Raw genomic sequence first — 57,671 nt, 5'->3', positions numbered from 1 at the left:
CACCCAGGCGGGCCCGCCCGAGAGCGACGTCCCGGCCCGCCCCGCCGACCCCGAGGTCGACAGGGCCCTGCGCGAGGTCGAGCAGGAGCTCATGGCCCGCTGGCCCGAGACCAAGCTGGACCCGTCCCTGCGGCGCATCGCCCTGCTCATGGACGTCCTCGGCGAGCCCCAGCGGGCGTACCCCTCGATCCACATCACGGGGACGAACGGCAAGACGTCCACGGCCCGCATGATCGAGGCCCTCCTCGGCGCCTTCGAACTGCGCACCGGGCGGTATACGTCCCCCCACGTCCAGTCGATCACCGAGCGCATCAGCCTGGACGGCGCCCCCATCAGCGCCGAGCGCTTCATCGAGGCGTACGAGGACATCAAGCCGTACGTGGAGATGGTCGACGCCAAGGAGGAGCACCGGCTCTCCTTCTTCGAGGTCATGACCGGCATGGCGTACGCCGCTTTCGCGGACGCCCCCGTGGACGTCGCCGTCGTCGAGGTCGGCATGGGCGGCACCTGGGACGCGACGAACGTCATCGACGCCTCCGTCGCCGTCGTCACCCCCATCGACCTGGACCACACCGACCGCCTCGGCACCACGGCCGCCGAGATCGCCGTCGAGAAGTCCGGCATCATCAAGCCCGACGCCACGGTCATCATGGCCCAGCAGCCCGTCGAGGCCGCCCAGGTGCTCCTGAAGAAGGCCGTCGAGGTGGACGCGACGGTCGCCCGCGCGGGCCTGGAGTTCGGCGTCGTGAACCGCCAGATCGCCGTCGGCGGCCAGCTGCTCACCCTGCGCGGCCTCGGCGGGGAGTACGAAGAGGTGTTCCTGCCCCTGCACGGCGAGCACCAGGCGCACAACGCCGCGGTGGCCCTCGCCGCCGTGGAGGCGTTCTTCGGTATCGGCGCCCAGCACGCCCGCCCGCTGGACATCGAGACCGTCCGCAAGGCCTTCACCACGGTCTCCTCGCCCGGCCGCCTCGAAGTCGTCCGGCGCTCGCCCACCGTCGTCCTGGACGCCGCGCACAACCCGGCGGGCGCCCGTGCCGCGGCCGGGGCCATCGGCGAGGTCTTCGACTTCAGCCGCCTCATCGGCGTGGTCGGCGTCAGCGACGGCAAGAACGCCCGCGGCATCCTGGAGGCCTTCGAGCCGATCTTCGCCGAGGTCGTCATCACCCAGAACTCCAGCCACCGCGCCCAGGACGTCGACGAGCTCGCCGGGCTCGCCGTCGAGGTCTTCGGCGAGGACCGGGTGCAGGTCGAGCCGCGCCTCCCGGACGCCCTGGAGGCCGCGATCACCCTCGCCGAGGAGGAGGGGGAGTTCGCCGGCGGCGGCGTCCTCGTCACCGGCTCCGTCATCACCGTCGGCGAGGCCCGACTGCTCCTGGGGAGGGGCTGACAGCTGTGCGTACGCTCTGTTCGTCGACGCTGATCGGCGAGTTCTTCGTCATCGGTTTCGCCGGTCTCGTCGCCATGAAGGACCCGGACCTGGAGATGAGCACGGTCTGGACGGTCTGCGGCATCGCCATGGGCCTTTCCGTGCTGCTGTGCGGCATGGTCACCCGGCCAGGTGGCGTCCAGCTCGGCTGGGCCCTGCAGATCGCGCTGATCGCCAGCGGCGTCGTGGTCCCGATGATGTTCTTCATGGGCGCGATGTTCGCCGCCCTGTGGTGGGCGTCCGTGCACTTCGGCCGCAAGATCGACGAGGCGAAGGCGCGGTTCGCCGCGCTGGCCGAGCAGGGTGAGGCCGCCGGGGGCTGAGCGGGCCCCGGCGCCCCCCTGATCGCGCTGCGCGCTCGTCCTCAATCGCCGGACGGGCTTTTCCCGCCCGTCCTTCCTTCGGCTCGGTCTCGGCTCGCGCACCCGATGGCCACCCTCTGTAGCCGCCCCGGTATCGTGCGGGCCATCCCACGTGACGTCATGAACACCTCTTGGAGCCGCACACCATGAGCGAGCGCACTCTCGTCCTCCTCAAGCCGGACGCCGTCCGCCGAGGCCTGATCGGCGAGATCATCGGCCGCATCGAGCGCAAGGCGGGCTGGACCATCTCCGCGCTCGAACTGCGCTCGCTCGACCAGGCGACGCTGGAGCAGCACTACGGCGAGCACCAGGGCAAGCCGTTCTACGAGCCGCTGGTCGCCTTCATGTCCTCCGGCCCCGTCGTCGCCCTCGTGGTCGAGGGCGAGCGGGTCATCGAGGGCGTGCGCGCCCTCGCCGGGCCCACCGACCCGATCGCCGCCGCCCCCGGCTCCATCCGCGGCGACTTCGGCGTGATCGTGCGCGAGAACCTGATCCACGCCTCCGACTCCGCGGAGTCCGCCGAGCGCGAGCTGAAGATCTTCTTCCCGGCCGCCGTCTGAGCGGTCGCGGAAGGCGCCGCGCGAGCGGCCGCCGACGGTGTCAGGAATCCCCCGGTACTCCATCGGGATTCCTTGACGCGGCCGTGGACACGCGGCCGACAAAACAGCTTCTGACGGGCCAGGAGCAAGCGAGGGACGGCCGGAGAAATCCGGCCGTCCCTTGGCATATGCGGCCCGATCGGGGGAACCCGTCCCCCCGATGGCACGTCTCCAGAAGCGGGGCGGCTCATCATCTGCTGACAATGGCGCAGACCCTCGCGCCGTGTCCGTGCGGGCGAGACTACGATGGAAGCCTCCACGCCACTCAGCACCCACCTCGCCTACCTAACAAGCCATCACACGCTCCACTAGGGAAGGCCAGACGCATCCTCATGGGGAACAACATGTCGTTCATCGGCCGTGACATGGCTGTCGACCTCGGGACCGCCAACACGCTGGTGTACGTCAGGGGTCGGGGGATCGTGCTCAACGAACCGTCCGTCGTCGCGATCAACACCAACACCGGCGGCATCCTCGCGGTCGGCGCCGAAGCGAAGAAGATGATCGGGCGCACGCCCGGCAACATCGTCGCCGTGCGCCCGCTGAAGGACGGCGTCATCGCCGACTTCGAGATCACCGAGCGGATGCTGCGCTACTTCATCCTGAAGATCCACAAGCGCCGCTATCTGGCCCGCCCGCGCGTCGTGGTCTGTGTGCCCTCCGGCATCACCGGCGTCGAGCGCCGCGCGGTCATCGAGGCCTCCTCGCAGGCCGGCGCCCGCCAGGTGCACATCATCGAGGAGCCCATGGCCGCGGCCATCGGCTCCGGTCTGCCGGTCCACGAGGCCACCGGCAACATGGTGGTCGACATCGGCGGCGGCACCACCGAGGTCGCCGTCATCTCCCTCGGCGGAATCGTCACGGCACAGTCCATCCGGGTGGCCGGCGACGAGCTGGACAACGCGATCATCCAGCACATCAAGAAGGAGTACTCCCTCCTCCTCGGCGAGCGCACCGCCGAGCAGATCAAGATCACCATCGGCTCCGCGTACGACATGGACGCCGACGAGCACACCGAGATCCGCGGCCGCGACCTGGTCTCCGGCCTGCCCAAGACCGTCGTCATCTCCGCCGCCGAGGTCCGCAAGGCCATCGAGGAGCCCGTCAACGCCATCGTCGACGCGGTCAAGACGACCCTCGACAAGTGCCCGCCCGAGCTCTCCGGCGACGTCATGGACCGCGGCATCGTCCTGACCGGCGGCGGCGCCCTGCTCCGCGGCCTCGACGAGCGCCTGCGCCGCGAGACCGGCATGCCTATCCACATCGCCGAGGACCCGCTGGACAGCGTGGCACTCGGCTCCGGCAAGTGTGTCGAGGAGTTCGAGGCCCTCCAGCAGGTCCTCGACGCCCAGCCGCGCAGATGATGTGACACGACGATGTCCGCCGTACGAGTGCCTGCCACCTCGTGCGGCGGATCGTTGATATAGACGCAACACTGAGAGAACCCACAATTCCGCGAGCACTCGCCTGCTCGCGGTTTCATAGATTTCTGTTCAGTGATCTCTGTTCAGTGGACTTCCGCCCTGTTCAGTAGATCTCCGACGATTCCTACTTGAGGAAGGCACGGCCGCCGCACGTGAGGGACACACGAGAGAGCCGGCTGCTCCTGGTGCTGCTGATCGCCATCGCGTTCGCTCTGATCACGGTGGACATCCGCGGCGGCGAGGACTCGCCGGTCGACGGTGCCCGCCAGGCCGCCGCCACGGTCTTCGGCCCCGTCGAGGACGGCATGTCCTCCGCCGTAGACCCGATCGGCAACGCCATCGGAGCGGTCCGCGACTCCGGCGACCGGCACGACCGCATCGCCGAACTGGAGCGCCAGAACGCCGCGTTGAAGGCCAAACTCGGCAGCGACGACCGCAACCGCAGCCGCGTCGCCCAGCTCGACTCGATGCTGAAGAAGGCCGGCGCCGGACAGTACGGCATCAAGGGCGCGGAGGTCATCGGCATAGGAGCGGCCCAGGGCTTCTCCTGGACCGTCACCATCGACGCCGGCGCGCGCGACGGCCTGAAGCGCGACATGACGGTGCTCAACGGCGACGGCCTGGTCGGCCGCGTCACCACCGTCGGCCCCTCCACCGCCACCGTGCTGCTCGCCAACGACCCCGACTTCACCGTCGGCACCCGCATGGAGAAGACCGACGAGCTCGGCTTCGCCTCCGGCCAGGGCGACCGCCCGCTCCGGGTCCAGCTCCTCAACGGCAAGGCCAAGGTCAAGAAGGGCGACCGCCTGGTGACCTTCGGCTCCCAGGCCGACAAGCCGTTCGTGCCGGGCGTCCCCGTCGGCGAGGTCGTCCGCGTCGACCCCTCCGGCGGCGACCTCACCCGCAACGTCTTCGTCCGCCCCTACGTCGGCTTCACCAAGCTCGACGTCGTCGGCGTCGTCGTCGAGGCCCCCCGCGAGGACCCCCGCGACACGGTCCTGCCGCCCAAGCCCGCCAAGCCGAAACCCGCGCCCACGGTGACGGTCACGGCCACGCCGTCCGGGGACGCCCCGGCCGACGGCGCAGACAACGGCAACGAGCAGTAGGAGCACTGACACCCCCATGCGCTTCAACCGGATCCTGCTCTCCAGCACCCTCGTCGTCGTCGCCCTCGTCATCCAGGTCAGCGTCCTCGCCCGGCTCCAGCTGCCCGGCGCCGTGCCCGACCTGGTGCTGCTCACCGTCCTCGCCCTGGCCCTCGTCTACGGCCACACCGGCGGCGCCCTCATCGGCTTCGGCGCGGGCCTGCTCACCGACCTCGCCCCGCCCGCCGACCACGCCGCCGGGCGCTACGCCCTGGTCCTGTGCGTCATCGGCTATCTGGCAGGCCTCGCCAAGCCCGAGACCGGCCGCCTTCGCTCGGCCAGCGGCCCGCTCGTCGTCGTGGTCAGTTCCGCCGTCGGCTCCACGCTCCTGTACGCGGGCGTCGGCGCCCTCGTCGGCGACGACGCGGCCCGCCATGTGGGCCTCGGCGGACTGCTCTTCACGGCCGCGCTGTACGACCTGCTGCTCGCGCCGTTCACCATCCCGCTGATCATCGCGCTCGCCCGGCGCGCCGAGAACGACCCGCTCGGCGAGACCGGCGCCAACGCCAAGGCCGCCGACGTCTCCTCCGGCTGGCTCTCCTCCGGCACCGGCCTGAGCATCGGCAACCAGCGCGGCAGCGGACTGCGCATGAAGGCGGCCAAGGCCCGGGTGGCCCGCGCCGGACGCATCAAGGGGGTCAAGCGCCTGTGAGCGCAAGCACACCGACGTACGGAAGGGACGCGAGCGGCGCGAAGGGAGGGGTGCGGCAGTGACCAATATTCCGGAGACCGGGCGCACCCCGCGCGTCCAGGTCCGCCTCGTCATCATTCAGATCCTCGTCGTCTCACTGCTCCTCACCCTCGGCGGCCGCCTGTGGTACCTCCAGGTCCGCAACGGCGCCGAGTACGCCGAGGAGGCCTCCGGCAACCACGTCCAGCAGGTCGTCCAGCCCGCCGTGCGCGGCGCGATCCTCGACGCCCGCGGCGTGCCCATCGCCGACAACCAGACCCGCCTCGTCGTCTCCGCGTCCCGCACGGACCTGATGAAGATGAAGGACGACGGCAAGGGCGTCCTCGACAAGCTCGCCGGGGTCCTCGACATGGCCCCCAAGGACGTCGCCGACAAGGTCCGCCTCTGCGACTCCAAGACGCCCCAGCCCTGCTGGAACGGCTCGCCCTACCAGCCCATCCCGATCACCGACGAGGCCACGCCCAAGCAGGCCCTGCAGATCCGGGAGCGCTCCGAGGACTTCCCCGGCATCACCGCCGAGCCCACCGCCGTGCGCCGCTACCCCGCGCCCGGCAAGTCCAACACCGCGCAGGTCCTCGGCTACCTCTCGCCCGTCACCGACGACGAGATCAACAAGGCCAAGGACAGCGACTCGCCCTATCTGCGCTCCGACCAGGTCGGCCGCTCCGGTCTTGAGCGCACCTACGACAAGCAGCTGCGCGGCAAGGCCGGCGTCACCCGCTACGAGGTCGACAACCTCGGCCGGGTGATAGGGAAGGCCGACTCCGACCGGGCCCAGCCCGGCTCGAACGTCGTCACCAGCATCGACGCGCGGGTCCAGGCCGTGTCCGAGTACTGGCTGAACGACGCGATGAAGAAGGCCCGCGACGAGTTCGACGACAACACCGGCGAGAACTACAAGGCCGACGCGGGCGCCGTCGTCGTCATGGAGAACAAGACCGGCCGCATCGTCTCCATGGCCTCCAACCCCAACTACGACCCGAACGCCTGGGTCGGCGGCATCTCCGGCAAGGACTACGCCCGCCTCACCGGCAAGAAGTCCAACTACCCGCTGCTCAACCGGGCCATCCAGGGCCAGGCCGCACCCGGCTCGATCTTCAAGGTCATCCCGACCACCGCCGCCGTCAACGCGGGCTACGAGTTCAACGGCCGCTACCCCTGCCCCAGCTCGTACTCGATCGGCGGCCAGGTCTTCAAGAACTTCGAGTCCCAGGGCCACGGCTCCATCTCCCTCGGCCAGGCCCTGGAGGTGTCCTGCGACACCGTCTACTACAAGCTGTCGCACGACGAGTGGCGCAAGGACGGCGGCAACAAGCCGAAGAAGGACCCCAAGGACTGGTTCTACAAGACCGCCCACCAGTTCGGCCTCGGCAAGGAGACCGGCGTCGACCTGCCCAACGAGGTCACAGGACGCGTCCCCGACCGCCAGTGGAAGAAGGACTACTGGAAGGCCAACAAGGACGCCTGGTGCAAGCAGGGAAAGAAGGGCGGCGAGTACGCCGAGCAGATCGCGTACGAGAACTGCCTCGAAGGCATGAAGATGCGCGCCGGTGACTCCGTCAACTACTCCATCGGCCAGGGCGACACCCTCGTCACGCCGATCCAGATGGCCACCATCTACTCGGCCATCGCCAACGGCGGCACCATGTACAACCCCACCGTCGGCAAGGCGATCATCAGCGCCGACGGCAAGCACGTCGAGGAGATCAAGCCCAAGTCCCACGGCAAGCTCCCCATGGACGCGGCGCTGCGCAAGGACATAGACGGTGCCCTCGCGGACGTCGCGACCAAGGGCACCGCCGCCTGGCGCTTCGGCGGCTGGCCCCAGGACAAGATCCCGATGCACGCCAAGACGGGTACCGCCGAGGTCTACGGCAAGCAGACGACGTCGTGGTTCGCCACGTACACCAAGGACTACTCGATCGTGATGACGATCTCCCAGGGCGGCACCGGCTCCGGCGCCTCCGGGCCCGCCGTCCGCAAGATCTACGACGCCATCTACGGCCTGGACGACAGCGGCAAGCAGGACCTGAAGAAGGCCCTGCTGCCCGAGCCGCAGAAGTCCCTGCCCAAGATCGAGGCCGACGGCTCCATCGACGCCCCGAAGATCAAGCCGTTCAAGCCGGGGAAGCCGAAGCCGCCACAGGAGCAGACCCAACTGGCCGGACCCCCGGCCACCGGGAGGCGTGACTAGCTGATGACCGGCACCGGTGGCTTCTCCGTCTCGGGCTACGGCCCCGAGCGCTCCACGCTGTCCCGCCTCCTGGCCCGCGACTCGATACTGCGCAGGCTCGACTGGGTGATGCTGCTCGCCGCCCTCGCGCTCTCCGTGATCGGCTCCGCGCTCGTCTACTCCGCGACCCGCAACCGCACGGAACTCGTCGGCGACGACCCGTACTCCTTCCTGATCAAGCACGTCGTGAACATCGGCATCGGCCTCGCCCTGATGATCGCCACGGTCTGGCTCGGCCACCGCAACCTGCGCACGGCCGTGCCGATCCTCTACGGCGTCTCGGTCTTCCTGATCCTGCTGGTCCTCACCCCGCTCGGCGCCACCATCAACGGCGCCCACGCGTGGATCGTCATCGCGGGCCAGTCGCTCCAGCCCTCCGAGTTCTGCAAGATCACCATCATCCTGGGCATGGCGATGATGCTCGCCGCCCGCGTCGACGCGGGCGACAAGGAGCACCCCGACCACCGCACCGTCGTCCAGGCCCTCGGCCTCGCCGCCGTCCCGATCCTGATCATCATGCTGATGCCCGACCTCGGCTCGGTCATGGTCATAGTGATGATCGTGCTCGGCGTCCTGCTCGCCTCCGGCGCCTCCAACCGCTGGATCTTCGGCCTGATCGGCGCGGGCGCGCTCGGCGGCGTCGCCATATGGCAACTGCACGTCCTCGACGACTACCAGATCGCCCGGTTCGCCGCCTTCGCCAACCCCGCGCTCGACCCGGCGGGCGTCGGCTACAACACCAACCAGGCCCGCATCGCCATCGGCTCCGGCGGCCTCACCGGCACCGGCCTCACCAACGGCACCCAGACCACCGGCCAGTTCGTGCCCGAACAGCAGACGGACTTCGTCTTCACCGTCGCGGGCGAGGAACTGGGCTTCGTCGGCGCGGGCGCCATCCTGCTGCTCCTCGGCGTCGTCCTCTGGCGCGCCTGCCGCATCGCCCGCGAGACGACCGAGCTGTACGGCACGGTCGTCGCCGCCGGGATCATCGCCTGGTTCGCCTTCCAGGCCTTCGAGAACATCGGCATGACGCTCGGCATCATGCCGGTCGCCGGTCTGCCCCTGCCGTTCGTGTCGTACGGCGGCACCTCCATGTTCGCGGTCTGGCTGGCCGTGGGCCTGCTCCAGTCGATCAAGGTGGAACGACCGCTGTCGGCCTAGCGGCCGGGGTCTGCCCAAGTCGGCCGATCGCGTCTAGATTCGGTTCATGGCGGACACGAAGCGCGAACGCGAGATCGAGCGGAAGTACGACGCCGAAGCCCCCGGCGGGCTCCCCGACCTCAGGGGGGTCGCCGGGGTGGCCGACGTCATCGACAAAGGCGTCGCCGACCTGGACGCGGTGTACTACGACACCGCCGACCAGCGCCTCGCCACGGCCTCCGTCACCCTGCGCCGCCGCACCGGCGGCCACGACGCGGGCTGGCACCTGAAACTGCCCGTCCCCGAGATCGAGGGCGCCCGCGACGAGGTCCACGCCCCCCTGTCGGACGACGTGCCCCGTGCCCTGATCGGCCTGGTCCGCTCCCGCGTCCGCGAGGCCGACCTCGTCCCCGTCGTCCGCCTCCGCTCGGCCCGCGACCTGCGCCACCTCGTCGACGCCGACGGCACCCTCCTCGCCGAGGTCAGCGTCGACGGCGTCCGCGCGGCCCGCCTCGACGGCACCACGGCCACGACGGCCTGGACGGAGATCGAGGTGGAGCTGGCCCCGAACGGCGACCCCCACCTCCTGGACAAGGTGGAGAAGAAGCTCCGCAAGGCGGGGGTGCGCCGGTCGACGTCCGTGTCGAAACTTGCACGGGCCCTGGCCGAGACGGGATCCGCACCGGAGGCAGCCGCTGTCGGCGACGGTCCCGGCGAGCTGCCCGGGCCCACGCTGAAGCCCGACACGGCGGGCGCCCAGGTCCTCGCCTACCTCCGCGAGCAGCGCGACGCCCTGGTCGACCTCGACCCCGCGGTCCGCCAGGACCTCCCCGACTCCGTCCACCAGATGCGCGTGGCGACCCGCAGGACCCGCAGCGCCTTCAAGACGTACGGCAAGATCCTCGACCGCGCGGTCACCGACCCGATCGGCGAGGAGCTGAAGTGGCTGGCCGGGGAGCTGGGCGTGGACCGCGACCGCGAGGTCCTCACGGAGCGCCTCACGGAGGCCATCGCGGCGGTCCCGAGGACCCTCCTCCTCGGCCCCGTCCGCGGCCGCCTGAAGATCTGGAAGGTCGCGGGCCGCGCGGGCTCACGCCGCAAGACGGTCGCCGTCCTGGACAGCAAGCGCTACCTCGCGCTCCTCGACGGCCTGGACGCCCTCCTGGCCGACCCCCCGCTCCGCAAGGCCGCACGGACCCCCGCGGCCCAGGCCCTGCCGGCGGCGGTCCTGAAGGACTACGACCGCCTGGCGACCCGCGTGGACCACGCCCTGGCACTGGACCCGGGCACGGACAGGGACCTGGCGCTGCACGAGGCCCGCAAGGCCGCGAAGCGCGCCCGGTACGCGGGCGAGGCGGCGACCCCGGCCCTCGGCAAGCCGGCGGCCACCTTCGCCAAGCGGATGAAGGCCGTGCAGAAGGTCCTCGGCGACCACCAGGACTCGGTCGTGGCCCGCGAGGCCCTGCGCGACCTGGCGATCCAGGCGCACGCGGCGGGGGAGTCCGCGTTCGTGTGGGGGCTGCTGTACGGCCGCGAGGAGGCGGCAGCGGCGGCACGGGAACGGGATCTTGTGGGCGTGTGGGAGCGCGCGTCGCGGCCGAAGGCACGGGCGGCGCTCGGCGGCTAGGGCCGGTCCGATGGGTCGGCGCGGGGGTCGGCCGTTGGAGGTACGGGGCGGGGCCCGGGCCACGTTAGGCTTGAGGGTCACCCCTGTCAGCTCACGAAGGTCCAGCGATGTCTGTCGAGTCGGTTTTCCCGCAGCTCGAAGCCCTGCTCCCGCATGTGCAGAAGCCGATCCAGTACGTGGGCGGTGAGCTCAACTCCACCGTCAAGCCCTGGGACGACTGCGACGTCCGCTGGGCCCTCATGTACCCGGACGCGTACGAGGTCGGCCTGCCCAACCAGGGCGTCATGATCCTCTACGAGGTCCTGAACGAGCGTGACGGCGTCCTCGCCGAGCGCACGTACAGCGTCTGGCCGGACCTCGAAGAGCTGATGCGCGAGCACAAGGTCCCGCAGTTCACGGTGGACAGCCACCGCCCCGTGGGCGCCTTCGACGTGTTCGGCCTGTCCTTCTCCACGGAGCTGGGCTACACGAACATGCTGACCGCCCTGGACCTCGCGGGCATCCCGCTGGAGTCCAAGGACCGCACCGTCGACGACCCGATCGTCCTCGCGGGCGGCCACGCCGCGTTCAACCCCGAGCCGATCGCCGACTTCATCGACGCGGCGGTCATCGGCGACGGCGAGCAGGCCGTGCTCGACATGACGGAGATCATCCGCGCCTGGAAGGCCGAGGGCCGGCCCGGTGGCCGCGAGGAGGTCCTGTTCCGCCTCGCGCGCACCGGCAGCGTCTACATCCCGGCGTTCTACGACGTGGAGTACCTGCCGGACGGCCGCATCGGCCGTGTCGTACCGAACAAGTCCGGTGTCCCGTGGCGCGTGTCCAAGCACACCGTCATGGACCTCGACGAGTGGCCCTACCCCAAGCAGCCCCTGGTGCCGCTCGCCGAGACGGTGCACGAGCGCATGTCCGTGGAGATCTTCCGCGGCTGCACGCGCGGCTGCCGCTTCTGCCAGGCGGGCATGATCACCCGCCCGGTGCGCGAGCGCTCCATCACGGGCATCGGCGAGATGGTCGAGAAGGGGCTGAAGGCGACCGGCTTCGAGGAGGTCGGCCTGCTCTCGCTGTCCTCCGCCGACCACACGGAGATCGCCGACGTCGCCAAGGGCCTCGCCGACCGGTACGAGGAGGACAAGATCGGCCTGTCCCTCCCCTCCACCCGCGTGGACGCCTTCAACGTCGACCTCGCCAACGAGCTGACCCGCAACGGCCGCCGCTCCGGCCTCACCTTCGCCCCCGAGGGCGGCAGTGAGCGCATGCGCAAGGTCATCAACAAGATGGTCAGCGAAGAGGACCTGATCCGCACCGTCGCCACCGCCTACGGCAACGGCTGGCGCCAGGTGAAGCTGTACTTCATGTGCGGCCTGCCCACCGAGACCGACGAGGACGTCCTGCAGATCGCCGACATGGCGATGAACGTCATCCAGAAGGGCCGCGAGGTCTCCGGCTCCAACGACATCCGCTGCACGGTCTCCATCGGCGGCTTCGTGCCCAAGCCGCACACGCCCTTCCAGTGGGCCCCGCAGCTCTCCGCCGCGGAGACCGACGCCCGCCTGGAGAAGCTCCGCGACAAGATCCGCGGCGACAAGAAGTACGGCCGCTCCATCGGCTTCCGCTACCACGACGGCAAGCCCGGCATCGTCGAGGGCCTGCTCTCCCGCGGCGACCGCCGCCTCGCCGCCGTCATCCGCGCCGTCTACGAGGACGGCGGCCGCTTCGACGGCTGGCGCGAGCACTTCAGCTACGAACGCTGGATGCGCTGCGCCGACAAGACGCTGCCCGAGGTGGGCCTCGACGTCGACTGGTACACCACCCGTGAGCGCACCTACGAAGAGGTGCTGCCCTGGGACCACCTGGACTCCGGCCTCGACAAGGACTGGCTCTGGGAGGACTGGCAGGACGCGCTCGACGAGACCGAGGTCGACGACTGCCGCTGGACGCCGTGCTTCGACTGCGGCGTGTGCCCGGCCATGCAGACGGAGATCCAAGTGGGGCCGACGGGCAAGAAGTTGCTGCCGCTCTCGGTGAAGACGCCCGCCGTGAAGTGAGACCCACGGGCGCCGTGGGCGCGGCGCGGGACGCTGGCTAAAGTCATCTCATAACCGCTGGTTGGAGGGCCGGTCGGCGGTTGTGGGAGAGGTCGGCGTCCTGGGGAGGGCCTGCGCGTGATGAGTCGTCGCTCAAGTGGTCTTGTCGGTGTCTGGGCCGAGGTCCAGCGGCAGCAGCAACGCCAGCTGGAGGCCGACGCGCGCAGGCGCCGGGAACACGAGCGGCAGGCCCGTGCCGAGCAGCGCCGGATGGAGCGGGACTACCGCGAGTACCGCCAGGCGGAGGCCCGCCGCCGCACCCAGGAACTCGACGCCCGCGTGGAGGCCCTGCAAGGGCTGTTAGCGGCAGGATGCCGTGCCCCCGCCTTCCGCGCCGAGGTCCTGACGCGGACCGAGGACGTGCTGCCGTTCTCGCCCGGACAGCTCGCGGTGCCGGTGCCCATGCCGGACCCGAACCTCTATCAGGCACAAGGCGGTTGGATGGCCGGCCGCCGCGCCCAGGCGCAGGCGGAGGCGCGGGCCCGCTATGAACACGACTGGCGGGCGGCGCAGGCCGCGGAGGCCCAGCGGCAGCGCCAACTGGCGGAGCTGCGGCGCCAGTACGACGCGTGGGTCACCGGCCACCTGGTGGAGGTGCGCCGCCACAACGCGGGCATCGCCGAGGTCGCCGCGGGCGTCAGGAGCGGCGACGCGGAGGCCGTCGTCGAGTACTTCACGGCCGCCCTGTACGCCTCGACGGCCTGGCCCGAGGGCTTTCCCCGGCAGGTCGCGGCCGCCTACGACCCGGCCTCGCGCCAGCTGGTCCTCGACTGGGAACTCCCCGGCCAGGACGTCGTCCCCGAGGCGAAGTCGGTGCGCTATCTGATCAACGCCGACGAGGACAAGGAAGCCCCGCGCCCGGTGACCCAGCGCCGGGCGCTGTACCGGGGCGTCATCGCCCAGTGCGTGCTCCTGGTGCTGCACGACCTGTTCGCGGCCGACCAGCACGGCGCCCTGGAGTCCGTGGCGCTGAACGGGTTCGTCGACGACCACGATCCGGCGACGGGCGTGCGGACCCACATCGTCCTCGCCTCGGTCATGGCATCGCGCGCCCCCTTCGCCGACCTCCGCCTGGAGCAGGTGGACCCGGTCAGCTGCCTGGTCGAAGGACTCAGGGGCCAGTTGGCGGCGCGGCCCGACCAGCTCTCGCCGGTGCGGCCCGTGCGCAGGCCGGACGACGTGGGCCAGCACATCGCGAGCCACGGCGGCGCCGGGGCGGGCGACGAGCCGGACCTGCGGGAGATGGACCCGATCGTGTTCGAGTCCCTGGTCGCCGAGCTGTTCCGGGCCATGGGCATGCAGGCCGTGATGACACAGCGCTCGAACGACGGCGGTGTGGACGTCGACGCCCTCGACCCCACCCCGATCCGCGGCGGCAAGATCGTCGTCCAGGTGAAGCGCTACCGCAACACCGTCCCGCCGACCGCCGTCCGCGACCTGTACGGCACCGTGCAGGACTGCGGCGCCAACAAGGGCGTCCTGGTCACCACCTCGGGCTTCGGCCCCGGCTCGTACACCTTCGCCAACGGCAAGCCGCTGGAGCTGATATCGGGCCCGGAGCTGGTCGACCTGCTGCACCGGCACGGGCTCTCCGGCCGTCTCGGAGACCGCGCGAGCGCGGCGCCCGCGCCCGCCCCGGCGCCCGCGCCCCGACAAGGCGACGTCGGCGACTACAACATCCTCGGCATGTCCTGGTCCGGCGGTGTCGCCGTGGACGTCTGCGCGCTGGTCTGCGCGGGCAACCGGGTCCTGAGCGACGACCACTTCGTGTTCTTCAACAACTCCCGGACGCCGGACGGTTCGGTGCGCGCGGAGTCCGCGAGCCCGCCGGACAAGGCCGCGCTGCGGGTCGCCTTCGAGTCCCTGCCCGCGGCCGCCGACCGGCTCGCGCTCGTCGCCGCGGTCGACCCCGAGGCCAACCCGCACGCGGACCTCTCGGGCTTCACCGACGCCCGCATCCGACTGCTCGACCCGTCCCTCACCGAGCTCGGCACGCTCGACGTCTCCGAGGGCCGCGCGGGCGAGACCGCCCTGGTCCTCGGCTCGTTCCGGCGCAGAGCGGGCGGCGACTGGGACTTCGTGCTCGGCGGCAAGGGCTACACCGGCGGCCTGGAGCAGCTCCTGCCGGACTACGGCATCGCCGTCGAGTAGACCGGGCGCCCGAGCCGGCCACCGAAATCGGGAGCCGCGTCGGCCCCGCGTGCGTCTAGCACCACATGGACCTGGAGAAACGGCCCGCGACACCTCCCGTGGAACGGGCCGCGCAGCACCCGGCGGCCCCCGCGCCGCAGCCCGCACCGAGACAGCCTCCCGCGCAGGCGGAGGGCTGTCTCGTGGTCGCCATCAGGCTGCCGGTGCGGATCGTGGCGCTCGTCGTCGTGCTGCCGGTGCGCCTGGTGTGGGACGCGCTCGTGGTCGCCGGGCGGTTCCTGCTCGACACCGCGCTGCGGCCCGGCGGCCGCGCGCTCGCCTGGCTGGGGCGCACCCTCGTGCTGCGGCCCCTCGGCGCGGTGTGGACGTACGTCCTCGCCCCGGTCGGCCGAGGTCTCGCGGCGGCCGGTCTGTTCCTCGGCAAGTGCCTGTTCGTCTGGCCCTGGGCGGGCCTGTGGCGGTACCTGGTCGTGCCGGTCGGCCGCGGGCTCGGCTGGCTCCTGCACATGCTGCTCGTCGTACCCGCGGTGTGGCTGTACCGGTACGTCCTGACGCCCGTCGGGCACGCGCTCGCCTGGGCCGCGCGGGGTGTCGGTGCCGGGGCGTCGGCGGTCGGGCGCGGGGTGCGGTGGCTGCTGCGGACGCTGTTCGTGGTGCCCGCCGTGTGGACGTACGCCCGGGTGCTCATGCCGATCGGGCACGGCATCGCCTGGGTGGCGCTCGGGGTCGCCGCCGGGGTCGTGTGGCTCGCGCGGGTCGTGGGGGCCGGTGTCATGTGGCTGCTGCGGGGCATCGGGTTCGTCCTCTGGACGCTGCTGCGGTGGCTCTTCGTGGTGCCGGCCGTGGCGGTGTGGCGGTGGGTGCTCGCGCCGGTCGGGCGGGGCGTCGCCGTCGTGGGGCGCGAGATCGGGGACGCGCTCGGGCACGCGTGGCGGGTCGCCGGGCATCTCTCGCGGGCCGTGTGGCGGTTCCTCGGGCAGCTCCTTCGGTGGATCTTCGTGAGCCCCGCGCGCTGGGTGTACCGGAGCGTCCTCACCCCGGCCGGGCACGCCGTCCGCGACCTGGTGTGGCGCCCCGCCGCCACGGCGGTACGGGCCGCCGGACGCGCCACGAGGCAGGCGCTCGGATCCGTGCGCGACAGCGTGCGCGCGGCCCGCGCCGACGTCCGGCGGCTGCTCTTCGGCGCCCCCCGTGAGAAGGTGCCCGTCACACAGGGCCCCGAGGCCGAAGGAAACCTGCGCACGTGAAGCGCGTATTCTGAGGCGGAGGGTCCGGTGTGAGATGTCCCCGCAGCCGCAGGGACGATCCGGACCACGACACACGGCAGCGCCAGCCCGGGCGCGCTCCCCACCGAAGCGGGGACGGCGGCACGGGCCGCGTACACGAGGAGAAGTTCCCCTGGGCAAGCGACAGCCCGAAGGCCCGCCGCCCGCACCCGCGGTGCAGCGCATCCGACTGCGCTACACCAAGCGCGGCCGCCTCCGGTTCACCAGCCACCGTGACTTCCAGCGCGCCTTCGAGCGGGCGCTGCGCCGCGCCGAGGTGCCCATGGCGTACTCGGCCGGCTTCACCCCGCACCCGAAGGTGTCGTACGCCAATGCCGCACCCACCGGCACGGGCAGCGAGGCCGAGTATCTGGAGATCGCCCTCACCGAGCACCGCGACCCGCGCACCCTGTGGGCGCTGCTCGACGAGTCACTGCCCGAAGGACTCGACATCACCGACGCCGTCGAGGCCCGCACCTCGGGCCTCGCCGACCGGCTCACCGCCTCCGTGTGGGAGCTGCGTCTGGACGGCGTGGAGCCCGAAGCGGCCGAGCGCGCCGCCGCCGCCTTCCGCGCCGCCGAGACCGTCGAGGTCCAGCGCCGCACGAAGAACGGCATGCGGACCTTCGACGCCCGCGCGGCCGTCGTCAGTCTCGACGGTCTCGGTCCGGAGGCGCTCGCCTCCCGCGCCGATAGGCCGAGCGACAAGCCCTGTGCGATACTGCGGCTGGTTGTACGGCACGTGACACCTGCCGTCCGACCCGACGACGTCCTGTCCGGTCTCCGAGCTGTGGCCGACCTGGCGCCGCCGGTCCCCGCAGCGGTGACCAGGCTGGCGCAGGGGCTTTTCGATGAAGAGACCGGCACGGTGACCGACCCGCTCGCGCCCGACCGCGAGGCAGACATGGCCGCCCCGGCCGATCGTCCCGATCGTTCAGGGGACGCCGCACCTGCCGCCGCGACGGCGCCGGAGTAGGGACGGTCCCGCGCAGGGGCGTTCGCCGAGAACACCGCAGCGCCGCCCTCGTATCCGGGAGCCACCTGGGTCGGGCGGCGCACTGACCAGAAGACTTTCGCCAGGCCGTCCGCACCAAGGGGCGTACGGAACCGGCGAGACAAGACACAGAGAGCTCCCGTGCGGCGCCCACGCCCCCGGATGGCGGCCCCGCGCAGCAAGCGAGAGCCGCGGACATGTCCGGTACAGGCGCGGCGCCCGGGAGCGTGACGGGAGAACCGCCCGCATGCTTGAGCCGAACGACCCCACCGAGGGTTCGAACAACAACAGCACACCCAGCGACACCCTGCCCCCGCGCCGTCGGCGCCGGGCCGCGTCGCGTCCCGCGGGACCGCCCGCGGGCACCACCACGGACGCCGGGCCGGCCATACCGGCCACCCCCGCCACCGCCGTGGACACCGCTCCCGCCGCCGCGACCGACGTCGACGACGAGGCCGAGGCCCTGGCGGAGACGGACGAGAACGCCGAGGCCGGCGTCGTCGAGGCCCCTGAGGCCGTCGAGGCCGCCCCCGCTCGCACGCGCCGTCGCGCCACCCGCCGCGCCTCCGCGCCCGCCGGTGCCCCGCAGTCCGCCGCGCCGGCCGCCGCCGACGCCGCGCCCGCCGCCGAGGAGCCCGCCGTGGCAGAGCCCGCCGCCGAAGAGGCCGCCCCCGCCCGTACGCGTCGCCGTGCCACCCGCCGCGCCTCCGCGCCCGCCGGTGCCCCGCAGGCGGCCGAGGCGGAGCAGCCGTCGGCCGCCGTCGCCGAGAGCCCGGCCGCGCCCGCCGCCGAGGCCCCGGAAGCCGCTGAGGCCGACGCCGCGCCGCGTCGTACGCGTCGTCGGGCCACGCGCACCGTGTCCGCGCCCGCCGCCGAGGCGCAGGCCGCCCCGGCCACGGAGCCCGCCACGACCACGGAGGCCACCACGGAGGCCCCCGCGCCCACCGAGGCCGCCGCGTCCGCCGAGGCCCCGGAAGCCGCCGAGGCCGACGCAGCCCCGCGCCGTACCCGCCGTCGTGCCACGCGCACCGCGTCGGCGCCCGCCGCCGAGGCACAGGCCGCCGAGGCACAGGCCGCCCCGGCCACGGAGCCCGTTGAGGCCACCGCGCCGAAGGCCGCCGAGGCCGCCGAGAGCGCCGCCACCGCCGCCACCGCCGAGGCCCCGGCCGAGGACGCCGCCCCGCGCCGCGCCCGCCGCCGTGCCACCCGCGCCGCCGCCCCCGCGGCCGACGCGCGGCCCGCCGAGGCCCCGGCCGCCGACGACACCCCGGCCGAGGCGCCGGAGCAGGCCGAGGCCGCCCCGCGTGGCCGCGCCGCCCGTGAGGCCGACGCCGCCGAGCAGGCCGACACGGACGCCCCGCGCGGCCGCACCCGCCGCCGCGCCACCCGCAAGGCCGCCGCCGGATTCACCGCGCCCGCAGCGGCGGGCACGCGCTCCGACGACGACAACGACCGCCGTCCGGCGCGGCCCGCCGTGGCCGTGTTCCAGGCGCCCGTCTTCGCCGAGCCGATGTTCCAGACCCCGGAACGCGCCGCTGCCGCTGCCGCCGCCGAGGCCGCCGAGCAGCCCGTCGAGGCCGCGCCCGCGCCCGCCGCCGAGGAGGAGACGGGGCCGCGCCGCCGTCGCCGCCGCCGTGCCGCGGACGAGCAGCCCGCCGCGCCCGTCGCGGCAGAGCCCGAGGAGCCCGAGGGGACCGTCGAGGCCGAGCCCGCCGAGCCCGCCGAGGCAGTGACCGACGTCGACAACGAAGGCGCCGACGAGGCCGCCGACGGCGAGGACGCCGGTGAGCGCCACGGCCGTCGCCGCCGCCGTGGTGGCCGTCGCCGCCGTCGTGGCGAGTCCGCCGACGCCGACGGCGCCGAGCAGTCCGACGCCGACGAGCGGTCCGACGAGTCCGACGCCGACGAGACCGCCGCCGACCAGTCCGACGAAGATGCCGACGACTCCGACGACGCCGAGGCCGCAGGCGGCTCCGGATCGAGCAGCAGCCGTCGCCGCCGTCGCCGTCGCCGCCGCGCCGGTGACTCCGCCGAGGCCGAGCCGGGCGACGGCGACCCGGAGCGCACCGTCGTCAAGGTCCGCGAGCCGCGCAAGAAGGGCGACGACTCGCCCTCGGACGAGGTGCAGTCCATCAAGGGCTCGACCCGTCTCGAGGCCAAGAAGCAGCGCCGCCGCGAGGGCCGCGAGCAGGGCCGCCGCCGGGTGCCGATCATCACCGAGGCCGAGTTCCTGGCCCGCCGCGAGGCGGTCAACCGGGAGATGATCGTCCGGCAGAACGGCGACCGCACCCAGATCGGCGTCCTCGAGGACAACATCCTCGTCGAGCACTACGTCAACAAGGAGCAGTCGACCTCCTACGTCGGCAACGTCTACCTGGGCAAGGTGCAGAACGTCCTGCCGTCGATGGAGGCCGCCTTCATCGACATCGGCAAGGGCCGCAACGCCGTCCTGTACGCCGGTGAGGTCAACTTCGAGGCGCTCGGCATGGCCAACGGGCCGCGCCGCATCGAGTCCGCCCTGAAGTCGGGTCAGTCCGTCCTCGTGCAGGTCACCAAGGACCCGATCGGCCACAAGGGCGCCCGCCTGACCAGCCAGGTCTCGCTGCCCGGCCGTTACCTGGTCTACGTGCCCGAAGGCTCGATGACCGGCATCAGCCGCAAGCTGCCCGACACCGAGCGGGCGCGCCTGAAGACCATCCTCAAGAAGATCGTCCCCGAGGACGCGGGCGTCATCGTGCGCACCGCCGCCGAGGGCGCGAGCGAGGACGAGCTGCGCCGTGACGTCGAGCGGCTCCAGGCGCAGTGGGAGGACATCCTCAAGAAGTCGAAGATGACCACCACCAGCTCGCCGAGCCTGCTCTACGGCGAGCCGGACATGACCGTCCGCGTGGTCCGCGACATCTTCAACGAGGACTTCTCGAAGGTCACCATCAGCGGCGACGAGGCCTGGGAGACCATCCACGGCTACGTCTCGCACGTCGCGCCCGACCTCGCCGACCGCCTCTCGCGGTGGACGTCCGAGGTGGACGTCTTCGCGACGTACCGGATCGACGAGCAGCTCGCCAAGGCCCTCGACCGCAAGGTGTGGCTGCCGAGCGGCGGTTCGCTGGTGATCGACAAGACCGAGGCCATGGTCGTGATCGACGTCAACACCGGCAAGTTCACCGGTCAGGGCGGCAACCTCGAAGAGACCGTGACCAGGAACAACCTGGAGGCGGCCGAGGAGATCGTGCGCCAGCTGCGGCTGCGCGACCTCGGCGGCATCGTCGTCATCGACTTCATCGACATGGTCCTCGAGTCCAACCGGGACCTGGTCCTGCGGCGGATGCTGGAGTGCCTGGGCCGGGACCGGACCAAGCACCAGGTCGCCGAGGTCACCTCACTGGGTCTGGTGCAGATGACCCGCAAGCGGGTCGGCCAGGGCCTCCTGGAGTCGTTCTCCGAGACCTGTGTGCACTGCAACGGCCGCGGCCTCATCGTGCACATGGACCAGGCGACCACCGCTGGTGGCGGCGGCAAGCGCAAGAAGCGCGGCCGCGGCGGCGCCGACCAGGGCGCGGGACACGACCACACGCACGAGGGCGTCGAGTCCGGTGCCGAGGCCGTCGAGACGGCGGCCGAGGTCGCCGCCGAGGTCGCCGAGCCGGTGGCGCTGCCCGAGCCCGCGTTCGTCCCCGACGAGGAGCTGTACAGCAGCCCGGCCGAGGCCGAGGCCGCCGCTTCCCGCGGCCGTTCGCGGCGCCGGGCCACGCGGCGGGCGTCCGCTCCCGCGGGCGCGCCGAAGTCGGAGACGGCCGAGGTCGAGGCGCCCGAGAGCGCCGAGCAGCCCGAGAAGTCCGGGCGTGCGGCCAAGGCCGACAAGGCCGGGCGTGCCGAGAAGAAGGCCAAGTCCCGTGCGGGCAGGGCCAAGGCGGAGCCCGTCGAGGAGGCCGCTGAGGTCGCCGAGGTCGCGGAGGCCCCGGCCGCCGAGGTCGCTGAGGTCGTCGAGGCCCCCGCGGCCCCCGCCGTCGAGGCTCCCGTCGAGGACGACGCGGCTCCCAAGGGGCGTACGCGGCGTCGGGCGACCCGCAAGGCGACGGCTCCGGCCGGTTCGCCGAAGGCCGCGGCCGACAGCGGTGAGGTGATCATCGCGGAGGCGGCCAAGCCGGAGCCCGTCGTCGAGGCCCCGGTCGCCGAGCCGGTCGCGCAGGCCGAGCCGGTCGCGGAGGTGGCCCCCGAGGCCCCGGCGCGCCCGCGCCGCCGTGCCGTGCGCAAGGCCACCGCGCCGACCGCGTCCGAGGAGACGGCCGTCATGGTCGTGCCCGCGGCGGACAAGCCGTCCGAGGCGGTCGCCGAGCAGGCGCCGGAGGCTCCCGCAGCCGACGCCGAGGAAGCCGCTCCGGCCGCCAAGAAGGCGGCGCGCAAGACGGCCAAGAAGGCCACCGCCAAGAAGGCCGCGACGAAGAAGACCGCGGCCAAGAAGACGGCGGCGAAGAAGACGGCCGCCAAGAAGACGACGGCCAAGAAGGCGGCGAAGACCACCAAGAAGGCCGCGGCCGCCGAGCAGTCGGGCGCCACGGTCACCGCGCCGGCCGACGCCGGCTGAGGCCGGTCCGACGCGTCCGGCCGTGACACGGCCGGACGCACCGGCTGACGTCGTGGGGCGTCACCGCAGCAACGGTGCCCCCGGCACGGCGAGTTCGCCGTACCGGGGGCACCGGCGCGTCCGCGCGCACGGTGCCGGGTCGGCGCCGTCAATGCGGCGTTTTCACCCCCCACTTGGATCGTCGAGGCTTTGCCTGTAAGACTCATGCGGTTTGTTGTCGTGAAGAGTTGACGAAGAGTCGGCCGGCAGAGCCGACCGTGAGGACGGGACACCGGCGTGCCGTGGGGAGACCGCGCGCCGGGTCAGGGGAGGGATGCACCATGGCGCAGCTGCGCCGAAGAGGCACGGGCCGCCACCGCGCCGTGAAACAGGTCAAGGGCGGACGGCAGGCGGCGGCGCTCGCCACCGTGCTCTCGGCGGCGAGCCTGCAGGCCACGGGCATCGCCGGGGCCGCGCCCGCCGAAGGACCCACCGGCACGACACCCACCTGGACCGAGGGCCCGGTCTTCAACGACCCGCTCGGCACGGACGAGGCACAGCACGCGATCCGCACCCGCCTGATCCAGCTCACCGACGCGGCCGTGCCCGGCTCGACCATCAAGGTCGCCGTCTACCACGTGTGGGAGGCCCCGGTCGTCGACGCGCTCCTGAACGCCCGCGCGCGCGGCGTCAACGTACAGATCCTGCTCGACTCCACGAGCCGCACGGACCGCCCGGACAACCCCTCGTACGCCAAGCTCGCGAGCTCCCTCGGCACGAACAGCGCCAAGTCGTCGTTCGTCGCGCTGTGCCCCACGGACAAGTCCTGCCTGGGCGACCCGCGCCACGGCAAGTCGATCATGCACAACAAGTTCTGGCTGTTCTCCGAGGTCAAGGGCGCCCGGGACGTCGTCGTACAGACCACGTCGAACTCCACGCCGTCGGCGCACACCAAGTTCTTCAACGACGCGCTGCTGCTCCCCGACAACCCGACGATGTACGACGCGTTCGCCGACTACTTCGACGACATGGTCGCCAAGGACTGGCGGCACTGGGACTACCGCACGGTCAGCAACGGCCTGTACAAGGCGTACTTCTTCCCGCGCGAGGGCACGGTCAACGAGACCGACACCATGTACTCGGTCCTCAACAACGTCGCGTGCAGCTACAAGGACGCCAACGGCGTGAAGCGGCAGACCAAGGTCCGCGCCTCCATCTTCAAGATCACGCGCAAGCAGATCGCCGAGAAGCTGGTCTCCCTGAAGAAGGCGGGCTGCGCGGTGGACCTGGTGTACGCCGAGACGGACTCCGCCAAGAGCCAGGGCGGCACCCCCGGCACCTGGGAGGCCCTGCACAAGCCCGGCGGCCCCTCGCTGCGCTGCTACAACGACGACCGGGACCCGCTCGTGCCCGGCCAGAAGCTGACCACGCCGTACATCATCCACAGCAAGTACGTCCTCATCGACGGCGTGTACGACGGCAAGCGGAACAAGGTCTCCTTCACCGGCTCGCAGAACTACACGGCGCCCGCGCTGCGCGAGAACGACGAGGTCATCGTGAAGGTCGACGACGACTCCGTGCACGACACCTACCGCAGGCACTTCGACCGGGTGAAGAAGGTGGCCTGGCCGGGGACCAGCGACAAGACCGATCTGTGCCGGGGCGTGAAGCCGCTGCCGCCGGACGGCGAGAAGCCCACCCGGTAGGGCGGCGCGGACCCGGTTTGACCCGTCCGGGCGAGCCCCGTAACCTTGACCGTCGGCGTGTTCCTATGCACGCCCAACCCCTGTAAACCTCATTCCTCCCGGAAATCGCACGGAATTCCGCGTGACATCGGGGAGAGGCCGTTCGCGCCATCGGCGCGGGGCGGCTGGACTGCGGGGGTCCCGTTCCGAGCGAGAGAGAGATCCGCGTGTACGCCATCGTGCGCAGCGGTGGTCGCCAGCACAAGGTTGCTGTCGACGACATCGTTGAGGTTGACAAGATTTCCACCGCCAAGGTTGGCGACACGGTCGAGCTCTCGACCCTGCTCGTTGTCGACGGCGACGCCGTGACCAGCGACCCGTGGGTCCTGGCCGGCATCAAGGTCACCGCCGAGGTCGTGGACCACCACAAGGGTGCCAAGATCGACATCCTTCGGTACAAGAACAAGACCGGCTACCGCCGTCGGCAGGGTCACCGCCAGCAGTACACGGCGATCAAGATCACCGGCATCCCCACGGCTGCGAAGTAAGGGACTGAGACAAGATGGCACACAAGAAGGGCGCATCGTCCACTCGGAACGGGCGCGATTCCAATGCTCAGCGGCTCGGTGTGAAGCGCTTCGGCGGTCAGACCGTCAACGCCGGTGAGATCCTGGTCCGCCAGCGCGGCACCCACTTCCACCCGGGCACGGGCGTCGGCCGCGGCAAGGACGACACCCTGTTCGCGCTGGACGCCGGTGCGGTGGAGTTCGGTACCCACCGCGGCCGCAAGGTCGTGAACATCGTTCCGGTCGCCTGATCCCTTTCCCAGGGCTCAAGGCTCCGTAGAGCGGTTTTCTTCGCGAGGGCGGACCTCACTTCCCGGTTTCCGGGAAGCGGGTCCGCCCTTCGCGTGTTGCAGTTGAGACATTTAGTACCTACGTATGCGGCGCTCGCGCCGTTCGTCACTGGAGGCACCCACCATGACCACCTTCGTGGACCGCGTCGAGCTGCATGTCGCCGCGGGTAGCGGAGGCCACGGCTGTGCCTCCGTCCACCGTGAGAAGTTCAAGCCGCTCGGCGGCCCCGACGGCGGCAACGGCGGCCGCGGCGGCGACGTCATCCTCACGGTCGACCAGTCCGTGACGACGCTGCTCGACTACCACCACAGCCCGCACCGCAAGGCCACCAACGGTAAGCCCGGCGAGGGCGGCAACCGCTCCGGCAAGGACGGCCAGGACCTGGTCCTGCCCGTCCCCGACGGCACCGTCGTCCTCGACAAGCAGGGCAACGTCCTCGCGGACCTCGTCGGCCACGGCACCACGTACGTGGCCGCACAGGGCGGCCGCGGCGGCCTCGGCAACGCGGCGCTCGCCTCCGCCCGCCGCAAGGCGCCCGGCTTCGCGCTGCTCGGTGAGCCCGGCACGGGCGGCGATGTCGTCCTGGAGCTCAAGACGGTCGCGGACGTCGCGCTCGTCGGCTACCCGAGCGCGGGCAAGTCCTCGCTGATCTCGGTGCTCAGCGCCGCCAAGCCGAAGATCGCGGACTACCCGTTCACGACGCTCGTGCCCAACCTCGGCGTCGTCACCGCGGGCTCCACCGTCTACACCATCGCCGACGTGCCCGGCCTCATCCCCGGCGCCAGCCAGGGCCGCGGCCTCGGCCTCGAGTTCCTGCGCCACGTCGAGCGGTGCAGCGTCCTCGTGCACGTCCTGGACACCGCCACCCTGGAGTCCGACCGCGACCCCGTCTCCGACCTCGACGTCATCGAGGCGGAGCTGCGGGAGTACGGCGCGGGCCTGGAGAACCGGCCGCGCCTGGTCGTCCTCAACAAGGTCGACATCCCCGACGGGCAGGACCTGGCCGACCTGGTGCGGCCCGACCTGGAGGAGCGCGGCTACCGCGTCTTCGAGGTGTCCGCGGTCGCCCACAAGGGCCTCAAGGAGCTGTCCTTCGCGCTCGCCGAGTTCGTCGCCGAGGCGCGGGCCGCCAAGCCCAAGGAAGAGGCCACGCGCATCGTCATCCGGCCCAAGGCCGTGGACGACGCCGGCTTCACCGTCACCCGCGAGGAGGACGAGGGCGAGGCCGTGTACCGCGTGCGCGGCGAGAAGCCGGAGCGCTGGGTGCGCCAGACCGACTTCAACAACGACGAGGCCGTCGGCTACCTCGCGGACCGGCTCAACCGCCTCGGCGTCGAGGACGAGCTGATGAAGGCCGGGGCCCGCGCGGGCGACGGCGTGGCCATCGGCCCCGAGGACAACGCGGTCGTCTTCGACTGGGAGCCCTCGATGTCCGCGGGCGCGGAGATGCTCGGACGGCGCGGCGAGGACCACCGCTTCGAGGCGCCCCGCCCGGCCGCACAGCGCCGCAGGGACCGCGACGCGGAGCGGGACGAGGCGGAGCAGGCGTACGACGACTTCAAGCCCTTCTAGGCCGGAGGCCTTGGGCGGGGCGGCAGCCGTCGCCCCTGCGGGGCTTGCGCCCACCCGCCCGCCCGTGGCTGTCGGACCCGCCTCGCCGTGGGAGCGTGGCTCTTGGCTGACAGCGGTCGGAGGCCTTGGGTGGGGCGGCAGCCGTCGCCCCTGCGGGGCTTGCGCCCACCCGCCCGGCGGTGGCTGTCGGACCCGCCTCGCCGTGGGAGCGTGGCCTTGGCCGACAGCGGTCGGAGGCCTTGGGTGGGGCGGCAGCCGTAAGCCTCTGCGGGGCTTGCGCCCGCCCGTGGCTGTCGGACCCGCCTCGCCGTGGAAGCGTGGCCCTCGGCCGACAGCGAAGGCCCCGGAGCGATGATTCGCTCCGGGGCCTTCGCCGTGTCTCCAGGCGTGAGGCGACGGGCTACGCGCCCCCGGGACTGCCCTCGGCGGCAAGCCGGGTTCGACAGTCACGGGTGGGCGGGTGGGAGAAGCCCCGCAGGGGCTTACGGCTGCCGCCCGGGCCGCGCTACGCCGACTCCAGCTCCTCCGCCGGGTCCGCGTCCATCGCGGCCTCCGCCGCGTCCACCGTGTCCGTGGACTCGTCGCGCTGGGCCGGGATCTCCGCCTCCTGGCGGGCGGCGGCGCGGGCGCGGCGGGCGTCGGACTTGGCGGACAGGGCCAGGGCCGCGGCGTTGAAGCGGACGATGGAGGGCGGGTCGGACGGGCCGAGGAGGTGCTCCTTCAGCTCGGCGCGGGCCTCCGCGTACGCGTCCTTCTCGGGGGTGCGCACGGCCTCCAGGAGGGCGGGCACGCCGTCCGCCTCGGGCGCGAGGACCGTCGCGGCCCGCACCGTCGGGAAGCCGGTGCGGAAGTCCGTCTCGCTCAGCCCGGAGGTGTTGGCCACGGCGTACGGCTTCTCGCTGCTCAGCCAGTCCGAGACGACCGAGGAGACGTCGCTGATCAGCAGGTCGGCCTGGTTGAAGCAGGAGAAGATCGCCGGGCGGGACTCGGTGACGATCTGGTGCTCCCACTCGGGCAGCGAGGCCCAGTACGCTGACTCCCACGCGGCGGTCGCCTCGGCGATCGCGGCCCGGCTGTCGCCGTCGGGCGCGCCCTGGAGCATCATGCGCTCCTGCTCGTCCACGCTCTTGCGGAACTTCTTGGCGGTGAGCAGGCTCAACGCGTCCGTACGGGCGGCGAGCTCGGCCGCGGCCTCGGGGCCGGGACGGGCGCCGGAGCGCTTCGCGGCGGCCTCGCGGATCATGGCCTTGATGCGCTCGTTGGCGGCACCCGCGGCCGGGTTCTGCGAGCCGGTCATCGGGTGCGGCTTGTAGATGAGGCGCACGGCCGGGTCGGCGAGCAGGTGCCGGACGATGTTCTCGCCGGCGAGGACGACCGAGGTGTTGCCGGGGTTGCCGTCCCAGCCCTCCCAGGTCGGGGCGTACAGGACGGTCGTGTACGCGCCCGTGGGCGGGCCCGCGTACGGCCGGATCGGCGAGAGCTGGGGGCGGCCGACCTCGACCACGTCCTTGTCGTCGACGCCGATGTCGGCGAGCTGGTAGCGGTCGCGTGCCGCGGGACCCGCGACCCACACCTCGTCGTACGCCTTCGCGTACGGGTTGCAGGACGACAGCTTGTCGCTCTCGCCGTGGTTGATGAAGGCGTGCTTGAGCGAGGGGATGCGCAGGACCTGGGACGTCTTCGCGGCGTTCGCCGGGTGCAGCATCATCTTCAGCGTCGACGTCTCCAGGGAGAACATCGTGGCGACCTTCGGGAAGCAGATGATCGGCACGTCCGTGGAGTCGATCTTCTGCACCATGAAGCGCTCGCGCAGCACGATCAGCGGGTTGCCGTCGAGCTGGGAGAGCGTGGAGAGCCACATGTTCGCCTGGTACGCGGACGTGGTGCCGCCGGAGAAGTACATGGCGACCGTCGGCTTGTAGTCCGCCAGCCACTGGTCGAGCCACTCCATGACGGCCTGGTCGCTCTTCGCCCGCTTCTTCGGCAGCATCCAGGTCGCCAGGTACGCGGCGCCGCCGCCCATCAGGACGACGGAGACACCGAGTCCGATGACGCCCCAGTACGCGTCGGTGGTGGCCGCGGTGAGCAGCAGGCCGACCGTCGCGGGCACCGAGAACGTGAGCAGGCGGCGGGCCTGCTGGCGGGCCAGGATGCGCGGCGGCGCGGCGCTCAGGTGCAGCGCGGAGGCGTCGATGTTGCGCGTGACGATCGGCAGCGTACGGGCGCGGCGGACCATGACGGCGACGGCCTGGCAGAAGAAGTGCAGGGCGTAGAACGCGAGCAGCGTGACGGTCAGCGGCGACTGCTCGGCCAGCGGCTCGATGCCGTCGATGCGCAGCAGGCCGACGAGGACCAGCATGTCGCGCAGGAGCTGCCGGACGGTGACATCGAAGCGGATCTTGCTCAGGAGGGAGAGCAGACCCGGCTGCTTGTACTGCAGATAGATGTCGAGCGCGAGGTTCGCCGCCGCCGCGGCGACGAACACCGGGACGTACGGGACGAGCGCGGAAACGAGCTGTGCCGTGAAGAGCGCGACCATCGACAGCAGGGCGGTGAGCTGTACGACGCGGCGGCGGGGGGCGAGTCCGGCGGAGGGCACGGGCGTGGGCTCCTGGCGGGGGGCGTTACGGACGGGGGGGCGGTGCGGGGCTGTGCGGGGTCCGGCGAGTGCGGACAACACCCATCCGGATAAGTGGTCGACACTCATCCGGATTAGTGGAAGACCCCTGACCGTATGACGCTGGGTGCCTCGGTAGCAATCTTCCGTGACGCTAATCACCGGATAAAGGGGCAAAGGTAACGGAACCCAGAGGCCGAAATTCGGCCTCTTGACGACTTAGGGCCCCTGTACTTCCGGACGCCGGTCCGTTCGGCGAAACGCACGGGCGCCCGGGCCGCGTCCTCACGTACATTGCTGGTCCACAGCACATGGGGACCATTGGGGAAGTACGTGACAAGGGCCGTGACAGGGGCAAAGGGACGGGCGGACGTCGCGGGGGCCCACCGGGTCGTCGTGAAGGTGGGGTCGTCGTCCCTGACCACCGCGTCGGGCGGGCTCGACGCGGACCGCGTGGACGCGCTCGTGGACGTCCTGGCGAAGAGCCGCAGCGGAGGGGAGCGCGAGGTCGTGCTCGTCTCCTCCGGCGCCATCGCCGCCGGGCTCGCCCCCCTCGGCCTGCGCCGCCGCCCCAAGGACCTGGCCCGCCAGCAGGCCGCCGCCAGCGTCGGCCAGGGCCTCCTCGTCGCCCGCTACACCGCCTCCTTCGCGCGCTACGGCGTCCGCGTCGGCCAGGTCCTGCTCACCACCGACGACACCAGCCGCCGCGCCCACCACCGCAACGCCTCGCGCACCCTCGACAAGCTCCTCGCCATGGGCGCCCTGCCCGTCGTCAACGAGAACGACACGGTCGCCACCGACGAGATCCGCTTCGGCGACAACGACCGCCTCGCCGCCCTCGTCGCCCACCTGGTCCGCGCCGACCTCCTGGTGCTCCTGTCGGACGTCGACGGCCTGTACGACGGCGACCCCGCGGCCGCGGGCACCGCGCGCATCGCCGAGGTCGCGGGCCCCGCCGACATCGAGCACGTGAAGATCGGCAGCGCGGGCAAGGCGGGCGTGGGCACCGGCGGCATGGTCACCAAGGTCGAGGCCGCCAGGATCGCCGCCGCGGCCGGCATCCCCGTCGTCCTCACCTCCGCCAGCCAGGCCGCCGACGCCCTCGCGGGCCGCGACACCGGCACCTACTTCCACCCCACCGGACGCCGCTCCGCGGACCGCCTCCTGTGGCTCCAGCACGCCTCCGCGCCCCGTGGCTCCCTCACCCTCGACGACGGGGCGGTCCGGGCGGTCGTCGAGGGCCGCAAGTCGCTCCTGCCCGCGGGGATCGCCGCGGTCGAGGGCGAGTTCATCGCGGGCGACCCGGTCGAGCTGCGCGACACCACGGGGCGCGCCGTCGCCCGCGGCCTGGTGAACTTCGACGCCAAGGAACTGCCGCGCCTCTTCGGCCGCTCCACCCGCGAGCTGGCCCGCGAACTCGGCCCCGCCTACGAGCGCGAAGTGGTGCACCGCGACGACCTGGTGGTCCTGCACCCCTGAAGCATTCCGAGGCCGTGCACCACCACCTCGCGGGGCCGTGCACCATCCACCCCGCCCGACGGTGCACCCCTAGTCCCGCCCGCCTCGGCGACACCAGCGCAAATCAGGCCGAAAACAGGCGCGAACGCCGGGTCACGGCTGGCTCGCCCGAGGTGAAACTCCGCAAAACCGCCCCGCGGGACCGCTTGTCCTGCTCAACTTTGTTGCAAGGCAGTTCCGCACGACCGTTGCATATCCGCACCACCACTGGTTGAAGGAGGCCGTCGTGAGACGAGTGCGCCCAGGGGCGGCGTCCCGCGGGTCGGCTGAGCGCGCGCTGACGAGCGTCGCCGCGGGGGCGGCGTACGGCGGCGACGCGGCCGAGGGCCACGACCGGGAGGCACGCGAGCGCCAGGCGCGGGACGGCGACGGCGGCGAGCCGGCCGACGCACCCCGCCTCTGGCACGTCACGCTGAGCGTCTCCGGCGCCAAGGCCCCCCTCCAGGAGGTCCGCCGCGGCCTGGAGCAGCTCGCCCACGACCATCCCTTCCTGCTCACCAGCCGCTACGCCCAGGACCACGCGGAGATCCGCTACTGGGAAGAGGCCCGTGACCTGCACGACGCCGCCGCGGTCGCGCTGCGCCTGTGGGGCGAGCACCGGCAGAGCGCGCAGCTGCCGCCCTGGGAGATCGTCGGGCTCGAAGTCATCGACCGCGACACGTATCACCACCGGATCGCGGAGGGGTACGGGCCCCTGCCCGCGACCCCGGTAGGCGTCCACCCGTTCTGACTGCCTCGGGGAAGGCGCCCCTGCAAGGGGCGCGGGGCTGTGCCTGGCATGCGGCTCCGCCGCGTGGGCGCGCCCAGCCACGACGCACCCGCAGCCGTAAGGACACGGGGCATTACGCAGCTGCGGTCGAAACCAGTCACATCTCGCGGAGCGGAACACCCGCTGGACGCCCGCCGGCGCGAGGCTACGCTGCCCTCATGACCGCGCTCTCGCCCTACGACAACATGTCCCCGGTCGCCCAGGCCGCCTACCGGTCCCGCGCCGCCGCGGCCACCCTCGCGCCGCTGCCGCGCGCCGAGAAGGACGACGCGCTGCTCGCCATCGCCGACGCCCTCGAAGTGCGCACCGCGGAGATCGTGGCGGCCAACGCCAAGGACATCGCGAAGGCCCGCGAGGCCGGCACCAGCGAGGCGATCGTCGACCGCCTCACCCTCACCCCCGAACGCGTCCGCGCCATCGCCGCCGACGTCCGCCACGTCGTCGCCCTGCCCGACCCCGTCGGCGAGGTCGTCCGCGGCTCCACGCTGCCCAACGGCATCGACCTGCGCCAGGTCCGCGTCCCCCTCGGCGTCGTCGGCATCATCTACGAGGCCCGCCCGAACGTCACCGTCGACGCCGCCGCGCTCTGCCTGAAGTCCGGCAACGCGGTGCTCCTGCGCGGCTCCTCCTCCGCGTACGAGTCCAACACCGCCCTCGTCCGGGTCCTGCGCGACGCCGTGCACGGCGCCGGACTGCCCGCCGACGCCGTCCAGCTCGTCCCCGGCGAGAGCCGCGAGTCCGTCCGCGAACTGATGCGCGCCCGCGGCCTCGTCGACGTCCTCATCCCGCGCGGCGGCGCCTCCCTGATCAGGACCGTCGTCGAGGAGTCCACGGTCCCCGTCATCGAGACCGGCACCGGCAACTGCCACGTCTACGTCGACGCGCACGCCGACCTCGACATGGCCGTCGACATCCTCGTCAACTCCAAGGCCCAGCGCGTCAGCGTCTGCAACGCCGCCGAGACCCTCCTCGTCCACGCCGACATCGCCGACGCCTTCCTGCCCCGCGCCCTCGACGCCCTCGCCGACGCCGGCGTCACCGTCCACGCCGACGAACGCGTCCAGACGTACGCCCCCGGCTCCAAAGCCACCGTCGTCCCCGCGACCACCGAGGACTGGGAGACCGAGTACCTCTCGTACGACATCGCCGCCGCCGTCGTCGACTCCCTCGAACAGGCCGTCGAGCACATCCGGCTGTGGACCTCCGGGCACACCGAGGCCATCGTCACCACCTCGCAAGCGGCCGCGCGCCGCTTCACCCAGCTCGTGGACTCCACCACGGTCGCCGTGAACGCCTCCACCCGCTTCACCGACGGCGGCCAGTTCGGCTTCGGCGCCGAGATCGGCATCTCCACCCAGAAGCTGCACGCCCGCGGCCCCATGGGGCTCCCCGAGCTCACCTCCACCAAGTACATCGTGACCGGCGACGGCCACGTCCGGTGACCGTCGCACACGGCGCGCGTCACGTCGCGTGACCGCCGCGGGGTAGTGGGGCGTTGAGGGTCACAACCCCCGAATCGCCTCTGCGTCTGCCCAAATTGCCCCGTCCAGGTCTACGCTGGACGGGTGCCGGAGGACGTGGGGGGTTCGCCGTTTCCCGACGGCTGGGAACCCGACGACGACCGCGACCACGGGGGTGCGGACGAAGAGTTCGCCTCCGTGGTCTTCGACGAGGATTTCGTGCGCGCCGCCGAGATCCATGAGCCCACCGCGGTGGAGCGGCTGCTCGCCGCCGCCCAGGCACGCGCCGAGGCGTCCGAGGCCGAGGCCCGCAGGGGCCGCGCCCGCCGCCGCGGCCCCCACGGCTCGGGACCCGACGACGACGGCGACGACTACCCCTACGAGGGCTACCGAAGCGACGAGTTCGGCCGCGACGGCGACCCCGACGACCCCGACGACCCCGACAACTACGACGGCCTCGGCGACCCGGAGTTCCTCGAGGACCGCCGCGGGCGCTACGGCCGCCGTGGCCCCAAGGTCCGCTGGCACCGCCCGGTGGCCTGGATGCTCGCCCTCCTGCTCGGCATAGGCATGGTGGCCTTCGCCTTCGCCGCGGTGTACCGGGGCGCGTCGTCCGGCCGCCAGGACCGCATACCCCCGCCCGCCACCACGGAGGTCGAACAGAACGCGGGCCCCGGCGACGCCGCCAGCCCCTCCGCGTCGGCGGAGTTCGGCCAGTCCCCGGTCCCCGCCGAACCCCGCACGCCCTGAACGCCGGGCGCATCCGCCCAGGCCGGACCCACCACGACCGCCCGCGCACACCGGCGCTCCCAACTGGGCGACATGCGTGAGGAGTTGTCAGAAGTTGTCGTGTACCAGGGCGTTTACCTGAGGGCCCGGAGACCTACCCTGAAGGTATGGGCGGGCCAGGAGAACCACCTGCGGGGACACCCGAGGGCGCTCCCGGTGGTGAGGACGAGTACCGATCCGTCGTCTTCGACGAGTCGTTCGTGCGCGCTGCGCGACTGCAGGAATTCTCCGCGCGGGAACGCATGGGCGACCACGCGCGCGCCGTGCGCCGCAGGCCCACCCCCCACCGCCGCCTCTCCCGGCAGGTCGTCGTCCTCGTCGTCCTCATCGCCGTCGCCTTCGGCACCGCGATCTACATGGGCGTACGCCACCCGTACGGCACCCCGGCCGCCAAACGCCCCGACCCCCTGCGGATGACCGTCATACCGCTCGCCCCCCAGGGCCGCGTGCCCGGCTCCGCGAAGATCCCCGACCTGTTCGCCAAGAGCCCCGCGGCGCAGTTCCGCGTCGGCGCCGGCGGCATCAACCTGCCCGCCGCCCGCCGCACCGACCACTTCTCCGAGGGCCAGGTCGTCTCCGCGCTCGCCACCGCCAAGGACTACCTCGTACAGTCCTCGCTCGACCCCGAGGTGCTCATGGGGCGCGCCGTGCGCCCCGCCCGCATCCTGCTCGACCCCGGCCAGCTCGACCAGTTCGACCGCAGCTTCAGGCACCCCGCAGCCGACGGACGGCACGCCCCCACCGGCTGGCTCGTACGCTTCGACCAGGCCCGGACGGCGCTCGCCGACCCCGGCGTGCGCGTCCAGGGCAGCCTGCGCGCCTCCGAGACCGACAAGGACACCCTCGAGGTCGCCTCGGACCACACCTTCGTCTACGCGCTGCGCCCGGCCCGCGCGGACGCCCGCGCACCGGCCTCCCTGTTCACCGTCCGGCGCGAGTTGCACTTCCGCTTCGACCGCGACGACCTGCGCATGCACCAGGCCGAGCTGCTCGCGTCCTACGTCCAGGCGGGGCCGCTCGCCTGTGCCGCCGACACCACCCGGCAGCTGAGGCCGCTGCTCGCGGGCGAGAAGGCGAAGGCGGGCGGCCCCGCGGGCACCGACCCCTATGCGACGGGGGACGCCACGGCGCTGTGCGGGACCCTCGCGGGGTCCGCCCAGCCTTCGCTGTGAGCACGGCCCGGTGCCGGACGGCCGGTCGGGGCCGCTGTCCGACGGGCGGTCGGGTTTAGTTGTCGGACGGGCGGTCGGGCTAGTTGTCGGACGGGCGGTCCGACGAGCCGTTGGACGCGGAGCCGCCGTCACCGCCGCCGCTGCCCTGGCCGCCCTGACCGCTCTGGCCACTCTGGCCGCCCTGCCCGGTGAACTTCCCGCGCAGCTTGCCGCCCAGGTCGCCCGCGCCGCCCGCGATGTCGTTGACCAGCTTCATCAGCGGGTCCTTGCTGGTGCGGACGTTCTCCGCGTACGACGAAGCGGACTGGCGGAAGGAGTCGCTGACCGACGTGTCCTTGTCGTCCTCGCGGCGCGGGTAGTGGCCGTCCATGATCCGCTGGTAGTCGCGGGTCGCGGCCCACTTCTTCAGCTCGGCGGCGCGCACGGTGGTGAAGGGGTGCGAACGCGGCAGCACGTTCAGGATCTTCAGGACGGAGTCGCGCAGGTCGCCGCCCGCCTCGTACTCCTCGGCCTGCTCCAGGAACGCGTCCACGTTCATCTCGTGCAGGTGGTTACCGCCCGCGATCTTCATCAGGCCGCGCATCGACGCCTGCAGGTCCTGGCCGACCAGCAGGCCCGCACGGTCCGCGGACAGCTCGGACTTGCGGAACCACTCGCGCAGCGCCGTCACGATCGCCATGATCGCGACATTGCCCAGCGGGATCCACGCGACCTTCAGGGCGAGGTTGGTGAGGAACAGCAGGATCGTGCGGTACACGGAGTGGCCGGAGAGGGCGTGGCCCACCTCGTGGCCCACCACCGCGCGCAACTCCTCCTCGTCGAGCAGCTCGACCAGGCCCGTCGTCACGACGATGATCGGCTCGTCCAGGCCGATGCACATGGCGTTCGGCTTGGGGTCCTGCTGGACGTACATCGCGGGGACCTTCTCCAGGTCCAGGATGTAACAGGCGTCCCGCAGCATCGTGTGCAGGTGCGCGAACTGGGCGTCGGACACCCGCACCGAGTCCGAGAGGAACAGCAGGCGCAGGCTGCGCTCGGGCAGCAGCCCGCTGAGGGCCTTGAAGACCGTGTCGAAGCCGCTCAGCTTGCGCAGGGCCACCAGGGCCGAGCGGTCCGCCGGGTGCTCGTACGCCCGCGAGGAGATGCCGGGGAAGCGCCTGCGCTGCCGGCTCGGCACGTTCTCCTGTCCGTCCCCCGCGCCGTTGTGGTTGCCGTCGGTCATGCCGCATCCCCCATGTCTTGTCCTCATTCCTGCCCCCGAGGTGGGGCCCAGCCTAGGCGGAGATACCGTGACAGGGCAGCACACAGAAGGAGTCATCCGCCATGGAGCACATCTCCGCAAGCCGAGCCCTCGACCTGGCCGCCGAGGCGGCCGAGAAGCAGGGCCCGGGCAACCTGCTCCGTGTCGTGCTGATCGTGATGGTGGTGGGCTGCGTCCTGGCGGCGTGGCTGCTGCTGCGGGGCTATCGACAGGGGAACGCGCAGGGGTCCGCGGATGGTTCCCGGGCCGTCGGCGATGATTCCCGGGCCGCCGGGGACGGCTCCCGCGACGGCCGGGGGAGCGACGGCGAGGACCGCGCGCCCGCCGACGCCGACGGCCGCGACGCCTGACGCCACGTACCGCAACGGCGGAGTCGGCGTGATCGGCGGCCGGGCGCCCGCATACGATGGGCCCCGAGTCTTTACCCCGATCCCATACCGGATAGGTCCTGCTGACGATGAGCCTCCACAGCACCGCCGCCCAGCTGGTCACTCTCGCCTCCGAGGGCGGCGAGCACACCGACGAGCACGCGAGCATCAGCCCCTACGTCACCGGCGGCGGCGCCCTCGTCGTGCTGCTCCTGCTGCTCTGGATCACCACCCGCTTCAACCGCGACCGCTGAGCCGTCCCCGCCGGGCCCCGGACGGCTGAGACCTGGGCCTGTCGGCGGGGCCGGTAGTGTCTGCACGCATGGGAGAGCAGGACATGCCTACCGGCCCGCAGGGCGGCCCGGGCTCAGGACCGGCCAGCACCGCCAAGCGCCGACTCGGCGTCATGGGCGGAACGTTCGACCCGATCCACCACGGACACCTGGTGGCGGCCAGTGAGGTCGCCGCGCAGTTCCACCTCGACGAGGTCGTGTTCGTGCCGACCGGGCAGCCGTGGCAGAAGAGCGACAAGAAGGTCTCGCCGGCCGAGGACCGCTATCTGATGACGGTCATCGCGACCGCCGAGAACCCGCAGTTCTCGGTCAGCCGCATCGACATCGACCGCGGCGGCGCCACGTACACCACGGACACCCTGCGCGATCTGCGCCGCCTCAACCCCGAGACCGACCTCTTCTTCATCACGGGCGCCGACGCGCTCGGCCAGATCCTCACCTGGCGCGACACCGAAGAGCTGTTCTCGCTGGCGCACTTCATCGGCGTCACCCGGCCCGGCCACACCCTGGCCGACCCCGGCCTGCCCGAGGGCGGCGTCTCCTTCGTGGAGGTACCGGCCCTGGCGATCTCGTCCACGGACTGCCGTACGCGAGTCGCCAAGGGGGACCCCGTCTGGTACCTGGTACCCGACGGTGTGGTGCGTTATATCGACAAGCGCGAGCTGTACCGCGGCGACTGAGCCGAGAGGGGCACCGGTGAACGACCGACAGTACGACCCCTACGCGGGCCAGGACCCGTATGCGGGTCAGTACGCGGGTGACGCGGCGGACCAGTACGAGGTCGTCGGGTACGACGAGTACGGGCGGCCGGTGTACCAACTGGTGCAACAGCAGCCCCAGGTGCCCCCGCAGGCGGCGCCCGGCTACGACACGTACGCCCCGCAGCAGCAGCCGCAGGGGTACGGCTACGACCCGTACGCGGCGGAGGGCTCGACCGGGCAGCAGGCGGCGGTGCCGCCGTCGGCGTACGACACCCGGGAGCAGACCGGGTGGGTTCCGCAGCAGCAGTCTTACCAGCCCCAGCCCCAGCCCCAGGCGCATCAGCAGCCGCAGCAGCCCGCGTATCAACAGCCGTCGTACCCGCAACAGTCGCCACAGCAGTCCCCACAGCCTTCCCCGGAGAAGGAAGCCGGGCCGGAGCGGCCGCACGAGGGCGGTGAAGCGCCCGAGTACCGCACCGAGCAGTTCTCGTTCATAGAGGAACCGGACGAGGAATCCGAAGACGTCATCGACTGGCTCAAGTTCACCGAGAGCCGCACCGAGCGCCGCGAGGAGGCCAAGCGGCGCGGGCGCTCGCGCGTGGTCGCCCTGGTCGCCATGCTCGCGCTGGCCGTCGTCGGCGGCGCCGGCTATCTGTGGTCCGCGGGCAAGCTGCCCGGCAGCTCGGACGAGAAGTCCGGCGAGCAGGCCGCCGCGGGCCCCCAGAAGCGCGACGTGATCGTCGTCCACCTGCACAACACCAAGGGCGGCGGCACCTCCACGGCGCTGCTCGTGAACAACACCACCACCAAGCGCGGCAGCACCGTCCTGCTCCCTGACTCCCTGGCCCTGACCGGCGACGACGGCAGCGCGACGACGCTCGCCAAGTCCGTCGAGGACGACGGCTCGACCGGCACCCGCGAGGAGATCGACACCGCACTCGGCACCCACGTCGAGGGCACCTGGCGCCTGGACACCCCCTACCTCAACAACCTCGTCGAACTCGTCGGCAACATCGACATCGACACCAACGCCGACGTCCCCGACCCGAAGGCGAAGAAGAAGGGCGAGGCGCCGCTCGTCAAGAAGGGCGAGCAGCAGACCCTCAGCGGGCCGATGGCCGTCGCCTACGCCACCTACCGCGCCTCCGGCGAGGCCGAGACCGCGCAGCTCACCCGGTTCGGGCAGGTCATGCAGGGCGTGCTGCGCAAGCTGTCGTCCGACCCGCAGGCCGCGACCGTCACCGTGCAGTCGCTCGCGCAGATCCTCGACCCGTCGCTGAAGGAGAAGGACCTCGGCACGTTCCTCGCCAAGCTCGCCGACCGCGCCAAGGGCGGCGACTACGCCACCGCGCTCCTTCCCGTCCAGGACGACGGGACGCTGACCGAGAAGGCCAGCACCAGCGTGGTCAAGGACGTGCTCGGCGGCGCCGTGAAGAGACCCGAGCAGGGCGCGGCCGTCCGGGTCGGCGTGCGCAACGCCACCGGCGACAAGGACTCCACGGAGAAGGCCCGCATCGCACTCGTCAACGGCGGCTACACCTTCGTCGACGGCGGCTCCGCCACCTCGGCGGCATCGTCGCAGGTCACCTACGCCGACGCGGGCAAGAAGGCGGAGGCACAGGAGGTCGCCAAGACCCTCGGCCTGCCCACCGGCGCGGTCCGCAAGGGCAAGACGGCCCCGAACGCGGACGTGTCGGTCGTGCTCGGCGGGGACTACTAGGCCCGGCCGAGCAGGGTCCCCGGAGCGGTCGAAACAATCTTCTGGGGACCCGTGGGCGGTCCGTGAGACCCTTGACGGGTATTGCCCATCTGAAGGAAAGCTCTCTTGTGACCGCCACGGACCGCTCCACCGAGCTCATCACCGTCGCCGCCCAGGCGGCCGCCGACAAGCTCGCGCACGACATCATCGCGTACGACGTCAGCGACGTGCTGTCGATCACGGACGCCTTCCTGCTCGCCTCCGCGCCCAACGACCGCCAGGTCAAGTCGATCGTCGACGAGATCGAGGAGCGCCTCAACAAGGAGCTCGGCGCCAAGCCGGTGCGCCGCGAGGGCGACCGCGAGGCCCGCTGGGTCCTCCTCGACTACGTCGACATCGTCGTGCACGTCCAGCACAGTGAGGAGCGTGTCTTCTACGCCCTCGAGCGCCTGTGGAAGGACTGCCCCGAGATCGAGCTGCCCGCCGAGGCCAAGGCCACCCGCGGCAAGGCCGCCGAGTACGCCGACCGGCAGCAGGCCGCCGAGGAGGCCGGAGCCCTGCGCGAGCTGGGCGGTGAGCTGCGGTGAGCAGCCGCGGCTGCCGGATCATCCTGTGGCGGCACGGCCAGACCGCCTGGAACCTGGAGCGCCGCTTCCAGGGCACCACGGACATCGAGCTGACCGACGTCGGCCTCGGCCAGGCCCGGCGCGCCGCCCGGCTGCTCGCCTCCCTGAAGCCGGACGCGATCATCGCGTCCGACCTCCAGCGGGCCGCGGCCACCGCCGCCGAGCTCGCCGCCGTCACGGGCCTCGACGTCACGCACGACGAGGCGCTGCGCGAGACCTACGCCGGGGCCTGGCAGGGCCTGACCCACGACGAGATCATCGCCCGGCACGGCGAGCAGTACGCCGCGTGGAAGCGCGGCGAGCCGGTGCGCCGCGGCGGCGGTGAGCTGGAGACCGAGGTGGCCGACCGCGCCGCCCCGGTCGTGCTGCGGCACGCGGAGAAGCTGCCCGACAACGGCACGCTGGTCGTCGCCAGCCACGGCGGCACCATCCGCACCACCATCGGCCGCCTCCTCGGCCTGGAGCCGCACCACTGGGAGGGCCTGGGCGGGCTCTCCAACTGCTGCTGGTCGGTCCTCGGCCAGGGCGCGCGCGGCTGGCGCCTGCTCGAGCACAACGCGGGCACGCTGCCCGAGCCGGTGCTCGGAGACGACGACTAGCCTCCGGCGTGTCCCGGCGGAAGCCCAGGTCACCGGGGTCGGGGACCGGATTTCACATTCGGGCAGGTCGCAGGCTAAAGTTCTTCTTGTTCGCCCGCCGAGCGGGAAGAACGCAAGGGGCTATAGCTCAGTTGGTAGAGCGCCTGCATGGCATGCAGGAGGTCAGGAGTTCAATTCTCCTTAGCTCCACTCACACGAGAAGCGGCGTGTGCTCACGGGAAACGTGAGCCGCGTCGCTTTCGTCATTTCCGGCGCCCCTTGCTCACACGCACCTACGCCTCCTCACTGGGCCCCCGCACTTACGCCTCCTCACCGGGCCCCCGCACTTGCGCCTCCTCACTGGGCCCCGCCCTCGCGGCGCAGCCCGCGCAGCCGGGCCGTCCGCTCCTCCGTCTCCTCGTCGTCCGGCGTGTACGCCACGATGCGGCAGTCCGGCATGCCGTTGATCGACAGCGACACCGACGACATCCGCAGCTCACCGACCGCCTTGTGCCAGAACGTCTTCACCCGCGGCCCCGGCGGCACCACATAGCCGCTCGCCCACATCCGTGCGAACTCCGGGCTGGCCACGGACAGTTCCCGGATGAAGTTCTCCCAGGCGGGCTCGCCCACATGCCGCCCGTACTCCCCGCGCAGTGTCGCCACCATCACCGGCAGCTCCGAGTCCCTGAAGACCAGCGGGCAGTGCTTCTTCGGCACGACGAACAGCGTCCACAGCACGTTCTCCACGCCTATCGCCTCGATCGGCGGGACGAGGAAGAGGTCTCTGTAGGCGGGGTTGGTGGCGAGGATGTCGTACCGCGTGTTGTAGACCACCGCCGGGTGCGGGTCGAGGGCGTCGATGATGCCCTGTATCTCCGCGCCCACCGTCTCCGCGGCCGCCTCCTGCCGCGCGGCGTATGGCACCTCCGCCAGGTCGTACAGGTGCTCGCGCTCCGCCGGGTCCAGGCGCAGCGTGCGCGCGACGGCGTCCAGGACCTGGGCGGAGGCATTGATGGGGCGGCCCTGCTCCAGCCACGTGTACCACGTCACACCGACGCCGGAGAGCTGGGCGACCTCCTCGCGGCGCAGGCCCGGCGTGCGGCGCCGGGGGCCCGGCGGCATGCCCACGTCGGCCGGGGCGACCCGGGCTCTGCGGCCCCGCAGGAACGCGGCCAGCTCGGGGCGGCGCCGGGAGGGCGCACGGGTGGACGGCACCGCGCGAGGTGTCCCCGTCATGTCCATCGTCGTCACGTCCCCCATCGTGCGTCCCCGTCACCGACCTTGCCAGGTGCTGCCAGTACCAGCATCGGCGGGCTCTCACTACCTGTACCCGCCCGCGGCCACGCTCGGGGCATGACCACTACGACCCCACCCGCGGCGACCTCCGCCCCAACTCCTGGATCCAGTAAAGCCCCTGGCACTGACATCCGCCCCGGACGGCTCCTCGCGGCCGTGCTCACCGCCCAGTTCATGGCGCTGCTCGACGTGTTCATCGTCAACGTCGCCGCCCCCACGATCCGCGAGGAACTGCACGCCTCCGGCGCCGGGCTGCAACTCGTCATCGCCGGCTACACCATCACGTACGCCGTCCTGCTGATCACCGGCGCGCGCCTCGGCGAACGGCTCGGCCACCGCCGTGTCTACCTCGTCGGGCTCGCCGTCTTCACGGCCGCATCGCTCGCCTGCGGGCTGAGCCAGAGCACCGGCCAGCTGATCGCGTTCCGGCTCCTGCAGGGCGCGGGCTCCGCCGTCCTCATCCCGCAGGTGCTCAGCCTCATCCAGCGGAACTTCACCGGCGAGGCACGGATGAAGGCGCTCGGCGCGTACTCGGCGGTCCTCGCCACCGGCGCCGCCGCGGGGCAGGTCGTCGGCGGCGTCCTCGTCAGCGCCGACCTGTTCGGCGCCGGCTGGCGCCCGGTGTTCCTGGTGAACGTGCCGGTCGGCGTGGCCCTCCTGTTCGTCGCCGCCCGCGTGCTGCCCCGCGACGACCGCGGTGACGTGGGCCGGGCGCGCGGGCTCGACCTGCCGGGGCTGGTGCTGCTCGGCGCCGCCGTCTCGGCGTTCACGGTGCCGCTGGTCCTCGGCGAGCAGGAGGGCTGGCCGCTGTGGACCTGGGTGTCCCTCGGCGCCGCCGCCGTGCTCTTCGCCCTGTTCTGCCGGTACGAGGCGCGGCTCGCCCGGCGTGGCGGGGCGCCCCTGATCTCGCCGCGTGTTCTGCGGGTGCCGGGCATGGGCCTCGCCGTGTTCCGGCTTGCCGCGGTGATGGCGGTCAACTCCGGGTTCCTGTTCGTGCTGTCCCTGCACGTGCAGGGCGGCCTCGGCTACAGCGCGCTGCGCGCGGGGCTGACGTTCGCCCCGTCCGCGATCGTCTTCGGAGTGGTCGGTCTGACGTGGCGCAAGTGGCCCGCGGCCCTGCAACGGACACTGATCCCGGGCGGGTTCGCCCTCGCGGCCCTGTCGTGCGTCGCGGTGGGCCTGCTGCTGCGGGACGGCGACGACGGCGGGCTGTGGCTGTACGCGGCGTTCGTGGGCGGCGGCGTCGGGCTCGCGCTCGGCTTCAGCCCGACCCTCACGCGCGCCCTCGCGACCGTACGGCCCGAGGACGCGGCGGACGCCAGTGGTCTCCTCGCCACCGTCACCCAGCTCGGACAGCTCACCGGAGTCGCCGTCTTCGGCGCGATTTTCCTCGCCCGGATTGAGTCACAGGGGGCTCCTGGGGCGTATTCATCGGCGGACGCGCTCCTGGTGAGCTTCTACGCGCTCGCCGCGGCGGCCGCCCTGGGGGCCGTGTCCGGACTGGTACGTATGCGTCGCTGACCGTCTCGCCGTGGTCGTGGCAGAATCGACGGGGCCGGAAGGGGACTGCACCAAAGCGCCGACGGTGACCCGACGGGAGGGAGAGCGCGATGCCTGCGAGCATCCTCGAAGAGGCCGGGGGCCTCTTCGAAGTGGCGGACATACAGGTCGGCGATGCCACGCTCCTCCACTGCCCTTCCTGCGGTTCGGCCCACGTGGCTCAAGTCCTCGGTGACAACGGCGGAGTCAGTTACGTGTGCACCGCCTGCGGCCACAGCTGGAGCTGATCGATGGGTGCACACAGGCGTAAATGCGACTGGTGCGGCAGCGGTACGCCGATCGTCCGCGACATGGAGCCGGTGAACCCGGACTACCAGTACTGGTGCGAGGAGTGCGCGCGGGCGCTGATCATAAAAGGCGACCCCATCGAGACGTACCGCGAACTCGAAGGGGAGCCGATCTACGGCCGCCTGCTCGACGAGCACTGCACCCTCAAGCGCTTCTACTCGTTCGCCACCGCCTGAGGCGTCCGCGAGCCCCCGAGCCCCCGCCCGAACCCTCCGCGGGGCCGCCCTGCCCCCGCGCGCGGCTTTCCCGGCCTCGTCCGCGGACACCCCAGAGCGACGGCCGCGGCGACCGCGAGGAAGCCGGCAGCGGCCAGCGGATAGACCGCCGACAGCGTCATCTCGCCAAAATCCTGGGCGAGTTCAGGCCGCCCAGGGCGGTGCGGCACCCACCACAGCGCGTACGAGCAGAACACCAGCGCAAGGCCCCCGGCCGCCGCCCACCGCCCCCGGCCGCCCCACCGCGCCGCACGCGTCCACAGCAGCACCGCCATCGGCACGCACCACACCCAGTGGTGCGACCACGACACCGGGCTCACGAGCAGCGCGGTCGCCGCACAGGCGACCGCGCCCCAGGCCCGCTCCCCGCGCGCCGCCGCGGCCACCGCCACGGCGAGCCCCGCCACGCAGACCACCGCCGCCACGGCCGCCCACCAGACGCCCGGCTCCGGGGTGTGCAGCAGCCGCGCGAGCACCCCGCGCACCGACTGGTTCGCGGTGTTCTCCGCCCGCCCTGCCCGGCCCGCCTCGAAGACCACCTGGGTCCAGAAGTTCCGGGAGTCGTCCGGCAGCACCACGGCCGCGACGAGCGTCGCCCCCAGGAACGCGGCGGTGGCCACGCACGCGTGCCGCACGGCGGGCCGCCACACACCCCCGCGTACGCCCGCCACGGCACCCACCAGGAGCAGGAAGACCGCGAACAGGCCGGGCGTCAGCTTGACCGCCGCGGCCAACCCGATGCCCACACCCGCCCACCGGTGGTCGGGGTGCCGCGTCAGGGCCCACAGCACCAGCACGGCGAGCAGCAGATTCACCTGCCCGTAGCGCAGCGTCGTCCACACCGGCTCCGCCCAGACAGCCACCGCCGACACCCACAGAGCCGTCTCCACGTGCGTGTGCCGCCACGTTCCCGCGAGGCGCAGGGACAGCCGTACGACGGCGAACAGGAGCAGCAGGTTCGCCAGCGTGGCGAGCGGCCGCAGGTCCACCGGATCCAGCAGCGTCAGCGGCGTGAACAGCAACGCGGCGAACGGCGGGTACGTCATGGGCAGGTCGTACTCGGTGGCGCGCAGCGCGTACAGGTCGGCGCCCGCGCGCGCGGCCTGGCCCTCCGCACGGTAGACCCACAGGTCGATCATCGAGACGTCGGCCGCTCGCTGCGCGGCCCAGAAGACGACGAAGGAGAGCAGACAGACCCCGGCGGCCAGAGGGACCCGGCGGCGTACGACAGCGGTGGCGATCACGGACACGAGGCCGGACCGTAGTGACCTCGGGTGTCCGGGACGGAAACGATTTGGTGGACCCCGGGGGTGACCGTGTAATGTTTGCGGAGCCGCCGGGGAAACCGGGCGGAGCAGCAACAAGGGGCTATAGCTCAGTTGGTAGAGCGCCTGCATGGCATGCAGGAGGTCAGGAGTTCAATTCTCCTTAGCTCCACAGTGAATGAGCGGGCCACCCGGATCGGGTGGCCCGCTTTTCGTGTTCCCAGGGCTTGTACGGGGAGGGCCGGCCCGGCTTGTGCGGAGGGCCCGGGCGTCTACGGGGAGCACCCGGGGCACGCACCCAGGGCCCTCCCCGTAGAGAACGTTCAGCTCGTCCTCGCTGCCCTCGCCGTCCTCACCGCCCGCTGCCGAGCGCCCTGCGCCCGCGACCCCGCGGCAGCATCGGCAGGCCCGGCGACGGCGCCTGCGCCGGGATCGCCGCGGGGGCCTCCTCGATGCGCAGGGCCAGCGCGGGGCAGCGGCGCACCGCGCGCTGGGCGCGCGCTTCGGAGTAGCGCGGCACGGCGGCCTCCGCGACCGCGGGGAAGCCGTCCGGGCCCAGCTGGATCAGCTCGGGCACGATGTCCGCGCACAGGCCGTGGCCCTGGCACAGCGTCCAGTCGACGGCGAGCTTGCGGCCGCTCGACCCCTGCCCCTGAGGGCTGTCGTCGTGGAGCGGCAGAACGCCCTCCACGGGGCGCCCGCACCCGTCGCCGAGGACGTGCGCGGCGAGATCGTCCGTGAACGCCGCGATCGTCGACTCCAGGAACGCCGCCGAACCGTCCGGATGCTTGCACGCACCCCGCCGCTTCACCGCCCGCGTCACCTCGCGCAGCGCCTCCAGAGCGGTGGGCCCGCCACCGTCCAGGACGTCGGCGAGGCCCCGCGCGGCGGCCGGGAGCCCCAGATAGCAGGGCCCGCACTGACCGGCGCTCTCCGCGGCCAGCCAGTTCGCCACGTGCAGGGCCTCGCCCAGCGGACACGTGCCCGGGCCGAGCGGCAGGATCGCGCCCGCGCCGAGCGCGCCCCCGCAGGCCTCCAGGGACGCCCTGGACACGACCGCGTCGTGCGCGGTGACCGCGTCCAGCCACTTGCCGTGATAGCCGCCCGTGAGGACGCCCTGCGGCAGCGGGGGAGCGCCGGCGAGCTGCAGAACGTACCGGAGGGGCACGCCCGTCGGTGCCTCCACGACCATCGGCCGGGCGACGGCTCCGGAGAGGGTCAGGAGCACCGTGCCCGGCTCGTCGCGCAGTCCGGTGCGCCGGTAGCACTCCGCGCCGATGCGGGCGGCGACGGCCAGCTGCGCGAAGGTCTCCGCGTTCGACAGGAGCGTCGGCGCGCCGCCCACCCCGGAGTCGGACGTGCGCACCTTGCGCCCCGGAGGCAGCGGCGGCCCGCCGTCCGCGGACCGCACCAGGGCCGAGGACTCACCGGTGACCATGCGCACGGGATTGCGCTGCACGCGCGCGCGGAGGATCGATCCGCGCCGGTTGCTCAGTCCGCGCTCGGCGAGCGCCGCCTGCATCGAGGCCTCCGTGGAGTCCCGGGTCACGCCGACGACGAGCGTGCGCGCGCCCAGCGCCTCGGCGGCGAGCAGCGCGCCGTCCAGGATGAGGTGCGGCGCGCGGTTGATCAGCACGGTGTCCTTGCGGCACGCGGGCTCGTCCTCGCTGCCGTTGATGACGACTACGGGCCGCACGCCCCGCCGGATCGCGGCCTCGGCGACGGCCCGCAGCTTCTTGGCGAACGGGAAGCCCGCGCCGCCGCGGCCGCGCAGCGAGATCTGCTCGGCCAGCGTGGCGAGCTGCTCGCCCGCGATGGGTTCCAGGGGGCCGTGCACCTTCAGGTGCATGGCCAGGTCGAGCCGCTCGACCAGATCGAAGCCCGACGTCAGCAGCGGAAGCCCGACGACGCGGACTTCGGGGACGTCGGGCAGTGACGCGTTCACTTGCTGCCTCCGGTGGACGCGTTCCAGGGTTCGCCGGTGCTGGGCGCCTGGAAGGGGCCGGTGAGCTGTTGGGTGGCGGGGCCGTCGTCGTGGACGGGGTCGGGCACGGGCAGGGGATCGTGCACGGGCGGGTGGTAGGCGGGCTGAGGGCCGGTGTCGTACGAGGTGCCGTACGGGTCGGTGTCCCCGGAGCCGAAACCCCTGTCTCCGTAGTCGTGCTGTGTGTCCTGGAAGTCGCGGCGGCCGTCACCGCTGCCCGTCGGTCCGTAACCGATGTCTACGGAGCCGTGTCCGCTCGCTACGGAGTCGTAGCCGTCGTCCAAGGAGTCGTACGGCAATGGCGCCGAGGGTGCTTCGGCCGGAGGGGGCGGGGAGGGGGCCGGCCAGCGGGGGGTCATGGTGGGCAGGACCTCGGTCGGCTGGAGGTCCAGGGGCAGCGAGGAGTCGGGGTCGGAGGGGGCGGCCAGCGCGCGGTAGGCGGCGGCGATGCCGACGACCGGGGGCTGGTCGGCCGCGGGGGCGGCGCGGCCCGACGCGGTGCCGGGCAGCGGCGCGGACGCGGTGTCACGGGTGGGCGCCGGGGCCTCGTGGCGGCGGGCGCGCTCGGGCGCGGGCCGGGCGTCGGGTTCGAGGAGGGCGAAGACGCGGGCGGCCACCTTGCGCTTGACCGGACGCGGCGCCGCGCGCAGCGCCACCGCCCCGGCGACGGCGACCAGGCACAGGCAGTACAGGACCACCACCCACGGCTTCGGCGGGCGGCCCGCGTACAGGCCGTGGATCAGGGCCGCGCACCAGGCCGGGTAGGCCAGCATGTGCAGCGCCCGCCACCGGGACGCGACCTGGACCGGTGAGGCGAAGGCGCTGCGCAGGGCGCCGGTGACGCTGGTGGTGATCATCAGGAGCCCGGCGAGCGAGCCCAGGCCGATGAGCCCGTCGCCGCCCGTGAAGCCGAGCCCGAAGGGCACCAGGGCGCCCACGAAGGACACGTGGTCCAGGGCGAGCTTCACGGTGCCGTGCAGCAGCAGGAAACCCACGGACGCGACCGCCGTGGCCCGGTGCACGGCCTGGGCGAGCAGTCGCTGGCGCGAGCGCAGGAAGAGCCGGTCGGAGGCGACCAGGCCCCACATCACCGACGCCGTCAGGGCCACCAGCGACAGGACGCCGGTGGTGAAGTCGAGCGCGGCGCGGAAGTCGTCGCCGCCAGCGAACACGAGCAGGGGTATCAGCAGCAGCGCCGCCGTGGTGACGATGCCGCGGGCCGCTCTGCCCGGCGCGCGGACGCCGGGGAACGTCGGTGCCGCGGGTGGTGCGGGCGGCGGGAAGGGCGTGGAGGCGGGGGAGGAACGCCGCGGCGAGGGGGAGCGCCGCGGCGGTGTCGCGGAGGGCGTGGGACTTCCGCGACTCTTGCGGTGCGGGTTCAGAGGGTTCATGGGGGCGACTCCGAAATGGTCCGGTCGCCGCATGCTAAGTCGAGCCATACCGATGGGTACGTGGTTTGAGTTATTGCGTTGTTATCAAAGCGCGACTCGATCTTGGTGTTGCCCCGATAGTGGTCGGTACGCGGAGTAACCCTTGGCCATGGGTGGGGTGTCGGGGGCGCCGGGGATACGGACAAAGCGCGTGGCCCGGCTCCGGAGCGCTGCGGTACCCTGACGCCATGCGTGCCGTACGCCTTCTGCTTAGCGGGCCGCGCTGATCAGTCCCGACCGCCCAGTGAGCGCGGTCGGAATCGGCGCGGCGTCCCCTCCTGTGCGAGGGGCATTTTTATTTGGCCGTCCGGCCATTTCCGCAGGCAGAGACGATCGATGGAGCTTTGAGGACCATGAGCGAGACGAATTCCTCCGCCACTGCTGAGGGCGCGGCCGGCGCGGGAGGCGCCCCCGCCGCCGAGGCAGCCGCCCCGCACCGCTACACGGCCGCCCTGGCAGCCGAGATCGAGGCACGCTGGCAGGACTTCTGGGACGCGAACGGCACGTACGAGGCGCCCAACCCGAGCGGCGACCTGGCCGGCGACCCGGCCCTCGCCGCCCGCCCCAAGAAGTTCATCATGGACATGTTCCCGTACCCCTCGGGTGCGGGCCTGCACGTAGGCCACCCCCTGGGCTACATCGCCACCGACGTCTTCGCCCGCTTCCAGCGCATGACGGGCCACAACGTCCTGCACTCCCTGGGCTTCGACGCCTTCGGCCTGCCCGCCGAGCAGTACGCCGTGCAGACCGGCACGCACCCGCGCGTGTCCACCGAAGCCAACATCGAGAACATGAAGGCACAGCTGCGCGCCCTGGGCCTGGGCCACGACAAGCGCCGCTCCTTCGCGACGATCGACCCGGACTACTACAAGTGGACCCAGTGGATCTTCCTGCAGATCTTCAACTCCTGGTACGACGACGAGGCGAAGAAGGCCCGCCCCATCGCCGACCTGATCGCCCAGTTCGACAGCGGTGAACGCGCCGTACCGGACTCCACGCGCGCGTGGCACGCCCTGGACGCCAAGGAGCGCGCCGACGTCCTGAGCGGCTTCCGCCTGGCGTACGCCTCCGACGCCCCCGTCAACTGGTGCCCGGGCCTGGGCACCGTCCTGGCGAACGAGGAAGTCACCGCCGACGGCCGCTCCGAGCGCGGCAACTTCCCCGTCTTCAAGGCCAAGCTGCGCCAGTGGAACATGCGCATCACCGCCTACGCCGACCGCCTCCTGGACGACCTGGACGCGCTGGACTGGCCCGAGGCCATCAAGCTGCAGCAGCGCAACTGGATCGGCCGCTCCGAAGGCGCGCGCGTCGACTTCCCCGTCGGCTCCGTAGACGACGCCATCACCGTCTTCACCACCCGCCAGGACACCCTGTTCGGCGCCACCTACATGGTCCTGGCGCCCGAGCACGAACTGGTCGACGCCATCGTCCCGGCCGCCTGGCCCGAGGGCACCCACGACGTGTGGACGGGCGGCCACGCCACCCCCGCCGAGGCCGTCGCCAAGTACCGCGCCTTCGCCGCCGCCAAGTCCGACGTCGAGCGCCAGGCCGACGCCAAGGAGAAGACCGGCGTCTTCACCGGCGCGTACGCGACGAACCCCGTCAGCGGCGAGCAGGTCCCGGTCTTCATCGCCGACTACGTCCTGATGGGCTACGGCACCGGCGCCATCATGGCCGTCCCCGCGCACGACTCCCGCGACTTCGCCTTCGCGCGCGCCTTCGAGCTGCCCATGCGCTGCGTCGTCGAGCCCGCCGACGACCGCGGCACCGACCCGTCCACGTGGGACGACTCCTTCGACTCCTACGAAGCGAAGATCATCAACTCCTCCGGGGCCGACGTCGCCCTGGACGGCCTGGTGGTCGTCGAGGCCAAGGCCCGCATCACCGAGTGGCTGGAGCGCAAGGGCATCGGCCGGGGCACCGTCAACTTCCGCCTGCGCGACTGGCTGTTCAGCCGCCAGCGCTACTGGGGCGAGCCCTTCCCGATCGTCTACGACGAGGACGGCGTGGCCCACCCGCTGCCCGAGTCGATGCTGCCCCTGGAGCTGCCGGAGGTCGACGACTACTCCCCGCGCACCTTCGACCCGGACGACGCGGACACCTCTCCGGAGACCCCGCTGTCCCGCAACGAGGACTGGGTCAACGTCACCCTGGACCTGGGCGACGGCACCGGACCGCGCCGCTACCGCCGCGAGACCAACACCATGCCCAACTGGGCCGGTTCGTGCTGGTACGAACTGCGCTACCTGGACCCGCACAACAGCGAGCAGCTCGTCGCCCCCGACGCCGAGCGCTACTGGATGGGCCCCCGCGAGGGTCAGCCCACCGGCGGCGTCGACCTGTACGTCGGCGGTGCCGAGCATGCCGTGCTGCACCTGCTGTACGCCCGCTTCTGGTCGAAGGTCCTGTTCGACCTGGGCCACATCTCGTCGGCCGAACCGTTCCACAAGCTGTTCAACCAGGGCATGATCCAGGCCTACGTCTACCGCGACAGCCGCGGCTTCCCGGTCCCCGCCGCCGAGGTCGAGGAGCGCGACGGCACGTTCTTCTTCGAGGGCGAACCGGTCAAGCGCGAACTGGGCAAGATGGGCAAGTCCCTGAAGAACGCCGTCACTCCGGACGAGATCTGCGAGGAGTACGGCGCCGACACGCTGCGCCTGTACGAGATGGCGATGGGCCCCCTGGACGTCTCGCGCCCCTGGGACACCCGCGCCGTCGTCGGCCAGTACCGGCTGCTGCAGCGCATGTGGCGCCTGATCGTCGACGAGGCCACCGGCGAGGTGACCGTCACCGACGCCGAGCCCGACGAGGACACCCTGCGGGCGCTGCACAAGGCGATCGACGGCGTGCGCCAGGACCTGGACGGCATGCGGTTCAACACCGCCATCGCCAAGATCACCGAGCTGAACAACCACCTGACGAAGGCCGCGGGCCCCGTGTCGCGGTCCGTCGCCGAGCGCCTGGTGCTGCTGGTCGCCCCGCTGGCCCCGCACATCGCCGAGGAGCTGTGGCGCAAGCTGGGCCGCACCGAATCGGTCGTCCACCAGGACTTCCCGGTCGCCGACCCCGCGTACGTCGTCGACGAGACCGTGACCTGCGTCGTGCAGATCAAGGGCAAGGTCAAGGCCCGCCTGGAGGTCCCGCCCGCCATCTCCGACGAGGAGCTGGAGAAGGCGGCCCTGGGCGACGAGCGCGTGGTCGCCGCGCTGGCCGGCGCGGGCATCCGCAAGGTCATCGTGCGGGCGCCGAAGCTGGTGAACATCGTTCCCGCGTGAGGCACGACGCGGTCCGGTCGGGGTGACCGGTCCGGCATGGTCGGCGGGCGGCGGGTCCTTGCGGGGGCCCGCCGCCCGCCGTTCGTGGCTGGTCGCGGCCGTTCGCGGCTGCCCGTGGCGCGCCGGGGCCGCCCGCCAACTGCGGGTCGGGCGACGCGCATCGGGGTAGTCCCCTACGGGCAGCTTGGGGGTTCCGCTGGAACCCTCAGGAGGGTTGCTGCGTTTACCGTGGAGAAGGCGGCGAGATCAGCCCGTGCAGAAGCGGACGGATCAGCACCGTCGGTAGGACCCCGCACCATCCCGCACCACCCCTCGCACCACCCGGAACCGCCGGGGACCGATTCGCCGGGCCGAAGGAGAAGCATCGTGGAAGCCGTGATCGCAGTGGTCGCGCTGCTCTTCGTGCTGTTTCTGGCACTGGGAGCGTATGCGGTGGTCAAGGCGGTCGGAGCGGCTCGCCGCGGCATGGACCGCACGATCACACAGGCCCGCCGCACCGTGGAGGACACCACCCTGCGCGCGCGGACCTTCGCCCAGCCCGGAGCCGTCGGCGAGCTGGCCCAGCTGCGGCTGCGCCTGCGCACCTCCATGCGGGCCACCCAGGACTCGCTGCGCGCGGGCGCCGCCGAGGACTCCTCGCTGCACGAGTCCCTGGCCCTCTTCCAGCGCCTGAGCGCCCACGGCCACGAGCTGGACGACGAGCTCAAGCGTCTGGAGCGCGAGCCCGACCGCATCGAGCTCAGCCAGCGCCTGCCCGGCCTGAAGGAGCGCACCGAGCAGATCGTCAAGGCCGCCGACTCACTCCGCTGGGCGGCCCGCGACCGCGCCCACAAGTTCGCGGATGACGACCTGGACCTGCTCAGCCAGCAGATCGACATGGAAGCGGGCGCGCTGCGGCACTGGGCGGACGGACCCTCCGACGACCAGCCCCTCACCTCCTGGTCCGACCCCGCCACGGCCCCGGCGACCGACCAGGCGAAGACCGCGTCGAGCTCCGCGGCAGCCGACCTGAACAAGCCGTCCCGGCCGGGTGCGTCCGCCCGCGCGGCCGAAGGGGACCGCGCCGACCGCGCCTCCCAGGAGCCGGCCAGGCCCGCCATCACCCCGCCGGCACCGCAGCCGACGTACCCCTGGCAGAAGAAGCCCAAGCCCGAGAGCACCACCTGACCCGCGCCTGCCGCCAAGGCCACCACCTGCCCCCTCGGCATGCCCTCGGTCCCGCCGGGGCACGTCGCCCCCGTCGCCCGCGTGCAGGGGTCGGACTGCCGCACCCGGGTTCCTGCGGGTAATCTCCAGCTCATGTCCCGCCATGTCGCGATCGTCACCGATTCAACGGCCTACCTGCCGCAACGGACGATGGAGCGGCACGACATCACCGCGGTGCCGCTGACGGTCGTCCTGGGCAATCAGGCACTCGAAGAGGGCACCGAGATCTCCGCCCGCTCGCTCGCGCTGGCACTGCAGAAACGCCACCCTGTGACCACCTCGCGCCCCAGCCCCGAGGTCTTCGCCCAGACCTACCGCAAGGTCGCGGAGGCGGGCGCCACCAGCATCGTCTCGCTCCACCTGTCGGCCGAGTTCTCCGGGACGTACGACGCCGCCGTCCTCGCCGCCCGCGAGGCACCCGTGCCGGTCCGCGTCGTCGACACCGGCATGGTCGCGATGGCCCTCGGCTTCTGCGCCCTCGCCGCGGCCGAGACCGCCGACTCGGGCGGCACGGTGGACGAGGCGGTGGCGGCCGCGGAGAAACGGGCCGCGGCGACGTCCGCGTACTTCTATGTCGACACCCTCGACTATCTGCGCCGCGGCGGCCGCATCGGCGCCGCGCAGGCCCTCCTGGGCTCCGCGCTCGCCGTGAAGCCGCTGCTCTCGTTGGACGACGGTCGTATCGAGATGCTGGAGAAGGTCCGCACGGCGTCGAAGGCGATCGCCCGTCTGGAGGAGATCGTCATCGAGCGGGCCGGGGCACACGACGTGGACATCGCCGTGCACCACCTCGCGGCGCCCGAGCGCGCGGCGACCCTCGCGGACCGCCTCCGGGACCGCGTCCCTGGCCTCGTCGACCTGCACGTCAGCGAGGTGGGCGCGGTGATCGGGGCGCACACTGGGCCCGGGCTGCTCGGGGCTGTGGTCTCGCCCCGGTGAGGTGATCTCGTTTGGGTGAGGCCTGGTCTCGGCAGGCCTGGACTCGCCTTCGCGTGGGTGAGGTTCGCTCGTGCGGGTGACGGAGTTATCCACAACTGCCGGGTAATCCCCGGGAATTGAGCAAGATCAACAAGTTTCCGTGGCGGTGCCTAGCGTTCTCGGCATGGGACTTCGATCGGCTTCAGAGACAGTGAGCGGTGGTTCGGTGGGGGCGCCGGGCGACGGTTCGACACGTTCGACGCGTAGTGGCCCGGGGCGAGCGTCGGGCCCGGGCGGACGCGCGGCGGAACACCGCGTGGCCGTGGGGCCTGCGACGCGACGCCACGCTCGGCGTCGGGCCCGGCGCAGACGTGCGGCGGCAGAGGCGATGCGGCTGCGGGCCGAGGCACTGTTCGCCGAGCCGGGAATGCGGGCAGGAGGGCGGGGGCGGGCTCCGACGCCGCCTTTGGGGGCTGAGCGGGGGTCACCTCGAACTCCGGGTTGGGCTGGGGGTGTTGAAGGCGCTCGTCTTGGCGTCGGCGTTGGCGTCGGCGCCGGTGGTGGGGGTGCCGGGGGCGTTGGGGACCCGGCGGACCCGGGGGCTCCGGTGGGACAAGTGTGCTTGGCGGACCCGGTCGACCCGGTAGACCCGGGTCGGGTGGGGCGGGGGAACCCTGCGGGTAGGCCGGATCCCGGGGACGAGGGTTCCGGGGCCGATGTCCGGGTGGAGCCGTCGTGGCGGGCGCGGGCCGGGCTCGCCGTGCGGGAGAGGCTGCCGCTCTGGCTCCGGTTGCGGTGCGGCCTGGAGCGGCGGAGCGTCATCGCGCTCGGCCTGGTCCTGATCGTGGCCGCGGTCTTCGCGGCGCAGCACTTCTGGACCGGGCGGACACAGCCGGTCCGGGCACCGGACGTGGTGGGCGAGGCGGCGGGACCCGGCAGCGGGCCAGGGCCGTCCCCGTCCCCCGGGACGCCGCCCGCGCCCGACGGCGGACTCCCGCAGGGCGCGCCCGGCGACGCCACCGGTGCGGGCAGCGGCACGGGCGCGGCGGCAGACGTCGTCGTGGACGTCAGGGGGAAGGTCCGCAGACCCGGTGTACAACGACTGCCGGGAGGGTCCCGGGTGGCCGACGCGCTGCGGGAGGCGGGCGGGGTCCGACCCGGCACGAAAGCGGACGGCCTCAACCGCGCCCGGCTCCTCATCGACGGCGAGCAGATCGTGGTGGGTGGCCCCGCGCCACCAGAACAGGGCTCCGCGTCGGCCGCCCCGCCGGGCTCCGGCCCAGGACCGGCAGCCGGGGGCACGGCGGCCGGACCGACAGGGAGCGCCGGCGCGGCGGCGGGACCGGTGGGGCTCAACACCGCCACCGCCGAGCAACTGGACACCCTGCCCGGGGTGGGCCCGGTCCTGGCGCAGCACATCATCGACTACCGCACGGAGCACGGGGGATTCCGCTCGGTGGACGAACTCCGGGAAGTGAACGGCATCGGCGAGAAGCGATTCGCCGATCTGCAGAACCTCGTGCGGCCATGAGCAGCGGGGAGACGGCGGCGCGGGACGCGGCGGCTGACTCGGGGACGAGGGGCGCGGGGACGAGGGGAGGCGCGGGGACGTTCATGAGGCGCCGGGCGACCGCCCCCGGGGCTGATTCCCCCCACCCCCGTGGGGCCGACCGGCACCGGATCGGCCCTGACGACCCCCGCCAGGAGGGCCCCGCCGACCTTCGGCTGGTACCACCCGCACTCGCGGCCTGGGCAGCGGCGGCCCTCGCGCTGGATGCCCCACCCCGTGCGGTGGTCGGCGTGGTCGTGGTCTGCGTAGTGGCCGCCGGAGCGCTCCTGGTGACGTGGACCGCATGGGGACATGGGGACGGGCGTGCCCGTGCCGGGGGTGGCCACGCCCGGACGGGAGGGCATGCCCGGCTCCGGAGGACGGGCCGCTTCGCATGGGGCCGCGTGAGCGTGGCCGCCGTCCTGCTCTGCGCCGCGGCGTCGGCGGCCTCGGCCGGTCTGCACGGGGCGGACCTGCACCGCGGCCCCGTTCCCGAGCTCGCTGAGCGGTACGCGGAGGTGACGGCGGAGGTGGAAGTGACGTCGGACCCGCGCCGTACGCGCCCCCGGGTGACCGGGGACCGCGCGGCTCCGCCCTCCATCGTGCTGAACGGGGAGGTCGTCCGCGTGAAGGAGGCCGACGGGACCACGAGCGGGACGCGGGCGCCGGTACTGGTCATCGTGCGCGAGGAAAGGAAGGAGGAGACAGGCGTGGGCGCGAGGGCGAAGCCGGGGGAATGGGGCGACACGGGCTCGGGGCAGGTGTCCTGGCAGCCGAATGACGGACGCAACTCAGACGGTGCTGGTGGCGCTGACAGTGCTGGTGGTACTGACATCGCTGACGATGATGACGGTGCTGGCGATGGTGCCGGCCCGGCCGGAGCCGATGGCCCACCAGAAGGCGTACGCACCGGGGACACGGCCGCGGGGCCGCGAGGGTCGCCCTGGCTGAACCTGCTGCCGTCCACGCGGCTGCGGGTGCGCGGGAGCCTCGCGGTGCCGTGGTCGGACAGCGAGAAGATCGCGGCGGTGCTGCGGGTGCCCGAGGGGCAGGCGCCACATGTGGTCGGGGCGCCGTCGGCGACGCAGCGGTTCGCGGGGAACCTACGGGCGGGACTGCGGGAGGCGACGGACGGGCTGCCCGCCGATGCCCGCGCGCTGCTGCCCGGGCTGGTGATCGGGGACACCTCGCGGGTGCCGCCGGACCTGGACGAGGCGTTCCGCGCGACCGACCTCACCCACCTCCTCGCGGTCAGCGGGGCGAACCTCACCATCGTCCTGGCGCTGCTCATCGGACCGCCCGGCACGGCCCACCGCGCGGAACGGCGTGGGCTCGCCCCGAGGTTGGGCATTCCGCTGCGCACGACGGCGCTGCTCGGCGGCGGACTGACACTCGGGTTCGTCATCGTGTGCAGACCAGAGCCGAGTGTGCTGCGGGCGGCGGCCTGCGGCCTGATCGTGCTGCTGGCCATCGGCACGGGCCGACGCAGATCGCTGCTGCCCGCGCTGGCCGCGGCGGTGCTGCTGCTCGTGCTGTACGACCCTTGGCTGTCGCGGAGTTACGGCTTCCTGCTGTCCGTCCTGGCGACGGGGGCGCTGCTGACGCTGGCGCCGAGGTGGAGTGCGGCGATACGACGGCGCGGCGTACCGGGGCGGCCGGCCGAGGCGCTGGCGGCCGCGGCGGCGGCGCAGGCGGTGTGCGCGCCGGTCGTGGCGGTGCTCGCGGCGCGGGTGAGCCTGGTCGCGGTGCCGTGCAACCTGCTCGCGGAGTTCGCTGTCGCGCCCGCCACGGTGCTGGGGTTCGCGGCGCTCGCGGTGGCGCCGGTGGCGATGCCGGTGGCCAAGGTGCTCACGTGGTGCGCGAGTTGGCCGGTCGGCTGGATCGCGGGGATCGCCCGGACGGGGGCGGCGCTGCCAGGGAACGGGATCGACTGGCCGGGCAGTTGGAGCGGGGCGCTGCTGCTCGCGATCGTCACCGTCGGCGTGGTGCTGGCCTGCCGCAGGCTCGCCCGGCATCCATGGCTGAGTGCGGGATGCGTGCTGCTGCTCCTGCTGGCGGTAGTTCAACCTCCGCCCCTCACCCGGGTCATCGCGGGCTGGCCGCCGCAGGGGTGGCGCATGGTGATGTGCGATGTGGGTCAGGGGGACGCGACCGTGCTGGCGGCGGGCGGTGGCGCAGGGGTGGTCGTCGACGCGGGGCCCGATCCCGTGCTCGTCGACCGGTGTCTGCGCTCCCTCGGTGTCACACGAGTGCTGTTGGTGCTGCTGACGCACTTTCACGCGGATCACGTGGCGGGGCTGCCCGGGGTGCTGCGGGGGCGGTCGGTGGGGGCGATCCAGACGACGGGGTTCCAGGAGCCGCCGGGGCAGGCCGAGTTCGTGCGCGCGCAGGCGGCCGCACGGGGGATTCCCCTGACGCGGGCCGTCGCCGGGGAGCGGAGACGTGCCGGGCCGCTGGAGTGGCAGGTGCTCTGGCCGCCATCCGGCCCGGGAGCGCGGCCGGAGGGGCCGAACGACGCCAGCGTCACCCTCCTCGCGCGGGTCGCGGGGCTCACCCTGCTCCTGCTCGGCGACCTGGAACCACCGGCCCAGCGGGCCCTGTTGCACACCCCGGCGGGCGCCGCGCTGCCACGGGTGGACGTGCTGAAGGTCGCGCATCACGGGTCGGCGTACCAGGACCCGTTGCTGTTGCGACGAGCGGGACCACGGCTCGCGCTGGTCTCGTGCGGCGAGGGCAACCCGTACGGACACCCCTCACCCCGGACGGTCGCGGCGCTGCGGGCCGGGGGAGCGCAGGTGCTGCGGACGGACACGAGCGGCGCCATCGCGGTGACCGGAGGACGTGCCGGAGCACGGGCGGGGCCGCCGGGGAGGGCCCCGGGTGCGGGCGGGGGCGAGCCCGGGGTGGCCGAGCTGGGGGTGGCGACGCGCAGGTGAGGGGTGGGGCACGCCCTGGCCGTGCAGGTGAGGCCAGGGCGTGGGTGGGGCGGGGGCGGGGTCGCGACGGTGA

General features: G+C 72.5%; 43 protein-coding genes and 2 tRNA genes (1 of these 45 running past the window's edge). 39 read left to right on the top strand and 6 right to left on the bottom strand.

Going from position 1 to position 57,671, the window contains the following annotated elements; all coding sequences use genetic code 11:
• The 18 genes from folC to obgE all read left to right on the top strand — a co-directional run.
• Positions 1-1,390: the 3' portion of a bifunctional tetrahydrofolate synthase/dihydrofolate synthase gene (gene folC / locus OO63_RS31240; protein WP_030362599.1), read on the top strand. It extends 122 nt beyond the left edge of the window; 1,390 of the gene's 1,512 nt are visible here — the last part of the coding sequence; its start codon lies beyond the left edge, outside the window; its stop codon occupies positions 1,388-1,390.
• 5 nt (positions 1,391-1,395) lie between these two features.
• Positions 1,396-1,752 (top strand): DUF4233 domain-containing protein, encoded by a 357-nt coding sequence (locus tag OO63_RS31235; protein WP_030362600.1) that lies wholly within the window; start codon positions 1,396-1,398, stop codon positions 1,750-1,752.
• Positions 1,753-1,937: 185 nt separating this feature from the next.
• Entirely contained in the window at positions 1,938-2,351 is a 414-nt protein-coding gene (gene ndk, locus OO63_RS31230; RefSeq protein WP_030362601.1) for a nucleoside-diphosphate kinase, read from the top strand.
• 383 nt (positions 2,352-2,734) lie between these two features.
• A complete protein-coding gene (locus tag OO63_RS31225) occupies positions 2,735-3,754 on the top strand; it encodes a rod shape-determining protein (RefSeq protein ID WP_030362602.1) in 1,020 nt (339 codons plus the stop codon).
• 212 nt (positions 3,755-3,966) lie between these two features.
• The gene (gene mreC / locus OO63_RS31220) at positions 3,967-4,920 is read left to right on the top strand and encodes a rod shape-determining protein MreC (RefSeq protein WP_030362603.1); all 954 of its coding nucleotides are present in this window, start codon (positions 3,967-3,969) and stop codon (positions 4,918-4,920) included.
• Positions 4,921-4,936: 16 nt separating this feature from the next.
• Positions 4,937-5,611 (top strand): rod shape-determining protein MreD, encoded by a 675-nt coding sequence (gene mreD, locus OO63_RS31215; RefSeq protein ID WP_030362604.1) that lies wholly within the window; start codon positions 4,937-4,939, stop codon positions 5,609-5,611.
• Between the two features lie 58 nt (positions 5,612-5,669).
• Positions 5,670-7,844, top strand: a complete 2,175-nt coding sequence (gene mrdA / locus OO63_RS31210) for a penicillin-binding protein 2 (RefSeq protein WP_030362605.1) — start codon at positions 5,670-5,672, stop codon at positions 7,842-7,844.
• A 3-nt stretch (positions 7,845-7,847) separates the two neighbouring features.
• Positions 7,848-9,044 (top strand): rod shape-determining protein RodA, encoded by a 1,197-nt coding sequence (gene rodA, locus OO63_RS31205; protein ID WP_030362606.1) that lies wholly within the window; start codon positions 7,848-7,850, stop codon positions 9,042-9,044.
• A 46-nt stretch (positions 9,045-9,090) separates the two neighbouring features.
• Positions 9,091-10,650 carry a CYTH and CHAD domain-containing protein gene (locus OO63_RS31200; protein WP_030362607.1) on the top strand — a complete coding sequence of 520 codons (1,560 nt, stop codon included), beginning with the start codon at positions 9,091-9,093 and terminating at the stop codon, positions 10,648-10,650.
• Positions 10,651-10,757: 107 nt separating this feature from the next.
• A complete protein-coding gene (locus OO63_RS31195) occupies positions 10,758-12,695 on the top strand; it encodes a TIGR03960 family B12-binding radical SAM protein (protein ID WP_030362608.1) in 1,938 nt (645 codons plus the stop codon).
• 120 nt (positions 12,696-12,815) lie between these two features.
• Entirely contained in the window at positions 12,816-14,885 is a 2,070-nt protein-coding gene (locus OO63_RS31190; protein ID WP_030362609.1) for a restriction endonuclease, read from the top strand.
• A 65-nt stretch (positions 14,886-14,950) separates the two neighbouring features.
• Positions 14,951-16,132, top strand: coding sequence for a hypothetical protein (locus tag OO63_RS31185; RefSeq protein ID WP_030362610.1), 1,182 nt, complete (start codon positions 14,951-14,953; stop codon positions 16,130-16,132).
• A gap of 193 nt (positions 16,133-16,325) precedes the next feature.
• Positions 16,326-17,126, top strand: a complete 801-nt coding sequence (locus OO63_RS31180; protein WP_030362611.1) for a TIGR03936 family radical SAM-associated protein — start codon at positions 16,326-16,328, stop codon at positions 17,124-17,126.
• A 265-nt stretch (positions 17,127-17,391) separates the two neighbouring features.
• Positions 17,392-21,729, top strand: coding sequence for an Rne/Rng family ribonuclease (locus tag OO63_RS31175; RefSeq protein WP_030362612.1), 4,338 nt, complete (start codon positions 17,392-17,394; stop codon positions 21,727-21,729).
• 320 nt (positions 21,730-22,049) lie between these two features.
• Positions 22,050-23,414: a phospholipase D-like domain-containing protein gene (locus OO63_RS31170; RefSeq protein ID WP_030362613.1), complete on the top strand. Its 1,365-nt coding sequence runs from the start codon at positions 22,050-22,052 to the stop codon at positions 23,412-23,414.
• Positions 23,415-23,620: 206 nt separating this feature from the next.
• Positions 23,621-23,941 (top strand): 50S ribosomal protein L21, encoded by a 321-nt coding sequence (gene rplU, locus OO63_RS31165; RefSeq protein ID WP_030362614.1) that lies wholly within the window; start codon positions 23,621-23,623, stop codon positions 23,939-23,941.
• Between the two features lie 14 nt (positions 23,942-23,955).
• Positions 23,956-24,210, top strand: coding sequence for a 50S ribosomal protein L27 (gene rpmA, locus OO63_RS31160; protein WP_030362615.1), 255 nt, complete (start codon positions 23,956-23,958; stop codon positions 24,208-24,210).
• Positions 24,211-24,373: 163 nt separating this feature from the next.
• Entirely contained in the window at positions 24,374-25,822 is a 1,449-nt protein-coding gene (obgE, locus tag OO63_RS31155) for a GTPase ObgE (RefSeq protein ID WP_030362616.1), read from the top strand.
• A gap of 505 nt (positions 25,823-26,327) precedes the next feature.
• Here the strand turns inward: obgE and OO63_RS31150 are convergent.
• Positions 26,328-28,421 (bottom strand): hypothetical protein, encoded by a 2,094-nt coding sequence (locus tag OO63_RS31150; RefSeq protein ID WP_030362617.1) that lies wholly within the window; start codon positions 28,419-28,421, stop codon positions 26,328-26,330.
• A 363-nt stretch (positions 28,422-28,784) separates the two neighbouring features.
• On the opposite strand from OO63_RS31150, the gene proB reads away from it, so the two are divergent.
• The 5 genes from proB to OO63_RS31125 all read left to right on the top strand — a co-directional run bounded on the left by proB (position 28,785) and on the right by OO63_RS31125 (position 34,147).
• Positions 28,785-29,918, top strand: coding sequence for a glutamate 5-kinase (gene proB / locus OO63_RS31145; protein ID WP_030362618.1), 1,134 nt, complete (start codon positions 28,785-28,787; stop codon positions 29,916-29,918).
• 265 nt (positions 29,919-30,183) lie between these two features.
• A complete protein-coding gene (locus OO63_RS31140; RefSeq protein WP_030362619.1) occupies positions 30,184-30,687 on the top strand; it encodes a hypothetical protein in 504 nt (167 codons plus the stop codon).
• A gap of 197 nt (positions 30,688-30,884) precedes the next feature.
• The gene (locus OO63_RS31135; RefSeq protein ID WP_030362620.1) at positions 30,885-32,168 is read left to right on the top strand and encodes a glutamate-5-semialdehyde dehydrogenase; all 1,284 of its coding nucleotides are present in this window, start codon (positions 30,885-30,887) and stop codon (positions 32,166-32,168) included.
• Between the two features lie 123 nt (positions 32,169-32,291).
• Positions 32,292-32,936 carry an SCO2584 family spore wall biosynthesis protein gene (locus OO63_RS31130; RefSeq protein ID WP_030362621.1) on the top strand — a complete coding sequence of 215 codons (645 nt, stop codon included), beginning with the start codon at positions 32,292-32,294 and terminating at the stop codon, positions 32,934-32,936.
• A gap of 146 nt (positions 32,937-33,082) precedes the next feature.
• Positions 33,083-34,147, top strand: coding sequence for an SCO2583 family membrane protein (locus OO63_RS31125; protein WP_030362622.1), 1,065 nt, complete (start codon positions 33,083-33,085; stop codon positions 34,145-34,147).
• A 79-nt stretch (positions 34,148-34,226) separates the two neighbouring features.
• Here OO63_RS31125 and OO63_RS31120 read toward each other — a convergent pair whose 3' ends face one another.
• Positions 34,227-35,369 carry a M48 family metallopeptidase gene (locus OO63_RS31120; protein WP_030362623.1) on the bottom strand — a complete coding sequence of 381 codons (1,143 nt, stop codon included), beginning with the start codon at positions 35,367-35,369 and terminating at the stop codon, positions 34,227-34,229.
• A 101-nt stretch (positions 35,370-35,470) separates the two neighbouring features.
• On the opposite strand from OO63_RS31120, the gene OO63_RS31115 reads away from it, so the two are divergent.
• From OO63_RS31115 to OO63_RS31085, 7 genes are all read left to right on the top strand, one after another.
• Positions 35,471-35,758 (top strand): hypothetical protein, encoded by a 288-nt coding sequence (locus OO63_RS31115; RefSeq protein WP_033264639.1) that lies wholly within the window; start codon positions 35,471-35,473, stop codon positions 35,756-35,758.
• Between the two features lie 107 nt (positions 35,759-35,865).
• The gene (locus tag OO63_RS46130) at positions 35,866-36,030 is read left to right on the top strand and encodes a hypothetical protein (protein WP_030362624.1); all 165 of its coding nucleotides are present in this window, start codon (positions 35,866-35,868) and stop codon (positions 36,028-36,030) included.
• Between the two features lie 68 nt (positions 36,031-36,098).
• Entirely contained in the window at positions 36,099-36,749 is a 651-nt protein-coding gene (nadD, locus tag OO63_RS31105) for a nicotinate-nucleotide adenylyltransferase (RefSeq protein ID WP_030362625.1), read from the top strand.
• Positions 36,750-36,765: 16 nt separating this feature from the next.
• Entirely contained in the window at positions 36,766-38,490 is a 1,725-nt protein-coding gene (locus tag OO63_RS31100) for an LCP family protein (protein WP_033264638.1), read from the top strand.
• A 107-nt stretch (positions 38,491-38,597) separates the two neighbouring features.
• Positions 38,598-39,056 (top strand): ribosome silencing factor, encoded by a 459-nt coding sequence (gene rsfS / locus OO63_RS31095; protein WP_030362627.1) that lies wholly within the window; start codon positions 38,598-38,600, stop codon positions 39,054-39,056.
• Positions 39,053-39,694, top strand: coding sequence for a histidine phosphatase family protein (locus OO63_RS31090; protein ID WP_030362628.1), 642 nt, complete (start codon positions 39,053-39,055; stop codon positions 39,692-39,694). Before rsfS ends, OO63_RS31090 begins: the two co-directional genes overlap by 4 nt.
• A gap of 116 nt (positions 39,695-39,810) precedes the next feature.
• Positions 39,811-39,883: transfer RNA gene (locus OO63_RS31085), tRNA-Ala, on the top strand.
• A 147-nt stretch (positions 39,884-40,030) separates the two neighbouring features.
• On the opposite strand, the gene OO63_RS31080 is transcribed toward OO63_RS31085, so the two are convergent.
• Complete coding sequence (locus OO63_RS31080) at positions 40,031-40,918, bottom strand: helix-turn-helix transcriptional regulator (RefSeq protein WP_234311406.1); 888 nt, start codon at positions 40,916-40,918, stop codon at positions 40,031-40,033.
• A gap of 111 nt (positions 40,919-41,029) precedes the next feature.
• Here OO63_RS31080 and OO63_RS31075 point away from each other — a divergent pair, with 111 nt between their 5' ends.
• The 3 genes from OO63_RS31075 (at position 41,030) to OO63_RS31070 (ending at position 42,996) form a co-directional block, all read left to right on the top strand.
• The gene (locus OO63_RS31075; RefSeq protein ID WP_397622114.1) at positions 41,030-42,493 is read left to right on the top strand and encodes an MFS transporter; all 1,464 of its coding nucleotides are present in this window, start codon (positions 41,030-41,032) and stop codon (positions 42,491-42,493) included.
• 89 nt (positions 42,494-42,582) lie between these two features.
• Positions 42,583-42,759: a hypothetical protein gene (locus OO63_RS46125; RefSeq protein ID WP_169786645.1), complete on the top strand. Its 177-nt coding sequence runs from the start codon at positions 42,583-42,585 to the stop codon at positions 42,757-42,759.
• Between the two features lie 3 nt (positions 42,760-42,762).
• Complete coding sequence (locus OO63_RS31070; protein ID WP_016643127.1) at positions 42,763-42,996, top strand: hypothetical protein; 234 nt, start codon at positions 42,763-42,765, stop codon at positions 42,994-42,996.
• Here the strand turns inward: OO63_RS31070 and OO63_RS31065 are convergent.
• Positions 42,975-44,285, bottom strand: a complete 1,311-nt coding sequence (locus OO63_RS31065) for a glycosyltransferase 87 family protein (protein ID WP_063750481.1) — start codon at positions 44,283-44,285, stop codon at positions 42,975-42,977. The genes OO63_RS31070 and OO63_RS31065 overlap by 22 nt on opposite strands.
• A 114-nt stretch (positions 44,286-44,399) precedes the next feature.
• Between OO63_RS31065 and OO63_RS31060 the strand changes: the two genes are divergently transcribed.
• Positions 44,400-44,472, top strand: a tRNA-Ala gene (locus OO63_RS31060).
• Positions 44,473-44,652: 180 nt separating this feature from the next.
• On the opposite strand, the gene OO63_RS31055 is transcribed toward OO63_RS31060, so the two are convergent.
• Together OO63_RS31055 and OO63_RS31050 are read right to left on the bottom strand one after the other, a co-directional pair.
• Positions 44,653-46,245 (bottom strand): NADH-quinone oxidoreductase subunit NuoF family protein, encoded by a 1,593-nt coding sequence (locus OO63_RS31055; RefSeq protein WP_030362632.1) that lies wholly within the window; start codon positions 46,243-46,245, stop codon positions 44,653-44,655.
• The gene (locus tag OO63_RS31050) at positions 46,242-47,675 is read right to left on the bottom strand and encodes a ferric reductase-like transmembrane domain-containing protein (RefSeq protein ID WP_051811358.1); all 1,434 of its coding nucleotides are present in this window, start codon (positions 47,673-47,675) and stop codon (positions 46,242-46,244) included. Before OO63_RS31050 ends, OO63_RS31055 begins: the two co-directional genes overlap by 4 nt.
• 392 nt (positions 47,676-48,067) lie before the next feature.
• Between OO63_RS31050 and leuS the strand changes: the two genes are divergently transcribed.
• The 5 genes from leuS (at position 48,068) to OO63_RS31025 (ending at position 57,598) form a co-directional block, all read left to right on the top strand.
• Positions 48,068-50,989 carry a leucine--tRNA ligase gene (leuS, locus tag OO63_RS31045; RefSeq protein ID WP_030362634.1) on the top strand — a complete coding sequence of 974 codons (2,922 nt, stop codon included), beginning with the start codon at positions 48,068-48,070 and terminating at the stop codon, positions 50,987-50,989.
• Between the two features lie 366 nt (positions 50,990-51,355).
• Positions 51,356-52,156, top strand: coding sequence for a hypothetical protein (locus OO63_RS31040; RefSeq protein ID WP_030362635.1), 801 nt, complete (start codon positions 51,356-51,358; stop codon positions 52,154-52,156).
• Between the two features lie 132 nt (positions 52,157-52,288).
• Positions 52,289-53,134 carry a DegV family protein gene (locus OO63_RS31035; RefSeq protein ID WP_030362636.1) on the top strand — a complete coding sequence of 282 codons (846 nt, stop codon included), beginning with the start codon at positions 52,289-52,291 and terminating at the stop codon, positions 53,132-53,134.
• 703 nt (positions 53,135-53,837) lie between these two features.
• Positions 53,838-54,644 (top strand): ComEA family DNA-binding protein, encoded by an 807-nt coding sequence (locus tag OO63_RS31030; RefSeq protein ID WP_030362637.1) that lies wholly within the window; start codon positions 53,838-53,840, stop codon positions 54,642-54,644.
• Between the two features lie 422 nt (positions 54,645-55,066).
• Positions 55,067-57,598, top strand: coding sequence for a ComEC/Rec2 family competence protein (locus OO63_RS31025; protein ID WP_033264642.1), 2,532 nt, complete (start codon positions 55,067-55,069; stop codon positions 57,596-57,598).
• The last annotated feature ends 73 nt before the right edge of the window (positions 57,599-57,671 follow it).

It is taken from the genome of Streptomyces alboflavus (assembly GCF_000716675.1).
Lineage (GTDB): Bacteria > Actinomycetota > Actinomycetes > Streptomycetales > Streptomycetaceae > Streptomyces > Streptomyces alboflavus.
The sequence above is the reverse complement of the archived record's forward strand: the minus strand, read 5'-3'. Positions and strand labels throughout refer to the sequence as shown.

Excerpts from the sequence above, each read along its gene's own strand:
- OO63_RS31185 (WP_030362610.1), top strand. The coding sequence starts at position 14,951 with ATGGACCTGGAGAAACGGCCCGCGACACCTCCCGTGGAACGGGCCGCG.
- OO63_RS31200 (WP_030362607.1), top strand. The coding sequence starts at position 9,091 with ATGGCGGACACGAAGCGCGAACGCGAGATCGAGCGGAAGTACGACGCC.
- OO63_RS31115 (WP_033264639.1), top strand. The coding sequence starts at position 35,471 with ATGGAGCACATCTCCGCAAGCCGAGCCCTCGACCTGGCCGCCGAGGCG.
- OO63_RS31075 (WP_397622114.1), top strand. The coding sequence starts at position 41,030 with ATGACCACTACGACCCCACCCGCGGCGACCTCCGCCCCAACTCCTGGA.
- OO63_RS46130 (WP_030362624.1), top strand. The coding sequence starts at position 35,866 with ATGAGCCTCCACAGCACCGCCGCCCAGCTGGTCACTCTCGCCTCCGAG.
- leuS (WP_030362634.1), top strand. The coding sequence starts at position 48,068 with ATGAGCGAGACGAATTCCTCCGCCACTGCTGAGGGCGCGGCCGGCGCG.
- nadD (WP_030362625.1), top strand. The coding sequence starts at position 36,099 with ATGGGAGAGCAGGACATGCCTACCGGCCCGCAGGGCGGCCCGGGCTCA.
- OO63_RS31050 (WP_051811358.1), bottom strand. The coding sequence starts at position 47,675 with ATGAACCCTCTGAACCCGCACCGCAAGAGTCGCGGAAGTCCCACGCCC.
- OO63_RS31125 (WP_030362622.1), top strand. The coding sequence starts at position 33,083 with ATGGGCGGGCCAGGAGAACCACCTGCGGGGACACCCGAGGGCGCTCCC.
- OO63_RS31175 (WP_030362612.1), top strand. The coding sequence starts at position 17,392 with ATGCTTGAGCCGAACGACCCCACCGAGGGTTCGAACAACAACAGCACA.
- OO63_RS31225 (WP_030362602.1), top strand. The coding sequence starts at position 2,735 with ATGTCGTTCATCGGCCGTGACATGGCTGTCGACCTCGGGACCGCCAAC.
- obgE (WP_030362616.1), top strand. The coding sequence starts at position 24,374 with ATGACCACCTTCGTGGACCGCGTCGAGCTGCATGTCGCCGCGGGTAGC.
- mreD (WP_030362604.1), top strand. The coding sequence starts at position 4,937 with ATGCGCTTCAACCGGATCCTGCTCTCCAGCACCCTCGTCGTCGTCGCC.
- rpmA (WP_030362615.1), top strand. The coding sequence starts at position 23,956 with ATGGCACACAAGAAGGGCGCATCGTCCACTCGGAACGGGCGCGATTCC.
- OO63_RS46125 (WP_169786645.1), top strand. The coding sequence starts at position 42,583 with ATGCCTGCGAGCATCCTCGAAGAGGCCGGGGGCCTCTTCGAAGTGGCG.
- OO63_RS31195 (WP_030362608.1), top strand. The coding sequence starts at position 10,758 with ATGTCTGTCGAGTCGGTTTTCCCGCAGCTCGAAGCCCTGCTCCCGCAT.
- OO63_RS31120 (WP_030362623.1), bottom strand. The coding sequence starts at position 35,369 with ATGACCGACGGCAACCACAACGGCGCGGGGGACGGACAGGAGAACGTG.
- OO63_RS31190 (WP_030362609.1), top strand. The coding sequence starts at position 12,816 with ATGAGTCGTCGCTCAAGTGGTCTTGTCGGTGTCTGGGCCGAGGTCCAG.
- OO63_RS31170 (WP_030362613.1), top strand. The coding sequence starts at position 22,050 with ATGGCGCAGCTGCGCCGAAGAGGCACGGGCCGCCACCGCGCCGTGAAA.
- rodA (WP_030362606.1), top strand. The coding sequence starts at position 7,848 with ATGACCGGCACCGGTGGCTTCTCCGTCTCGGGCTACGGCCCCGAGCGC.
- OO63_RS31135 (WP_030362620.1), top strand. The coding sequence starts at position 30,885 with ATGACCGCGCTCTCGCCCTACGACAACATGTCCCCGGTCGCCCAGGCC.
- OO63_RS31070 (WP_016643127.1), top strand. The coding sequence starts at position 42,763 with ATGGGTGCACACAGGCGTAAATGCGACTGGTGCGGCAGCGGTACGCCG.
- OO63_RS31080 (WP_234311406.1), bottom strand. The coding sequence starts at position 40,918 with ATGGACATGACGGGGACACCTCGCGCGGTGCCGTCCACCCGTGCGCCC.
- ndk (WP_030362601.1), top strand. The coding sequence starts at position 1,938 with ATGAGCGAGCGCACTCTCGTCCTCCTCAAGCCGGACGCCGTCCGCCGA.
- OO63_RS31035 (WP_030362636.1), top strand. The coding sequence starts at position 52,289 with ATGTCCCGCCATGTCGCGATCGTCACCGATTCAACGGCCTACCTGCCG.